Origin of the sequence: Vibrio sp. D417a, assembly GCF_030248595.1 — a bacterium.
GTDB classification, from domain to species: domain Bacteria; phylum Pseudomonadota; class Gammaproteobacteria; order Enterobacterales; family Vibrionaceae; genus Vibrio; species Vibrio alginolyticus.
In genome coordinates this window covers 57,672-115,342 of record NZ_JAHGAM010000007.1, presented here as the reverse complement: position 1 = coordinate 115,342, position 57,671 = coordinate 57,672, and the positions used below count along the sequence as shown (strand labels likewise).

Sequence of the window (57,671 nt, the reverse complement as noted above, 5' to 3'; positions counted from 1 at the left end):
TGTATGGCTAACGGCTCACTCTCAAACTGGTAATGTCGATCTATACGCGAGTAGGGAGCATTGGCCTACAGTAGAGCAGCACGAGTATGCGTCCAACTATGCAGGCAGCAATGAATACCTTGCGATTCCTATTACTGAAGCAGGGTACGTGCACTTCGCTCTTCAGGCTCCAGAGCAAGGCGATGACGTTGAAATGCTAGTGCACTTCAACTAAAAAAATTCGATTAACTAAAGTCGAGATAAAACGTCGCTGATACAGCGGCGTTTTTGTTTATATCGGACACGATTATGAACAAACAGCGGCGAATGCTAGTTAATCGGCTGATCTATCGAGTTATCAGTTGCCCTTTTTCTAAACGGCTTTAGGTTTGTATTGCAATTTACCGCGCACATAAACTTTTTTAGCGACGCGTTCTGTGACCTAGCTTCTGATTTGTGCTTCCCAAATGGATACAATATATATGCACCCCGTGCAATAAAGTGAAAAGGGAAAGACATGAAAACGCTTATTTATGAAACGTTGATTAGCCTTGCTAACCAAGAACCAGAACAACATGCAAGAATCCGACAAAATCTCTATGAACAGTTGGATCTGCCGTTCGATAAGCAGCTGGCTTTGTATTCTTGTGCCCTTGGTCCTGCAAGTTCAGGTAAGTTGGAGAGCAGTCAAGGCATTAACAACGCGGTAGATTGCGCAGTTAAACTGCTTGAAACTCCTGAGCGCTAATTCACTCGTTGTTTTAATCACGGCCCGATCCCCAAGGGCCGTTTTTAATTGCGGTTAAATTGATGTCAACGTTGTTATTACTCTGCTCTTTCCGCTAGCACTTCTTTGAATGCAAACATGCCGTTTAATGCCGCGGGAAACCCTGCGTAGACGGACATCTGCAAAATGATCTCTTTAATCTCATCCTCGCTACAGCCTACATTCAGCGCTGCATTTAAGTGCACTTTTAGTTGCGGCGCGCAATTCCCCATTGCCGTTAGCGCGGCGACGGTTGCGATTTCTCTCGATTTTAGGTCTAAGCCCGGGCGAGCATAAATATCGCCAAACGGATACTCAATGGTGTACTGAGCTAAATCTGGACAAATATCTTGTAAGCTTTCGATGACATTATGACCAGCGTCGCCATCAATTTGAGAGAGTAGTTCTAATCCTTTGTTAAAGCGTGATTGTTCCATCGGTATGTTCCTAGTGAATAAACGTAAACACACCTTAATCGTTAGAGTTAACTCTAAGTCAACGAACTTTTCCGCTTTTATACAAGGCAATTTTTTCTTCTAGAGCCGATAAGTGCTTTTTCTGTTGTTCAATGTGGCGTTTGAGGTTTTCTTGGTGGCGTTCTAACAGGGCTTGACGTTGTGGTACAGATTGAGAGCCGACTTCCCTTAATTTGGCATACTCTAGAATCTCTTCAAGTGGCATTGCAGTTTCTTTTAAACGCTTAACAAAGCTTATCCAGTTTAGATCTTTCGAACTATACATTCGATGTCCACTCGCGTTTCTATGGACATGTTTAAGTAAACCGATTTTTTCATAGTATCGAAGTGTATGAGCAGATAGCCCGACGAGGTCAGAAAATTCTTTGATATTCATTATTATCCTCCAAGTTAGAGCATACCCCATAGAGATAAGCTAAGTTTCGCATTTTGAAGTCATTTCGGGACAGATACAAACAGAAATCTTTAGTCTTTTAACGCTAGGTATGGTGATTTACTGGATTTTTGAAACGCGCCAAACGTGATCCATCTGCCAGTTTCGTTTTATTAACAATTGATTACTCAACGGGTTGGCTTGGCTATTTTTATCCTTTGGGCCTATTTTAGGGCGTACATAGGTCTTATGTTCTATCTTTTTAAATTTAAGTTTTTGTTAATCAAAACAATGTCTTAGTTTTGTGTTGGTCTGTTCGGGTTGTATGTCGTGTGCCCGTTATTCACTCAGAACGATTTATCGCTGTGCAATGGATGAGTCGCTACGCCTTCGATTTCAGCCTTGAGTTAGTGCTAAAAGGGTGAGTGCCTCTGATGAATAGCTTTTATAATTTCGATTATTGAATTCACTCACAAAAAAATGCAAACAAGTAATCGTGAGTGGAAACGAGCAGGAGAACAACATGAGTGGCTCACAGGAAACACAATCATTCGGTGCAAACGTTATCTTACATGCGTTTGATTGGAAGTATGCTGACATTGCCCAACGAGCAAAAGAAATCCGCGAGCTTGGTTATGGCTCTGTGTTGGTTTCGCCACCAATGAAAAGCGCACACGATGAGCGCTGGTGGCAGCGTTATCAACCACAAGATTATCGTGTTATCGATAATGCCTTGGGTGATACCAAAGATTTTATTCATATGGTTCGTGAACTGGAGCAAGTTGGTGTGTGGGTTTATGCCGACGTAGTGTTTAACCATATGGCAAACGAGGCCCACCTTCGCAGAGACCTTCAGTACCCAAGACAAGAGGTCTTGGAGGAATACCAGAACAACAAACAGAAATATCAGTCGCTAGCGTTGTTTGGCGATCTATCTCAACCACTTTTTGATGAAGAGGACTTTGTTGAAGCATTCGGCATCAAAGACTGGAAAGATAAGTGGCAGGTTCAAAACGGACGTATCACAGGTGGGCCAACCGATCCTGGCTTGCCAACTCTTCGTGTTTGTGACCATGTTGTTGAGCAGCAGCGAGCGTACCTAAAGGCGCTGAAAGCTATTGGTGTGAAAGGTTTTCGTATTGACGCTGCGAAACACATGACGTTAGAGCATCTTAAGCGTGTTTGGACAGACGACATCACGCGGGATGTGCATATATTTGGTGAAATTATTACCGATGGCGGTGCGACGGAAGAAGAGTATCAGCTGTTTCTTGAGCCGTATCTACAGGAAACTCGCCTAGGTGCGTACGATTTCCCTTTGTTCTCAACCATGTTTAAGGCGTTTGCTAAAAAGGGCAGCTTCAAGTCTCTGATTGATCCCTATTGTTTTGGTCAGGCTCTGTCCCCCGGTCGTGCGATTACATTTGCTATCACACATGATATTCCTAACAATGATGTCTTTCTTGATCTCATCATGGACGAGGAAAACGAATGGTTAGCTTATGCCTATATTCTAGGCCGAGATGGTGGTGTGCCGTTGATTTATACCGACTTAAACACCAGCGGTATCAAAGGTAAAAATGGTCAGCCAAGGTGGCAAGGTGCATGGAGCGATCCGAGAATGGCAAAAATGATCCAGTTCCATAATATGACGCATGGCGAGCCGATGAGTGTTCTTGAAGGTAACGATGACATGCTCGTACTTAAGCGAGGTGACAAAGGTATTGTGGTGCTTAATAAATCACAGCGTCAACAGTCTTTGACATTAAAAATCGATGGTGATTGGGTTGATTTGATGACAGAACAAATCATTCCAAGTGACGGTAAGTTAATCGTACTATCTAAGTCGTCGATGTTACTCGTCGCGAACTAGAAGATGTACACACCGAGGTTAGCAATTTCGGTGTGTATGTTTATCATCGTCATTCACGTTCTGCTGAAATTCAATATAAACTCAAACTCTCTCGTTTTTGCTAGAAATTTATGAGCACTCGTTAACGCAACATTCTGCTTTTAAAAAACCAATTACGTCATCTAAGCACTGATATTCTGCAACACAAAAAAGGGTTCTACCCTCTCGGCGCTGGGTGAGAAGACCAGCTGAAGCAAGGCTCGAGATATGATGAGAGAGAGTGGATGCTGGAATGCCAAGCTTTTCTTGTACGCCGCCTACCGCGATACCTTTGTATCCCGCTTTGACGACTTCTTTGTAAATACTTAAACGAGTCGGATGCCCTAACTCTTTTAGTGCTTTAGCAACGGCTTCAAGCTCCATACTGACCTCTAAAGAATGACCACAGTAATTTTGTTTCGATAATAGGGAAAGTCTCAGTAAATGCCAACTATTACGATCTCAGAACAATTTAAATCAGATGAGATTCATGCTGGCTCATGCCTTCATGACAACAATTGTCTGTTCTAATGAGACAGATCAATCTTCATTATTATTTCACGCCACGTTCAAAATCCCTCGTCTACACTCACTGTTGAGTTGTCAGTTGGCAGACCAAGGAGGCGGCCATGATTGCGGTTCATAGAGATTATTGTTTGTCTAACAGTTCGGAGTTACATGCCCACGTTAAAGTCAATCCTGTCGGTAAATTAGAAGTTGAGATTGTTGAACTTCAAGAGCGCCACACCACAGAGTTTGATGATTTGTCTTTTGAGAGTCGTGGGTGTGAAACTCGAATCTGTGGTAAAGAAGACACAACTCCGTGGCAGTTCAATCTTGCAGTTACTGATGCGTTAGAGCTTTCTCATTTAGTGGAAGAAGCAAACGAAGAGTATGAGATTTTAATGAATGATCTTATGTAATATCGAGAAGACCATTTTATTCTGCACGGCGTGTGGCTCTGTACTGAAAAAATAAAAACCTCCCAAGCGGGAGGTTTTTAATATGGAGTGCGTTATCGTTGGATAGGCTCTTCTCTTGGTGGTATTAGCTCTTGGACGTTATCTTCATTAAAGTCATCGGCGTAACCTTTAGGTGGCGGGGTCCAACCACGTTCTGACCGCGATAGTTTGTCATGACGATCTTTTTGCATCTCTTCCGCCATTTTCTCCTCTAACTGAATAAACAGTTGTCGGAAATTGTTGTCATAGCGTTCACCTTCAGAATCATCTTCCCAAGCTTTGTAGAGTATTTCTGACTTACGTGCTTCAACACGCTTATATGTCGCCTTCTGTTGTTCAACAAAGAAGGGGTGAATGCCAAGGGCTTTCATTGTGTGACCGCCCATCTCCAATGCAGAATGGTAGGTCTCTGATTCAATAATATCAGCTCCCGCTTGACGCAAAAGATAGCCATGTCCACGGTCAAAGGCACGTGCAATCACTGTTACTTTTGGGTATGTGTGCTTAACGTACTTCACCAGTTCTACACTCGATTCTTGGTTATCAATCGCCACAACCAACGCAGCGGCGTGCTCAATGCCGGCTGTATGTAGCATATCTGGTCGAGTCGCGTCGCCAAAATAGGCGCGAGTGCCAATCTGGCGCATGTTATCGACTTGGTCAGATTGATGGTCAAGTACCACGGTAGTCACGCCGTTTGATACCAATAGGCGATTCACTATTTGTCCAAAGCGGCCGATGCCGGCGATGATCACCGTGCCTGTTTCCTCAATCGTATCGCTTTCGCGTTCATTTGACTGGCTTTCAAAGCGCGGCAGAATCACTCTATCAAACAGAATAAACAAACCTGGTGTCAGGAACATCGAAATCGCAACCACTAACGCAAGAGTTTGTGAGAGTTCAAATGGGATGACGTGGTTTTGCACTGAAAAGCTTAGAAGCACAAAGCCGAATTCACCTGCTTGAGCCAAGCTTAGGGTAAACAGCCAGCGGTTGCTGCCTTTCACCCTAAATATCAGTGCAAGAATAAACAGCACCAAGGCTTTCAAAACCATCACGCCAATGGTCAATGCCATGACCAACCAGAAATCACCAAAAAGGACCGAGAAGTTGATCCCTGCGCCAACGGTAATAAAGAACAGACCTAACAATAGGCCTTTAAATGGTTCGATATTGGATTCTAACTCGTGGCGGAATTCACTGTTCGCCAATACAACGCCAGCCAAGAAGGTTCCTAAGGCAGGAGATAAGCCCACTAAACTCATCAGTGCAGCGATACCAATGACAAGCATGAGTGCAGTTGCGGTAAAGATTTCTCGCAAACCAGAGCTAGCCACATAATTGAGCAGAGGTCGACTTAAAAAGTGTCCACCAACGACGACGATTGCTATCGATGCTGTGATTACGATGCCGTATGCCCAGCCGGGTAACCCCGCAACGAGGCTTAATTCTTCATGGTGCGCTGCGGCTGTTTGTGCTGCGGACTGTGCCTGTTCAATTAATTCAGGTAAGGCCAATAGGGGAATGAACGCCAACATTGGTATCACTGCAATATCTTGAAAAAGCAACACGGAGAAAGCGTTTTGTCCACCTTCCGTCTTCGTTAATCCTTTTTCGCTAAAAGTTTGCAAAACAATCGCAGTAGAAGAGAGGGCGAAGATCAAACCTATGGCTAAGGCTATGGTCCAAGGCTGGTCAAAGTATAAGGCAATACCCATAATCGCCGCGACGGTACCGCCGACTTGCAGACCTCCTAAACCCATTAAGCGATTGCGCATCGCCCACAACATTTTGGGTTCGAGCTCTAAACCAACGAGAAACAGCATCATCACCACGCCAAACTCGGCAAAGTGCTGGATTGTTGTTGTTTCTTCACCGACTAAACCGATAATTGGGCCAATGACCACACCTGCGATGAGATAGCCTAAAACGGACCCAAGTCCCAAACGCTTAGCAAGTGGGACAGCAATTACAGCAGCAATCAAATATACGAAGGCTTGTAAGAATATCCCTGTCATGAAGCCTCCTTAATGAGCTCTGGCAATGCGCTGTTAAGCTTGATTAATGACGCCGCAGCTTCAACATCCAACCTATCTTCGACTAAAGCTGTTAGCAGGCTCTTGTACCGCTCAACATGACGAGGGATTCGCCCTTCTTCATCTGCTGTACGTGCGCCAAACATCGCGAGAGGGGCAATGTAGTTCATGCCGGTCAGTGCGGACATTTGTTCAATAGGCGCAAGCAGTTGACGAATCGTAAAGTGGTTGTAGCCCTCTGCCTTATAAGCTTCTTCTTTGCCCCCTGCAGACAGCACACAAAGCATGGTCTTACCTTGCAGTGCTGTGCCATCTGTACCGTAAGCAAAGCCATATTCCAAAACCAGATCTTGCCACTCTTTTAAAATCGCAGGCGTTGAATACCAATATAGTGGGAATTGGAAAATCACCACGTCATGCTCACGTAAGCGTTGCTGCTCACGGTCGATATTAATATCGAAACGAGGGTATTCGCCATAGAGATCAACACATGTCACGCCTTCAATTTTTTGAGCTTCTTTGAAAAGTGGAGTATTCACTTCTGAACGATGCTGGGAAGGATGAGCAAAGAGAATGAGTACTTTTTTATTTGCCATAGGGATCCTTGCTATCTAAATAACCATGCCCAGTAGGAGCGCGGGTTGGTTAGAAAATGTAACTCATAAATGATCGCCAAGCTAGTTTGGAAAACTGTTTAAGCTGTTTCAATATCAATAAAAAACCACCAAATAAATTGGTGGTTTTGGGAAGTGTTACGTTTTACTAATCATGAATAGGGACGACTAGAATATCCACCGGTGACTTGTTAATTAAGTGTCTGGAGTAAGAAATAATCTTGCTCCAGAAATCTTGGTGGTGGCCACAAATCAGAAGATCCACTTCTTGCTCTTTAATGGTGACCTCTAATTTATCAGCTAAGTCGCCAGTACCTACGAAGAAATGTTTAAGTGGGTAATCCATGTAATCACTAAATGTTTTTAAACATTCCATTGAATGCTCATTCAACGGCCTTTGATCCGGGTTTTCTTTAATGTCTACAAGCTCACGATAGATTTCTCCGTGCGTACCATCAATATGAATAAAGGAGATATCGGAGTCGAGATAGTTTGCCATTGATACCGCTCTGTCGATAAGCACGGTGCTTTCATCTGACAGTTCGAGTGCAACAAGGATATGTTTGTATTTCATAACCACGCCCTTATGTGGATTATCTTTACCCTAAGCATAGTATGGCTTGGATAAAAATTGTGTTGCTAAGATCTCGAAATTGTTCAAAGACTTGTTAAAAAGTTAATGTGATATAACAACTTACTGTGAAACTTTCTTTTTGTTCACATTTGGTTAGAAAGCTTGCTTTTTGAACAAAAAAGCGGCTACACTCTGTGCATCATTTCTCTAGGAGATTACGCCAACATGAAGAACTAAACCTGTCATCCATATTTTTACTTATTTTTTGGATCTGCAGGGTTAGTAGGCGTAGCTCACTTTCCGATATTTCTTTGCAACAAGACGACTTTTTGATTTGACGTATATCGTCGAGCTTTACATAGAGCTTAATGCGTTTGTGCACGCGTTTTGTTGCCATTTCAAATCATAGCTACGGCTGTTGTCCCTGTCATACAGGAGGCAAATTATGCCAGTTTTACAAGCTTTTAATGTTAGCCATCAGTTTGATAATGGCGATACGCTATTCCAGTCTATTTCTTGTTCCATGACTAAACGACGTGTTGGTTTGGTTGGGCGCAATGGCATCGGCAAGTCGCTTTTGGCTTCCATTTTGGCGGGCGAAACTCAGCCTGCCAGCGGTGTTGTGACTGCTCCCTCTTCTTTCATGATGTATCGCCAGCAGCCGTCTGATCTGCTTTCAGGTCAGCAATCGATCGCCCAGTTTCTGGGCAAAGATGCGGTCTTGCATGCTTTAAAGCAGATTGAACAAGGTGATGTTTCTGAACATTGGTTCGAACTGGTTGGCGAGCAGTGGGATATTGAATTAAAACTCAAACAGCAGCTCGCTGCGATGGGATTACCGCAAGATCCTGATTTCTCTTGTGCTCGGCTCAGTGGTGGTCAGTTGGCGCGTTTGCAGTTATGGCAGTTATTTGAAAACGAAACGGAGCTTTTGATTCTCGATGAACCATCCAATCACCTCGATACCGAGGCGAAACAATGGTTGATAGAGTCTATGACGCACTTCAGCGGCGCGATTTTACTCATCAGTCACGATCGTGAGCTGCTGCGAGAGATGGAGGAAATTTGGGAGCTATCGGGCCTAGGTTTACAGGCTTTTGGTGGAAATTACGATGTGTACGCCGAGAAAAAACGCACTGAACTGCAAGCGGTCGAGAGGCAGTTAGCGCAAGTCGATAAACAGAAAAAACGGTTAGCCGAGCAAGCCCAGAAAAATCGCGAAAAAGCAGACCAACGCGCCGCGCAAGGGAACAAACTGCGCAAAGACGGCAGTCAGCCCAAAATTTTGCTTGATGGAAAAAAGGATAGCGCGACCGCCAGTGCCTCAAATCGCAATAAGAATGAGCAACTCAGACAAGCGCATTTACAAGCCAAAGAACAGGCGTTGCAATCGCGACATGAGCAGCTCAAGGCGCAAAAGTTTTATCTTACAGATAATCCGAACCGTTCGCGAAAAGTATTGTCGATACAAGAAGGTATATTACCTTTTGGGAATTCTACACCTATCACGTTGCAGATTTTTGCGAACGACAAAGTCCATCTCAAAGGGAAAAATGGCTGCGGAAAATCAACCTTGTTAAAGGCATTGCTTGGCGAGTTATCGTTGCAGAGTGGTGAGTTGCAAGTGAATACGTCTTTGTATTATCTCGACCAACATTTTGGCGCAGTGAATCCAAATCTTTCGTTACTTGAAAACGTAATGGAGAGCTGCCAAGAGATGACGGAAAGTGAAGCGAGGACCTTATTGGCCGGGATCGGTTTTCGTCGAGATGCTGTGTTTCGGTTGGGGCGCCTACTGAGCGGTGGCGAGAAGATGAAGCTCGCGATGCTGATAGTCAGCCACCAAAACTCTCAGCCTTTGCTGCTGCTTGATGAGCCAGATAATCATCTCGATCTGGAGTCAAAAATAATGCTTAGTCAGGCGTTAAATGTATACAAAGGTGGATTTGTTCTGATTAGTCACGACCAAGATTTCGCTTCTGAGTCTGGGGTTTTGCGCCAAATCGAGCTGACTTAGACGAAAGAGAGTAAACGTCATCGTAGCTCTTCAGTATTGTTCCCAAGTTCTACACTTCCACTTACTAGTTTGTAGAACTGGAAGGAAATGAGGGAGTTAGGATGGCTTTCACAACTCGTTTAATGAAATTAGATTCATTTTGTCGATATATAGTAGAGTTCTGATGTATTGCACAAAAAGACAACAGAAAAATAAAAAGGAATTTCATGAAAAAGAACACCCTAGCACTCACAACGGCTCTCGCACTCGGAAGTGTGTTGTCTGTGGCGTATGCAAATGAAGCGGCGCAATCGTCGGTTGAACAGGTAACCCCGAAAACCATCACGTATCCAACCACACAAAAAGTGGATGTTGTCGATGACTACTTTGGTACAAAAGTGAGTGATCCTTATCGCTGGTTGGAAGACGATCTCAGCCCAGAAACCGCAGAATGGGTTAAGGCACAAAATGCAGTGACGTTTGATTATCTGTCGAAAATCCCTTACCGCGAGCAGATTGAAGAGCGCATCACTAAGCTCATGGACTACGAAAAGCAAAGCCAACCGTTCAAAGAGGGTAAGTTCACTTACTTCTACAAAAATGACGGGTTACAGAACCAAGATGTGCTTTATCGGCAGTTAGGTGATGGCGAAGCAGAAATTTTCCTCGATCCAAATACTTTTAGTGAAGATGGCACCACATCGTTAGCGGGAGTGAGCTTTTCACGAGATGGATCTTTGGTTGCATACAGCATTTCGGAAGGCGGTAGCGATTGGCGCAAAGTCATTGTGTTAGACACAGAAACCAAAAAGCCCGTCGGTGAAACGCTGGTGGATATTAAGTTCAGTGGCATCAGTTGGCTCGGCAATCAAGGCTTCTATTACTCAAGTTATGACAAGCCAAAAGGGAGTGAACTTTCCGCGAAGACAGACCAACACAAGCTCTACTTTCATAAATTAGGGACGAAACAAAGTGAAGACCAATTAATTTTCGGTGGTGTAAAGGACGAAAAGTATCGCTACGTTGGGGGTTACACGTCGGAAGATGAACGCTACTTGTTTATCTCAGCCAGCGTATCGACGTCGGGCAACAAACTGTTCTTCAAAGACCTGAGTAAGCCAAATAGCCCGCTGAAAACCATTTTAGATAACACCAGTTCTGATACTTGGGTGATAGACAACCAAGGCACGAAACTGTACTTGGTTACGAACCTTAATGCGCCGAACAAACGCGTCGTGACGGTGGATGCAAGTCAGCCGCAGCCCAAAAACTGGAAAGATTTGATTCCTGAAACAAAGAACGTGTTACGTGTTTCTACCGCGGGTGGCAATTTGTTTGCGAGCTATATTGTTGATGCGATCTCGATGGTGAAGCAATACGACATGAACGGCAAACTCATCCGAGAAATCAAATTGCCTGATATTGGCAGCGCATACGGTTTCTCGGGGAAAAAAGAAGAAACCGAAGTCTACTACTCTTTCACCAACTACAAGATGCCAAGCACTACCTATCGTCTGAACATCAAAGATGGTGATAGCGAGGTGTACTACAAATCTAAAGCGCCATTTGATCCAGCTTTATATGAATCTCGCCAGGTGTTTTACACCTCAAAAGACGGAACAAAAGTGCCGATGATCATCACCTATAAAAAGGGGACTCCGATGGACGGCAGCGCACCAACCATTCTATATGGTTATGGCGGTTTCAACATTAGCCTCACGCCATCTTTTAGCCCGACACGCGCGGCTTGGTTAGAGCTTGGTGGTGTTTACGCGGTAGCGAACATTCGTGGTGGTGGGGAATATGGCAAAGAATGGCACAACGCAGGCATTCAAATGCAAAAGCAAAATGTGTTTGATGACTTTATTGCTGCGGCTGAATTCCTAATTGATGAAGAGGTAACGTCATCAAACAAGTTAGCCATTAACGGTGGTTCGAATGGTGGCTTGTTAGTAGGGGCCGTTATGACGCAACGTCCAGAGCTGTTTAAAGTGGCGCTGCCAGCAGTCGGCGTACTGGATATGCTGCGTTACCATACTTTTACCGCAGGTGCTGGTTGGGCGTATGACTACGGCACGGCAGAGCAAAGTAAAGAGATGTTCCAATATCTGAAAAGTTATTCGCCGGTGCACAATGTAAAAGCAGGGGTGGAATACCCAGCAACATTGATTACAACCGGTGATCATGATGACCGTGTTGTTCCTGCTCACTCATACAAATTTGCAGCTGAGTTGCAATCGAAGCAAGCGGGTTCAAATCCGATCTTAATTCGCATCGAAACCAATGCAGGACATGGTGCAGGCACACCAACGCGTAAAATAATTGAGACAAATGCAGATATTTATAGTTTTGCACTGTTCAATATGGGAATAGAGAAACTGCAATAGTGCGAATTGTTTGCGTTTTAGTTATCGAAACGCATCGGCGCTTTATCGCTCGATAATAAAAGGGAATCACAGAGAGTGACTCCCTTTTTATTTATTATAGGCCTACTATTCTAATCTGATGCTAGGCTAATCAAACTAAGGTTTTTTAAATTATTATAATGTTCTAATTAATCTGAAGAGTGTTGTACGATCGAAATGAAACATTGATCGCGATCACCTAAATCCATTGCACTCTCTATTTATATGGTAAAATTAATTAATCATTTGTTCTAATGATAATTGAATTTTCATAAGTTTTAATATTTCCTTCTTCATTGGTATTACCAAATTTCAAGTTATATAAGATATAAGTAGCGGTGATTGAACTTTTACGATGCTTTATTTTATTTTAATTAAAACGTCGAATGTTTCGTCATTATTGAATTTGCTTTGATAATTTATGTTATCCAAAGCGAGTTGTGTTGCTTGCTATTTATGATGACCTCATGACGTGAATAATTTTATAATCATTAAAATGGATACAGTTTTATGAATTTAGTGAAACCGTCTGTTGCCATTATGGTTGCAGCCCTACAACTCGCGTCTTCTGCCTATGCGCAGACAAACAATAACGAAGAACTACAAGATATGTCTGACCCACTTGCGGTATACACCCAAGCTGGCTTTGGTATTACTGATAAAGGCGCGAACATCAAAATCGGTCAAACTTACCAATCTAGCCAGCCTGGTACCATGGCGATGAACATCATTGAAATGAAAGGCATTGGTGGTGAGCTATTTGGCATTCGCGACAATGACGATCCAATATATGCCAACGTTGATGACAGCATTGACTCTTTCAGACTACGTAATTTCCAAGTAGAAGTCGCAAAAGGTCTAGGCCGTCAATTAGATGTAAACTACGACGTTGATAACGATAAATTAGATGCATCTTATAGCTTTATTCAAGGTCTACCTAAGTTTGGTATGTTGCAGCTATTTCCTTTAGCTGGTGCGGGTGTCACTATTGCTAATGATTTTAGTGGTGATGACAAAGGTTATGAAATTCCAGGTACTTTCACTGTTGTGGGTATGTACTCAAAAATTGAATTAACCGATAAAATCTGGATTAACTACAACCCAATGTATATGCATACGTTGTCAGGGTCTAGTCAATATAAAGATACTTATTATGCGGGTGAAGATAATATCTTGACTCATGAGTTTGCGTTGTCTTATCAAATTAATCCTCGCGCAAATATTCGTTACTTTGCAAACTGGAATGAGCACGTTAATTTCGGTGATGGTGATCACCGCATCGAATTTAACTACCAATTCTAACTCCCTCGTTTATTTCCAGAATGGAAAGTGTGTTTATCCATATATTTAAATATTTAGGCCAAAGCACTTTCTACATAAAGTAGGTTTATCATGAAAGCCAAATATAAATTTGCGTTGGTATCTATTGCTATATCTTCTGCATTACTATCAGGATGCAAAACTGGCGATATCGTAACGAAAACAGCCCAAGCACCCTCTGTTGAAACCGTTACCCTAACCGAAACAAAAATCACTCCTTATCATAATTTTATCGGTCGAACTGAAGCGGTAAATGACGTTGATATTATGCCGCGAGTCGGTGGCGAATTAACCGCGATTCATTTTAAAGATGGCGATATGGTCGAAAAAGGCCAATTGTTGTTTGAAATCGACGACCGTCCTTACAAAGCGGCACTGGCGTATGCAAAAGCGTCGTTGCAAAAAGCAAAAGCGCAACTCGTTCAAACTACGCGTGATGCAGAACGTGTGAAGAAACTCATCAAAGATAAAAGCATCAGTGAGCAGCAATACGATGACGCCATTGCCGCGCAAGCCGCAGCGATTGCTTCGGTAGAAGAGGCGAAGGCGACGCTGGTTTCAGCAAGGCTCGATCTTGAATTTAGCTCTGTGCGTGCTCCTTTCTCTGGTCGCGTGGGTTTCAGCAACTTCCGAGTGGGTGATCGTATTTCGAAAATTCAACTCGTTCCTCTTGTTTCGATCACTCAAGTAGACCCAATTCACTTTGGCTTTGATGTGGATGAGAAGCTCTACCGCCGCGTAAGAAGTGCGATTGATGTAGCTCATCGTAACGATGACAAACTGGATGTTGATTTAACACTGACGCTTTCAGACGGTTCATTGTATCCGCTTGATGGCAAGATCTACGCCGTTGGCAATAAGATCGATTTAGAAACAGGCTCAATTCGAGCAGAAGCACAATTCGATAATCCAACTTACGCGCTTATGCCGGGTGAATATGGCAACTTGACCATCAAGCTGCGCAACAAAACCATTGATGGTTTGCTTATCCCATCGGCGGCTGTTCAACAAGACCAAGCGGGTGACTACGTCATGGTGGTTGGTGATGATCACGTGGTGTCTCGTCGTAACGTTGAACTCGGTCAGACCTACGGTGTGAAACGTGCTGTGCTGACTGGTTTGGCGGCTAACGAAAAAGTCATCGTCAATGGTCTACAAAAAGTGCGTCCGGGTGCAACGGTGAAAGACGTTGAGCTACAGAGTGAACAAGGCTGAGTGAGTACTGATGTTAAGTAAATTTTTCATTCACCGGCCGAAGTTTGCTTTGGTGATCTCACTGGCGATGACATTGATGGGTATGATCGCCCTGAAAGTCTTGCCAATTTCTGAGTATCCTCAAATCTCTCCAACGGTAATTACGGTGAGCACCATGTATCCGGGTGCAAACGCGGACGTGGTTAAAAAGACGGTAGCACAACCGATAGAAGCCAAAGTCAACGGCGTTGAAGACATGATTTACATGTCTTCTGTGATTGGTAACGATGGCTCATACACACTGCGTATCTACTTCCGAGTGGGCGCAGATGGCGATATGGCGCAGGTTCGTGTGAACAACTTGGTGGCACAGGCGACGTCATCTCTACCACAAGAAGTAAACCAAATCGGTGTGACGGTTAAGAAGAAATCTTCCGACATGCTGGGCGTTATCACACTGCGTTCTCCGAAACAGTCTCACGACAGTATCTACCTTTCTAACTACGCGGATCTCAATATCGTTGAGCGTCTAAAACGTATCGAAGGTATGAGTGACATTACGCTGCTGGGTAAGAAAGACTACTCAATGCGTATTTGGTTGAACCCAAATAAACTGGCCACCTTGAAGCTTTCTGCTAGCGATGTTATTGGCGCAATTAAAACGCAAAACATCCAAGTGGCGGCGGGTAAGATCGGTGGTATGCCAGCTCCGGGTGATCAGCAATATCAATATGTTTTGCAAACCAAAGGCCGCCTTACTTCTGCGAAAGAGTTTGAGAACATCATCATCCGCGCGAGCAAGAAAGGTTCTTTGATTCGCTTGAAAGATTTGGCTCGTGTGGAAGTTGGCGCACAAGGTTACGAAGCTGATGGTCGTATGAATAACGAACCAGCCGCCGTTCTGGCATTGTACCAGTTGCCGACAGCGAACGCGCTAGACGTGATGGAACGCGTGAAAGAGGCCATGAAAGAGTACGAGAAATCGTTCCCAGATGATTTGGTTTACGACATCGCTTATGACTCTACCGAATACGTAGAGACGTCGATTGATGAAGTGTATGAGACGCTGGTGATTGCGGTACTTCTTGTCACCTTCGTTGTGTACGTTTTCTTGCAGAACTGGCGAGCGACCATCATTCCAACCTTAGCGATTCCGGTTTCCATCATTGCGACGTTCGCAATCATGGGCGTGATGGGCATGACCATTAACACGATCTCGTTGTTTGGCTTGATCCTCGCCATCGGTATCGTGGTGGACGATGCGATCATCGTGGTAGAGAACGTGGAGCGGGTTATCCATGAAGAGCATTTAGACCCGATTCCGGCCACGATCCAAGCTATGAAAGAAGTGACGGGGCCAGTATTGGCAACAACGCTTATTTTGTTGGCGGTATTCGTACCGGTTGCGCTATTGCCGGGTATTTCTGGTCGAATGTTCAACCAGTTCGCGGTCACCATCTGTGTGTCGGTGCTGATCTCTGCGATCAACGCATTAACGTTAACGCCAGCGCTTTGTGCGTTGATGTTGAAATCAACTCACTCACAACCTATTGCGCCTTTGCGTGCGTTTAACCGAGGTTTTGAAGCAATAACGCGCAAATACCAAGGTTTAGTTGGCTTCTTGAGCCGCCGCATTGTGCTGAGTATCGGTGTGTATGGCGCGCTTATTGCGGTGCTGGCATTTGCGTTCATGACCGTACCTTCATCTTTCGTACCAAACGAAGATAAAGGCGTGTTCATGGTCGAAATGCGTTTGCCAGACGCAGCAGCATTGCAGCGTACTGCACCATTAATGAAGAAGTACGTTGATGAGCTAAAACAGATGGAAGGTGTGGAGAACGTGGTTTCGGTTGCGGGCTTCTCGGTAATTAACATGGCGTCGATTCCAAACTCGGGCATGTTGATCATCAAACTGGATAACTGGAGCAAACGTAAAGACCCTGAGCTACACCAACGCGCATTGATGAATAAAGTTAACCAAATGCTGAACTCAACGCCAGATGCCGCTTCGTTCGTTTTCGCGACGCCGGCAATCAAAGGTATGGGTGCGGTGGATGGTTTCAACCTTGTGCTGCAGGACAACTTGGGCCGTTCTCCACAAGAGTTGGCAAAAACAACCGCTGATTTTGTTGCCCAAATCAACCAACTGCCTGAAGTGGCACGTGCGTTCTCGATTTTCCGTGCGAATATTCCGCAACGTTACATCGATATTGATCGCGATAAAGCGATTTCGATGGGCGTACCGTTGAATGAAATCTTCAGCACACTGCAAGCACAGTTGGGCGGCGCCTACATTTCTGACTTCAACTTGTTTGGTCGTTCGTACCAAGTGAAAGTGCAAGCAGAAGAGCAATACCGTGACAATATCGACGACATCAACCATCTGTTTGTTCGCTCAAGCTCTGGAAAAATGGTGTCACTGGCAACGCTAGTGAAAGTGAAGCCGATCTTCGGCCCTGATACTTTGTCGAACTACAACATGTTCAGTTCTGCAACCGTGAACGGTGCGCCAGCGCCAGGTTACAGCTCGGGTGATGTTGTAAAAGCGATTGAAAAACTGGCTGCAGAATCTTTGCCAAGTGGTTACTCGTACGAGTGGTCCGGCATGACTTACCAAGAGATGAAAGCAGGCAACATGGCACCAATCGCGTTCGCATTGTCTTTGCTGTTCACCTACTTGTTCTTGGTGGCTCAGTACGAAAGTTGGACCATTCCTGCTGCGGTAATGATGGCGGTTCCAGTCGCGATTCTCGGCGCAATGGGCACGCTACTGCTGGTGGGACAACCGTTCGATTTGTATGTGCAGATTGGTGTGGTCATCTTGATCGGTATGTCCGCCAAAGTGGCGATTCTTATCGTGGAATTTGCCAAAGTTCTGCGAGAAGAAAAGGGCTTATCCATCATTGATGCTGCCAAAGAAGCTGCTCGAATCCGTTTCCGTGCAGTACAGATGACCGCATTCGCCTTCATCTGGGGGGTATTCCCGTTGGTGATTGCATCGGGTGCCGGTGCGGCATCTCGTCACTCACTGGGCTTTGCAGTATTCGGCGGCATGATTCTCTCTACGTTTGTAGGCACGTTACTGACGCCAGTGTTCTTCGTGATGATGCAATCTCTGCGCGAGAAGTTTAAGCGAAAGAAACCCACTGAACTTGAGGTGAGCAAGCAATAACGCTGATTTCAACCGACTGACTCCACAACACCCCCACGCTGTGTACGATTGGCCAATGCCTTTCATTGATATACAGCCACCGTCGCAGCGTGGGTTCCCCTAACAATAATAGGTTTTAACATGAAAAATCTTTCAAAAATCGTCGTAGCGAGTTCTCTACTGACTTGTGCTGCTGCGCAAGCGGGTGGGTTATACCTTTACGAAACAACAGCATCGGATATTGGTTTGGCATCCGCTGGTATGGCGGCTCGTGCGCAAGATGCCTCAGTAATGGCAGCAAACCCGGCTGGTCTGGCGAATGTTTCTGGTAAATCTTTCTCTGGTAACCTGATTGGCCTTTACGGTGACGCGCAACTAGACACGATGACCGGCGATGCGGGCAACGTGATTGGTTTTGTTCCTATGGCGTCGGCATTTTACAGCCAACAAGTGAACGACAAATGGACGCTGGGTATTGGTCTGTATGGCAACTACGGTCTTGGCCTCGAGTACGAAGGTCTTTTGGGTGATCATTTAGATATTCCTACAGCAACGACGCAAGCCTTGACCATTCAACCTTCCGCTTCTTACCGCATCAATGATCACTGGTCTGTGGGTGCGGCGCTTGGCATTCAGTACGGTATGTATGAAGTGGAAACGAAGGGAGCCTTGAACTTCAATGACGAAGACCAAGATACTCAGCTCAACGGCCGAGTAGGTGTGCTTTATGAAGCAACACCAGGCACGCGTCTTGGCCTGTCTTACTCTTCTGAAACCGAATTTGAATTCGACAAGAGTAACTCCATTGCTCCACAACAACTGATCTTCAGTGCTTACCATGAAGTGAATGATGACCTAGCGGTGATGTGGAACGTGAACTGGCAAGACTGGAGCGAATACACAACCACGCTGGGCGTAGAGACACAAGACACTTACCAAATCGCATTGGGTACTCAGTACAAACTGAATGAAAAAATGATGTGGAATGCAGGTTTTGCATTCGATACCAGCATGTATGAAAGCCAATCAAACGGTGACATTACCGTTCCTACTGGCAAGGCGTACCGCATTGGTACAGGCATTGATTACAAATTGGATTCAGAAAACTCAATTGGTTTCGCGTTTGAAGCGATCTTGATGGAATCGTCAGAAACGCCACGCTTCCAAGCGGGCTTTGATGAGCCTGCACTGTACTTCATGAGCATGAGCTACAACTGGAAAAACTAATCATTCCTAATCGCTAAAACGCCTTCCTTACAGGCCATTCTACCCTAACTACCTGCACTGGATGCTGTCACGCCATCTAAGGTAGTTAGGGCGCTTTTGTCACATCCAGTGAGTGATGATTCAAAAAATATCTGCGCAGCTAAGTGCGGGTATTCAACATCTCAAAGGACTAAAAAATGAAAAACAAACTAGCGTTAGTGTGTACGACTTTGTTGGTCAGTACGCTGGCTCATGGTGCCGAGCATCGAGTAAAAGACAATAAAAACAAGTTGGCGGATGACCCAACAAAAGTCATCACGAAATTTGGCGCGTCGTACGCAAACAACTACGATTTTGATGATCAAAACATCTCATTCTCGGGCTCACTTGCGCTTGACCAAGCGCGCAAAATCAACCTGCGTATCAATGATGATGCGAGCGAGTGGCGTATTGGTGGCTCGTGGTTGTTTCCGGTCGGTATCGTGAACTTCAACTTCGGTAAAAATGAATACGTAAACGGCGCGGATCAAACCAACTACAGCGTTGGTACCTTTATGCCGCTAAGTTATTTCGGGATTGAGCCAGCAGGCTTCCAAATTTTCCCAATGGCAGGCTATACGTACAACACTGGTGATGTTCCTGTTTGTGACGGTGCAGAAAGTAGTCTCTGTAGCGAGCCTAACTTTACGGGTACGCCAAGTGCAGAGAATGGCTTCAATATGATGAGCTCTTCAGGCAGTAGCGGTTACGTTGGTGCATTTGCGCTGAAATCGTTTACCAAAGAGCTGACGTTAATCAGCTTCGCAGCAGGCACTTACGGCTCAGAAAACAGTGAAGGAGAGAACTACAAAGGCTTCTTTGGTGGTATTGGTCTTGGTTACCTCGTGAGCAAACGCCACTCTTTTAACGTAATGACGTTTGTCATGGACAACAACACCTATTTGGATGAAGCAGACAAGCGCATCGTATTATCATATCAATATCAATTTGAATAAATAAAAACGCAGCCCAAATAGCTGCGTTTTTACTTTGATAGAATGAACTAGTGAATTGAGTTGTTTTCTTCGATCTTTTTCTGGTACTGGTGTTTTAATATATACATACGCTTAACATCGCTGTAAGCGCCGTTAATAAAGTATTCTTCTACAAGGTGACCTTCTTCGATAAAGCCGCATTTTTTGTATAAGTGAATAGCGACTTCGTTATCCACTGCGACTAATAAGTAGATTTTACGTAGATTAAGAATTGAGAATGAGTAATCTAACGCACGATTAATCATCTCTGTCGCATAACCTCGGCCTTGATGCTCTGGGGCGATGATTATCTGAAATTCCGCGCTGCGGTGAATGTAGTTAATCTCGATCAGCTCAACTAAGCCAATTACGATGCCGTCTTCATCTTCGACGACAAAACGCCTTTCAGCGTCATCATGTATATGTTTTCGATAAAGTTCTTCGAGCTCGTCATAAGACTCGTAAGGTTCTTCGAACCAGTAGGCCATGATATTTCGGTTGTTATTCAGTTCATGAATAAAGCGCAAATCAGAACGCTCTAATGCACGCATTTTTAGGCCTTTCTTCATCATTTTTCTCCAATGAGGGCGGAGAATACCTCCGCACTTGATGCTAGAAAATATTACCGTATTTCACAAGAATAGCGCATCTTTTTTTGGAAAATATCCTGTGATTTTCAATGTGGAAACTTAGAGTTCACGACAAATATAAATTAATCTTTACGATAAAAAACTCGATTAGGTGCTTTGCCTAATATCGTATTAAATACCGCGCAACGACTTAGTGTCTTAATCTAAACAAACAAGGTATTCAATATGTTTTCAATCGGTGACGTAGTAGTAGCGACTAAAGGTATCGATCTTGGCGAAATGGTTGTTACAGGTTTAAGCAGTGGCGGTTTTTACACACATGTAAAAGCAGGCGAAAAAACACTAACTTACCCAGCTAAAGATCTTAAGAAAGCATAATTAAATTTGCTCATTCTTATTTTTAACTGGCTTAAAGTTCGTACTAGTTATTTTAAGCGGGTTAGAATCGATAAAAGGTAGCGCAATGAGTCGCTACCTTTTTTTATTTTTTCTACCTTTCTTCACCAATATGAAACTCAACGCGATTTCTTCCAGTTTCTTTTGCCTTGTAAAGTGCTAAGTCGGCGCGTTTAACTAATGGTTCAAATGAGTCGTCGAGACGACAGACTTGAGTTACCCCAATACTCGCGGTGAAGCTCATATCACAACCTGAATGTTGAACGGTCGTCGTTTCTAGTGCATTACGAATTGTTTCTAATGTGTCTAGAGCTTGCTGTGATGAGCGACTTCTTAATACGATGGCAAACTCTTCACCGCCAACTCTGGCAAGTAAGTCACAATCAAGTAGATGACTTTTAATAATATTGACTGCATGGATCAGTGATTTATCGCCTGCGTCATGACCAAATCGGTCATTGAGGCTTTTAAAATTGTCGAGATCTAAAATAGCAACATGGAAGTCAATGCCCAGGGTTCGGTATTCATTTAGGCGGCTTTCGATTTGTCGCATGAACTCTCTGCGGTTTGGAATACCTGTTAGATCATCCGTCGTGGCGAGGTGTTCCATTTTCATAATCTGTATATGAAGGGCAATGTTTAAAGCAATCCAATTAGCGATGCACTGAAGCTGTGCCGCTTGTTCGTTTGTGTAAATGTGCGTTTGATGATGCGCAACATTAAGCGTTCCTAGGCAGACTTTACCGTGCATTAAAGGCGCGTCCATACACGTACCCATACCATTGGATGCGAGCATCACACAATCGATCTCATCAGATTGCGTAACATCGTCGCAGATCATCAGTTGTTGCTTTTTGAACACTCGGCCAACAAACGCTTGATGAATGGGCACTAAAAATTCAGCGGGAATCGCTTTACTACCAGAGAAAGAGTAGACCTTTAAATGATCATTGTTTTCATAAAGTGTGATACTCGCACGGTCAGAATTAAATATACGATTTATCCATTCTGCCACCGTATCAAGTACTTGCTGTAGTGTTTCCGATTGAGCTAAAAAGTGAACAAACCCTATCGGCATACATATCGGACTTTCCATGTTTTGCATCGATAAGTCATCAGGGTTAAAAGTTCTTTCAAGTCTCAATAGACATCTCCTTGGCAATGTTGCAAATAACAACAATAAATTACGTGAAGCTATTTTGTAGAAAATGTGCTTCTTGGTAAGAGTATGGTTTAATTATCGCCATTTGTGTGAATTTGGTTGCTTAATGTGGGCGTTAACTCACCCTAAATAAGTAAATCTTATACCTATTTATAAGTAAGTCATTACTCAATAAGTGGTGTTTTTAAGATGGAAGTACAGAATGAGCCCTTCTGGAAGAGAAGGGCTAGAAAAGGATACAAATAGGGTCAGGTGAGTGGTGACTTAATTGTCTTTGTACTTTTGTAAAATCAACTGACTTATCTGCGCAACGAGTTGGTCCCTAGCTTGAAGTGAGAGCTCGGTTTCTGTGACATAAATACTAATGTAAACAGGTCGATGATTTTCCTTCCATATAATCGCGTTAATGCCACGCGAACCATGACCTCCCGCACCAGAACGGTCTGCAATAGACCAACCTGTTGGTAATACAGAACGCATTAACGAGTCTGAAACTTTGTTGTCCTGCATCCAGATTTTTAATTGTACACGAGACTCATAAGACAACGTTTCGCCTTCGACCAAAGTTCGAAGAGTGTTTAGTATGGCGTTAGGTGTGGTTGTGTCGCGGCTGTCGCCTGGTGTGGCTTCGTTCAAGCGAGGTTCTATTCTGTCTAGGCGCGTTGCTTTATCTCCAATTGTTCGCAGAAACATTGTTACGGCCTTAGGGCCGCCAATTTCATTTAATACTAAGTTGGCTGCGGTATTATCACTCATTAACATAGCGGCTTCACACGCGTGCTCTATGCGTGTGTTTTGGCCTACGAGCTTATCCATCACTGGAGACCATACAACGATACTGCGCTCATCGACTTTTGCGGTCGCATTTTTACTTAGCTTACCGCTGTCCATATCACTTAGCATTTTGGCACAAGCTAGGGTTTTGAATGTGCTCATGAGTGGGAAGCGTTCATCGCCACGGTAATCCCAACGCTCGTCTGCTTGGGTATCCCAAACTGACACCCCAATTCTGCTTGAGGTTTGTTGCTCGAGGAGAGAAATGTCCTCATTCAGTTGGGACGCGTAACTTAGGGTTGAGCAAACCATTAGCCCAGCCAACAAAAATAACTTTTTCATGGATCGTGTTCTTCAATTTTAGTTTTAGTTCGCACGGTAGCGATGTCACGTAAACTATAACGAGCCAATACTCTAAACACTGTTAAATCTATGTCTATTTTATGTAGGATTCTTTGCAATACGCTTAAACGGTCTCAATATGGGGAGAAGAGTGTTGCTATCAAGGCCTGTAGTTTGGCTTATATATTACGTCGGTGATTCGGTCACAAAAATATCTTAGCGAGAGACACTGGCTCAGAATTTCTTATCATGAGCTAACGAATAGTTTGATCCAGAAATAAAAGGAGCTGAATCATCAGCTCCTTTGTCTATTTGGATAATTACTTACAGTTCAATCTTTTTAACCATGCCCGATTCTGCATGGCCCGGAATGTTGCACGCGAACTCAACCTTGTTGTCACCGTGGAAGTGCCACAGTAATTGCTTCGCTTTACCTGGTTCCACCGTAACTGCGTTGCCTGAGTCATGCATGTGATCGCCGCTCATTGTCTTCATCATTTCACGATGTTCTAGCTGCTCTTTAGCCGAACCAATCGTAAACTCGTGGTTGATCTTACCGGTGTTCATGACTACAAACTGCACCACATCGTTTGGCTCAATTTTAACGTCTTTTTTGAACTTGATAGTCATGTCATCACCCAAGATAACGTGTACCACCTTGTCTGGCTTTGCCCCTTTTGCTGGCATACCAACAGTCGACATGCCCGGCATATCCATCATGTTTGAATGGTCCATTTTACTGTGGTCCATCTTCATGCTGCCGTGGTCCATATTTTCATGCTTCATGTTGCTATGGTCCATGTTCGCGTGGTCCATGTTTGAATGATCCATTTGGGCAAACGCAGTCGTTGTTGTTAGGGCTAGAGTAAGAGTGATTAGTGTCTTTTTCATTTTTATATCCTTGTTTTAATTCATTAATAACTTGGTTGCTTCCCCTCAAACGGCATGTTTGAGAGGAAGGTAGGGATTAAGCCTTGTTATCAGTGCGATCTGTGCTGTCGGCGTTTTCGATTTGGTTGCCAGTTTGCGTGCTTGTTTGGCTCGGAGTTGAATTACCTGAGCGCAACTCGCGTTGTTTCCACAGCTTGAAGATGGCTGGAAGCACTAACAGCGTCAGCAGCAGTGCCGATGCCATACCGCCAATCATTGGTGCAGCGATACGTTGCATCACTTCTGACCCTGTACCTTCGCCGTACATGATCGGAATCAGACCAATAATGACCGTCAGTACCGTCATCATTACTGGGCGAACACGCAGGCCTGCACCTTCACGAATGGCATCGGTTAGGTCTTTCGCCTCAAGCTTCTGTTGGCTCTCTTCCGCATCCAGCTTTTTGTAGTGCCATGCTTGGTTGAGGTAGACGAGCATGATGACCCCAATTTCAACCGCGACACCTGCTAGGGCAATAAAGCCGACACCAACGGCAATCGAGAAGTTGTAGTTGAGGATATGCATGAGCCACAAACCACCGACCATAGCGAGTGGTAGGGTAAGCATGATGATCATCACTTCGCCGACACGACGGAAACTGAAGTAAAGCAGCAGCATAATGATGGCGATGGTAATTGGTACCACGACACTCAAGCGGTCTTTCGCACGTTCCATGTATTCGTATTGACCAGACCAAGCCAACGAGTAACCCGCAGGAAGCTCCAACTGATCGGCCACGACTTGCTGTGCTTCCACGACGTAAGAGCCAAGGTCACGACCATCGATGTCGACAAATACCCAGCCATTCGGACGCGCGTTTTCCGTCTTGATCATCGGAGGACCGTCTTCGTAACGAATGTCCGCTACATCAGCCAGCGCAATACGAGCACCATTTGGTGTCACTAACGGCAGGTTTTGCAGTTTAACCACTGAGTCGCGGTAGTCTTGTGGGTAACGAACGTTGATTGGGTAACGCTCTAAGCCTTCAATGGTTTCACCCACATTCATACCGCCCACCGCAGTGGAGATCACTTGCTGAACGTCTTTGATGCTCAAGCCGTAACGCGCTGCTGCACGACGTTTAATGTCGATCGTGACGTAACGACCACCTGCTACACGTTCTGCATAAACCGATGCCGTGCCTTGTACGCCGTTAAGAATTGGCTCTAGCTGAGAGCCGATCTTCTCAATCACTTTCAGATCGGGTCCGGCGATCTTAATGCCTATAGGGGTTTTGATGCCCGTTGCCAGCATGTCGATACGCGTTTTGATCGGCATTACCCAAGCATTAGTAAGACCAGGGAACTGAACCAGTTTGTCGAACTCTTTGCGTAGTGACTCGGTTGTTACGCCTTCACGCCATTGGTCGCGTGGCTTCAACTGAATCACGGTTTCGATCATGGTGAGTGGTGCTGGATCGGTTGCGGTCTCAGCTCGGCCAATCTTGCCCCATACGGTTTTCACTTCTGGAACGGTTTTGATCAGCTTGTTGGTTTGTTGTAGAAGCTCACGAGCCTTACCAATCGAGATACCCGGATAGGTCGTTGGCATGTACATCAAGTCGCCTTCATCCAGCGGCGGGATGAACTCGCTACCCAGTTTACTGGTTGGGTAGTAAGCCGATGCCATTAGACCTAATGCGATAACAATCATGGTCTTAGGGTATTTTAAGCTGGTGTTCAACAGCGGGCGGTACAGCGCGACCAAGCCGCGGTTAACCGGGTTTTTGTGTTCCGGTAACACCTTACCGCGAATGAAGTAGCCCATAAGTACAGGCACGAGCGTGATTGCCAAACCTGCTGCCGCTGCCATGGCGTAAGTCTTAGTGAACGCAAGCGGCGAGAACATCTTGCCTTCTTGGCCTTCTAAGGCAAACACTGGTACGAAGCTAAGAGTGATGATCAGCAACGAGAAGAACAGCGGTGCGCCAACTTCTTCTGCGGCTTTACCAATTACTTGCCAGCGGTTTTTGTCGGTCAGTGGCGTTCGTTCAATGTGCTTGTGAACGTTTTCAATCATAACGATTGCACCATCCACCATCGCACCGATGGCAATCGCAATACCACCCAAAGACATGATGTTGGCGTTGATGCCTTGCCAATGCATCACGATAAACGCACTAAGAATGCCAACCGGTAGGCTCAGAGCGATAACCAACGAAGAACGAATGTGGAACAGGAACAACGCACACACAATCGCAACGACGATGAACTCTTCTGCAAGCTTCTTCCATAGGTTTTCTACCGCTGAATCGATAAGAGTAGAGCGGTCGTAGGTTGGAACAATTTCCACGCCTTCTGGTAGGCTGCGTTGTAGGTCTGCGAGTTTGTCTTTGACTTTCGCAATCACTTCACTGGCGTTTTCACCAAAGCGCATCACGATAACCCCACCCACAGCTTCACCTTCGCCATTCAACTCAGAGATACCACGGCGCATTTGTGGACCAAGGTTAATGTCTGCGATGTCTCCTAATAGCAACGGCGTGCCTTTCTCAGTGACTTTTAGCGGCAGTGATTTGATGTCTTCAATGCTGGTTAAGTAACCCGTGGTACGAACCATGTGTTCGGCTTCCGCAACTTCGATAACGGACGCGCCGGTTTCTTGGTTACCGTTTTGGATTGCCATGTTCACTTGTTGCAAAGTGAGGTTGTACGCACGCAGTTTGGCAGGATCAATCTGTACTTGGTATTGCTTCACCATACCGCCCACGGTAGCGACTTCAGAAACGCCATCAACGGTTTGCAACTCGTACTTCAAGAACCAGTCTTGCAGGCTGCGAAGATCAGCCAAATCATGCTTGCCAGTTTTGTCTTGTAATACGTAGCTGTAAACCCAGCCTACGCCTGTCGCATCAGGACCTAAGGTTGGTTTTGCGTTCGGTGGGAGCTTTGGTGCTACTTGGCTTAAGTACTCCAACACGCGAGAACGTGCCCAGTACATGTCGGTATCATCGTTGAAAATAATATAAACGTAAGAGTCACCAAAGAAGGAGTAGCCACGAACCGTCTCAGCTCCCGGCACGGCAAGCATGGCGGTGGTGAGTGGGTAAGTAACTTGATCCTCAACGACTTGAGGAGCTTGACCCGGATAGCTTGTTTTGATGATCACTTGCACATCAGAAAGATCCGGAATCGCATCAACAGGCGTATTCTTTACACTGTAAAGTCCGCCTAATACAAGGGCTAAGGTCGCGACCAACACTAGGAATCGGTTGCTCAGTGACCAACGAATAATAGCATTGATCATAATTAACCCTCGACGGCTGTTGTTGCAGGAACTAGCTGTTTAAGAACGTAGTCAGATCCTTGTTTTTCAACTAGAAACCGAACTTTCTGTCCTTCTTCAAAACCCGATAGATCAACGTCTTCACCCACAGAGAAGTTCATCTCTCCAGCATCCCAGTTCCATTCTGCAACCGGTAGGTGGTTTAAGGTGATCATGCCAAAATCAGCCATCAGCATTGTGATGTCACCAGTCAGCCAAACTTCTGCCGCAATGACGCTGTTGTCTGCCTTATAGTCAACGATTTGGTACTGAGCAGATTCTGTTTTCTGCATTTCAAATTCGATAGCCTGACCTTTTTTCAAGTCACCCATCTCGACGCCATCTGCGAAAGTGAAGTTCATTACCATGCCCGGCCAATCCCATTCTGGTACAGGTTGGTGGTTGATGGTCAGCATTCGGTGATCTTTCATCACATCCGTGATCTCACCTTTAGCCCATGCTGTTTCTGCCGCTGCTTCTACACCATTGATGCGAGACAGATCCGCCGACTGGCTTGATTCAGAATCGAGCATGAAGTGAGATGAAGTAACGATCTTATCGCCTTGTTTAAGTCCTTGTAATACTTCGATTTGTTCGCCAGCTTCGCGGCCAACTTCAATTCGAGCAGAACGGTATTTGCCTTCGCCCTCAGCCAGAACAACGCGAGTCATACCGCCAGAGCGGATAACAGATGATTTAGGAATCGTTAACACTGCGTCGTCAGTGACAGGCTGCAAGGCAATATTGGCGAACATGTTTGGCTTCAATGCGCCATCTGGATTAGGGAATTTAAGGCGCACACGCAACGTACGTGTTTTCGGATCGAGGATTGGGTACACGTAATCGACAACACCTTGCCATTCATTGCCCGGAATCGCGTCAAGGGTCATCGTGGCTTGAGAACCCGCTTTCATCCAGTGCGCTTGACGCTCAAAGACTTCTGCATCAACCCAAACATTGTCCAAAGGACCTGCACTGATCACCGCTTGAGCAGGGGACAAATAGCCACCTTCACGCACGTTTAAGCTCGCGATAACGCCATCAGCAGGCGCTTTGATTTCAATGGTTTGCGATGCTTTACCACTACGAGTAATGGATTTGATTTGAGCACGGTCAACCCCAAGCGTTACCAAGCGTTCGGTCGCGCCTTTTACAAGACCTTTGCGGCCTGTGCGGTACGCATTCAGCAATTCTTCTTGTGCTTTAACCAGTTCAGGAGAGTAGAGCGTGAAAAGCACATCGCCTTTCTTCACTTTCTCACCCACGGCATTGATGTAGAGTTTTTCTACCCAACCCGCCACACGAACGTTGGTTTGCCATAACAGACTTTCATCAAAGGCAATATAGCCAACCGTTTCGATGCGTGGTGATAGCTGTTGCAGTGTCGCGTTTGCGGTTTTAACCCCGAGGTTGTTTTCTACTGAAGGGTCAATAGTCACTGTACCCGGTGCGTCTTGTTCACCGGATAGGTCTTCTGCGTAAACCGGAATCAAATCCATGCCCATTGGGGACTTACCCGGTTTGTCGCGTTTGTAATTCGGATCCATTGGGGCAACCCAGTAAAGTGGATCATTAGAGCTCGCGGCAGATTTGCCACCCATTACACTCATGTCGTGAGCCGAGCCCGTAAGAAAATGATTAGCACCAAACCCTAAAGCACCGCCAACAATCAGGGCGATGGTTGCAATCTTAAATGTTTTCATTGTTTTACCTTATTTTCCCCTTCACATTTGACGCTACAGCGTTGTTGCCTGCTCTCGTTCACCCAAATCACATAGAGGATCCCTTAGTTTGTTAGGGAAAGTGCTCATGGGATTCTCTCGTTTGCCGCCTAGCTGTAGCCCCAACTGTCTTGGGGAATCACAAATTAATATGTCGAAATAGAGCGAGCTTCCGGTGAAGCCACTTGGTAGTCGAAACCACCGAGTAGGGTGGCTAAATTGCTGTTTGCGATGTTGAGATCGGTCAGTAGACGTTGTTGCTCCAATTGCAGAGCCAACTCGTCAGTCGTGGCAGAAATCACATCGTTAAACTGCGCTGTGTTGTTTTGATAACCCCGCTCAACGGCTTGAATGCGCGCTTTCGCTTGAGGCAATAAGGTGGATTGATAACGTTCTAAACGCTGGGTTAAGTTGCTGCGATCAACCAGCAAAGTGTTCACCTTGGCATTCATCTGCGTTAGTAAGGTGTCCTTTTGTGATTGTGCCGCGCCAACTTGGTATTGAGCGGCCGCGAGATTGCGATCTTGGCGGTCACCCGTAAACAACGGAATGTCCATGGTGAGGTAAGCGCTGACCAAGTCTGATGCGGGTTCACCCATCATGTTGTCGGCTTGGCGGTAGGCGTACATTACTTCGACGCCAAACTGCGGGTTGTAGGCTTGCTCAGCAATTTCCACCTGAGTTTTATTGGCAGAAATACTTACGTCGGCCATCTTAACCATCGGGTGTTGGCTGAGTTGCTGATAATGCTTGGTAGAATTCTGACTGGCAGCAAGTTTGCTGTTCAGTGTGTCCCAGTTCAATTGATTGCTCGCGTGCAGAGCCTGTTCGTTTGCCAACCAATCTGACCCCAACCATTCGGAGAGTTGAGAGATAAGACGACGTTGCATTTGTGCATTGGCTTGCAGTTTCTCATCCAATTTACTGACTTGAAGTTGGGCGTTGAGCAGATCTTGCGCTTCACTCTTACCAATCGAATAGTTGGTCTGAATAAAGCTTTCCATCTCCTTCATCAACTTGCGGTTCTCAAGCATGATTTGCTCAGCGCGTTGCTGGTAACCAAGTTCTAACCAAAGTTGAGTCATGCTGTTGGCCACCTCAAGCTCACGAGCATGAACTTGAAGTCCAAGGCCGTCAGCTTGTTGATTGGCTTTCTTCTGCTGTAAATCAAGCGTAGAGCCACGCTCAAACTGTTGCATTAAACCAACGGAGATGTTGGTCATTGGGTCTTCATCGAATTTGAAGCTGTCGACAGGCAAGCCACCAAAACCCACTTTCAGTTTTGGGTCCATCAAGGTCGCGCTCGCGACGCCCATTTCACGCATGGCAGCAGATTGCGCAGAGTATTGCTTGCGATTGCCATCGTTACTCAAAGCGACGTTGATCAGTTGGGCAAGCTTGGTCGTTGAAGCTCGCTCACTTGATGCGGAATTTTGCGCTGCTTGCGTCTCTTTACCTGCGGCGTTAACCAAGGTTGGTGCAGCGACCAGAGCCACCATAAAAATAGGTGCAGCTAAGCGGTATGGTTTGATATCCATAATCTAAATCCAGTGTTCGCCGGATCGATGGAGGTGCGGATTTTATTGCGGGAACAGTAAAGCCTTGTTACCTCATCGTTCAGGCGCATTAAAACAACCTGCGATACACGCGCAGGGTCGAATGCTAGGATGGATTTAGGCTATTGGAGGTCGGTACAGGTCGCGGCTGACGTGTACGACTGGGGAAGCAACTTCAGGAGTAATAGTTGCGCGATAGACGACGGGCATCGGGCTATTGATAGGATTCGGTAGGGGGACGAAAACTATCGTACACGCGGCAGTACAGCAGGTATGAACCATGCCGGAGCCTCCACCACAGTTCATGCTGCTTTCTCTTGCATCGCCATCTTCGGACATAGAAGCGTCAGTCATGGAGACGTCCATCATGCCAGGCATACCGCAATGTTCGCTGTCACTCATCATAGAAGGATGGTGAGCCATGCCAGTAGACATCATTTGAATATTCATCAACGGCTCACTGTTCGCCACACTAGATACCAATAGCACTAGCGTCGTGAAGAGAGTTAACCAGATTGTATGCAGCGATTTTAAGTGCATACCCTTTCCCATGTGTTTGATGAAAATGATGAAAACCCTTCGATTCTAAAGGTTAACCTAAGGGTAAGGTCAATCATTTATTGCTCTTATTATCAAAATAGTCCAACCCTTCTGTTTTCGCACTTTCGAGGGAGTAAAACGTTTGTTAAACACCGAGTGTTGAAAGTTAGCGAAAGAAGCCCTCGCTTTTTATGACACGTGAAAAATGTGGTTTATAAGTTTTACATCACACTAACTTGTCTTACAAATGATTATCCTTATAGAATGCATGGTTTTACTTGTGCAGATTTGGATTTGCTTTGCTGCGGGGGTTGCATGATAGAAATTGTCATCGATGGAAAATATAGAATTGTAGAAGAGGGTCTAACCCTTTTAGAAGCAGCAAAAGTGTGTGGGGTCGAGATCCCATCGCTGTGCGGAATGAACAAAAGTAATGAAAAAGTACCGTGTGACTTGTGTGTAGTTGAAGTCGAAAGTGGTGGTACTAAGCGTGCGTGTGAACTCGAAGTTTACCGCGGCCTTAATGTGGTCACGCAATCAGAACAATTAAGCGAGCACCGCAGAAAAGCACTCAACCGCATCATGACGGACCATTACGCCGATTGTGAAGCGCCATGTAAAACCGCGTGTCCTGCGGGCGTGGATATCCAATCGTACCTTTATCACATCGCACAGAACGATCATCAAAAAGCGATTGAAGTGATTAAGCGTACGCTTCCTATGCCGTTATCGATTGGCCGCGTATGCCCAGCATTTTGTGAGAGCGAATGTCGCCGTTCGTTAGTCGATGAGCCTATTGCAATTCGTCAGCTAAAACGTCATGCCGCGGATGCGGATTTGTCTGCGCATGAAGCCTACGTGCCAGAAAAGAAACCAAGCAAAGGTTTGAACATTGCCGTCGTCGGCAGTGGTCCTGGTGGTCTAACGGCTGGCTACTACCTATCGAACGAAGGCTATGACGTTACGGTCTTTGAATCCATGCCAAAAGCGGGTGGTTGGTTGCGTTATGGCATTCCAGAATACCGTTTGCCAAAAGACATTCTCGATAAAGAAATCGAACTGATGTGCCGCAATGGCATGCAAGTTCACACCAATCAAAAGCTGGGTGTGGATTTCACGCTTTCTCAATTGAGCGAAGAATACGACGCGGTGTGTTTGGCTGTCGGTGCGTCTCAAGCGGTTGAAATGCATTACACAGGCAGTGACCTTGAAGGTTGCTATTTAGGCGTTGATTACCTCAAAGATTACGTTACCGAGCAAAACTATGTAACGGGTCAGAAAGTCGCGGTGATCGGTGGTGGTAACACGGCAATTGACTGTGCTCGTACTGCGCGTCGTGCTGGTGCAGACACCACGTTGATTTACCGTCGTACCCGTGACGAAATGCCGGCAGAAGACTACGAGATTGTCGAAGCGGAACACGAAGGGGTGAAATTCCACTTCTTGACCAACCCTGCAGAAAACCTTGCCGATGAAACCGGACGCGTGAATGCGATTCGTCTAGAGCGCATGGCGTTGGGTGAGCCGGATGCATCTGGTCGTCGAAGCCCTAAACCAACTGGCGAGTTCTTTACCGAAGAGTTCGACACCGTGATTGCGGCAGTCTCGCAAAAGCCAGACCTGAGCTTCCTAGAAGGTGAAGACTTATCTATTCCGCTAACGCGCTGGAACACCTCTGATGCAGATGAAAAGACCATGCACACAGGCACGGGCAACATCTTCAGTATTGGTGATTTCCGCCGTGGTCCTGCAACGGCAGTTGAAGCCGTGGGTGATGGTCGCGTTGCGGCAAAAGCCATTGACCTGTTTTTGAATGGCGATATGGCGGATATGCCAAAGGCGGCGTTCAACTCGCGCAAAGAGAAGAAACTCTCTCAAGTCGATCCGCTTCACTTCGAGAACATCCAGAAAGTCGCTCGATCTATCATGCCTGAGCTGACTCCTGCACAACGCGAGCAAAGCTTCGCTGAAGTGGAATTAGGCTTTGATAACGAAGAAGCGATGAAGGAAGCCGCGCGCTGTCTTGAATGTGGCTGTCAGGCCAATACCGATTGTGCGCTGCGTGATTACTCCACCGAATATGAAGCTGAGCAAAGCTTTGACTTCTCCTTGCAGATTAAATCACACCAAGATTGGTTAGATCTTCGTGCGAAAGACTTGCGTCATAAGTACGAAGTTGACCGCAGTTCTGAGTTTATTGAGTTTGATGCTAACCGCTGTATTAGCTGTGGTCAGTGCATCCAAGCGTGCCGCGACAAAGCCGTACACGGTGTACTGAACTTCGTGTGCGATAAACAAGGTCGTCCGGCATTACGTCCTGACGATCGTCCACACTTTGGAAGTAACAAGAATGGCTTAACCCTAATGGGTGATTCGAACTGCGTGCAATGTGGCGCGTGCGTTCAAGTGTGTCCAACGGGCGCAATGGTCGATAGTCGTGACCGTTCGCAAGGCCGTACTGAAGATCTGAAAGCGGTCGACACCATTTGTACATACTGTGGTGTGGGTTGTAAGTTGACCATGTTCGTGGACGAAGCAACCAATACGATTCGTTACGTGAAAGGCGGTGACTCGCCGGTTAACCAAGGCATGTTGTGTGTGAAAGGACGCTTTGGTTTTGACTTCATTGGCAGTGAAGAGCGTCTTACCACGCCATTGATCCGTAAAGATGGTTGGTTGCAGCCTGCAAGCTGGGAAGAGGCGATTCAGCTGATTGCGATTAAGTTCTCTGGCATCAAGCAAGATTTTGGCAGCAACGCATTGGCGGGCTTCTCTTCAGCGAAAACCACTAACGAAGACAACTACGCGTTCCAAAAATTTGTCCGTCGTGAACTGGGCACTAACAACGTCGACCACTGTGCGCGTTTGTGCCACGCATCGAGTGTAACCGGTCTTGAGGCGTCACTGGGTAGTGGTGCAATGACCAACGACATTCCAAGCATTAAACACTCGGATGTGATCTTTATTATTGGTTCGGATACCACATCGGCGCACCCGATTATCGCTTCACATATCAAACAAGCAATTCGTCACCACGGTGCTCGTTTGATTGTGGCTGACCCGAAACGTGTTGATATGGCAGAGCATGCTGAGCTGTATATGGCGCACCGTCCGGGTACGGATGTGATGCTCCTAAATGGCGTTATGCAGCAGATCATCAAGAACGGTTGGTACGATCAAGAGTACATCGAAGAACGTGTCGATAGCTTTGATACCTTGTTGCAAGAAGTAATGTCACCAGCTTACAACCTCGATAAAGTGGAATTGGTTACGGGTGTTAAAGCCGAAGACATTCAAGCAATGGCGCGTATGATTGGCACGGCAGATCGTACGGCTGTTTACTACTCGATGGGTATCACTCAGCACACGACAGGTCATGACAACGTGCGTTCTATCGCTAACCTGCAATTGCTGTGTGGCAACATCGGTATTGAAGGTGGTGGTATTAACCCGCTACGTGGTCAATCTAACGTGCAAGGCGCGTGTGATATGGGCGCTTTGCCAAACAGCTTCCCGGGCTATCAAAAGGTATACAACCCAATTGTGCGTCAGAAGTTTGCGATTGAATGGAACGCACCAAATCTGCCTTCTGAACAAGGTCTAACCCTGACAGAAATCATTGATGCGGCTTGCCATCGTGACGTTCGTGGTATGTACATCATGGGTGAGAACCCAGTGTTGAGTGACCCGAACCAAGCGCATGTGATTGAAGGTTTAGAAGCACTCGATTTCTTGGTGGTTCAAGACATCTTCTTAACGGAAACCGCGCAATACGCGGATGTGGTTCTGCCTTCTTGCTCGTTTGCAGAGAAAGCGGGTCACTTCACCAATACGGAGCGTCGTGTTCAGCGTGTGAATCCGGTTGTCACGGCACCGGGTGAGGCAAAAGAAGATTGGTGGATTATCCAAGAAATCGCCAATGCCATGGGTAGTGATTGGGATTACCACTGCGTGTCTGATATCACTAATGAAATCGCACGAGTGACACCTCAATATGCAGGTCTTCGTTGGGATGCCATTACGCCAAACGGTGTGCAATGGCCGAGCAACAAGAACAACCCTGCGGGTACTCGCATCATGCACCAAACCCAGTTTACTCGTGGTAAAGGGCAAATGGTGGGCGTACCGTTCCGTTATGCGGCTGAACTGCCAGATGAAGAGTACCCACTTGTGTTAACGACGGGTCGCGTACTTGAGCAGTTCCACACTGGCACCATGACGCGTAAGACTAAAGGGTTGGATAATCTTGCTGGGCCACGTGCGATGGTGAGCGTGGAAGACGCAGAAGCGCTTGGCATCAGTAATGGTCAGCGTCTGACGGTGTCTACACGTCGCGGCAGCATTGAGATTGATGCCTTTGTGACTAAGCGTATTCAAAAAGGTGTGGTGTTCATTCCATTTCACTTTGTTGAATCGCCAGTCAACCGTTTAACGACAACGGCGACGGACCCGCATGCGAAGATCCCTGAGTTCAAGGTCGCTGCGGTTAAAGTCGAAGTGAGCGAAAAAACAACGCAGACAGAGTCTCTCGAAGATAGTTACCAACACGTTTAAATTCGGTGAGTCACATTGTTGTGGTCACTGGCAATTTGAGCCTAGTTGATGGGCGGATAATCTAATCTTGATTTCCGCTCTCACTACATTCACTCGGATTGTCTTTTTCTTCCAACTCCTTTTACTTTTCTGTTATCACCGCGCTCCGGTTAGTTTTCCTTTCTTACTTCTTACTTCTTACTTCTTACTTCTTACTTCTTAATTCTTAATTCTTGCTGTCTCTGTGGCGTATTTTTGTTCAAGCCCATGATGAGAGTGCAATAAAGTTTGTTGTTGAGCTTGTCATAGAATTGACTGTCTCTGACTGTCCCCTGTTATTTGGGCAAGTTCTATAACCTAAACTTTGCTCGCTTCCTATACTGAATTAACGAAGCAAGATTTTTATAACAACAAGAGGAAGCTTGTATGACAAGAACAACCTCATTTGCACTCGTTTTATTACTTATGTGCGCATACTTTGGTTACAACCGTTATTATGTATACCCCCAGCAGTTGGAAACACAGGCGAAGTCCATGCTAATACAAATGGCAAATCGCGAAGAGTGGGTAGATGTGTTTGAGATGATGAATCGCGTAGACGCGCATAAGGGCCATTTGGAACTTGTTGCTGACGTGACATCCTCTGATGGTCAGCGTGCGTACAGTGAAGGTATTATCACGTACACGGATCGCGAAGGCGTTGTCTGTAAACAGGTAGTGTTCAACTTTAAAATAAACTCTTTGAAAAACTACAATATTTCCGATTTACGAGATTGTTCCTACGGTGAGTACTATTAGTATTGTCTGAGAGTTGAGCTCGATAGCACAGTGTATGAATACAGAAACAAAAAATAGCCCTTCGTTGGGGCTATTTTTGTTTTTAAGGAATGAACGCAATATCGTGGGATTAGTCGAGTGATTTTTTGAAGCGAAATGAAGCGACAATAAGGCCGATAACGGTGAATCCAAGTAACCAAACTGTATCTCGCCATAGCTCCATTAGGTCTGCACCACGCAGCACCACGCCACGAATAATTCGCATAAAGTGGGTAGCAGGCAGCGCTTCTGATATCCATTGTGCCGCGACGGGCATTCCTTCATAAGGGAACATAAATCCGGACAGAAGAATCGACGGCAAAAGAATAAACACCGTCATCTGCATGGCCTGAAGTTGTGTCGTCGCAATGGTGGATATCACCAGACCTAAGGTTAAACTCGCGGCGATAAACAACAGCGTGCCAAACAATATCTGACTAATGGCGCCGTTTATCGGCACACCAAATATCCAGTGCCCCAAGCCTAAAATGATAAACACCTGAATCAGACCAACAAAGATGTAGGGAATGATCTTCGCCACCATGAGCTCGATGGAGTGGATTGGCGTAGTAATCAGTAACTCTAAATTGCCGCGTTCTCGTTCTCGAACAATGGCTGCACTGGTGAACAAGATCATCGTCATAGTCAGAATCACGCCCAATAAACCGGGGACAATGTTCACCGCCGAGCGCCGACTCGGGTTGTAATACAGCGCAACTTCAAAGGTTTTGGTTGGGGCTGGGCGTATCTCAAAATCAAAATCCGTTAACGGCATGGTTTGTAGTGAGAGAATCGCTGAGCTGATCATGGTGTCTGAACCATCCACAATCCACTGGCCAAGCTCTCTACCTTGCACCATGCGTTGGGTTAGGTCGCTAGGTAGAATTAAAGCCGCTCGCACCAAACCGTCTTGAATGGCTTGCTCGGCTTCAGAAGCGGTAGCGAAGGTTTCGACCACATCGACCACTTGTGTGACTTTGACGGACTCAGTGATCACGCGCCCGGCAGTGCTGCCACTTTGATCGACGACGCCAACGGGAATGTTGCGAATATCCGTATTAATGGCAAAGCCAAATAGCAGAAGTTGAATCAGGGGGATCATTACGACCATGCCAAAGGTAATGCGGTCACGTGAAAGCTGACGGATCTCTTTGATCATCACCGCTTTCATGCGGGCAATAGATTTCATCATTGGCGACCTTCTCCCGTCACGCTGACAAACACATCTTCCAAGCTAGGACGAGCAATGTTCATCTCGCAGCCATCAAGCTCAGGAAAGGTTTGGGTTAACCATTCGATCGGTTGTTCGATGTGCTGGTGGATCAAAATGCGTAAGCGAATGCCGAGCTGTGCGGCAGAACGGACTTCTTCGCGTCGAATGACTTTCTCTTTTAGCTCGCGTAAGTTATCCGCTTTGACTTCAACGATGTTAACGCCCATTTGGGCCATGAGTTCTTCTGGCTCACCATCGGCGCGGATTTCCCCCGCTTCCATAATAGCCAGACGATGACAGCGCTCTGCTTCATCCATGTAGTGCGTTGTGACTAAAATCGTCGTGCCTTGGTCAGAGAGATCAAACAACTGCTCCCAGAAATCGCGTCGGTTCTCTGGGTCAACCGCAGATGTGGGCTCATCGAGAAACAACAGTTCTGGCTTGTGCATAGTGGCTGCGGCGAGAGACAAGCGTTGTTTCTGGCCGCCACTCATTCCGCCGACGCGCTGTTTACGCAACTGGTCGAGACCGTAGGTGGCTAGTTGTTCTTCGATGCGAGCTTTCAGGGCCTTGGTTTCCATACCAAAGATTTGTCCAATAAACTCAAGATTCTCTTGAACCGTCAGGTCATCATAAAGCGAGAACTTTTGTGTCATGTAGCCAATCTTGAGGCGCAGAAGCTCAGATTGTTTTGGGATCTCTAGCCCGAGTACATCGACATTGCCCTCACTTGGGCTAAGCAAGCCAGTCAACACACGAATGGTTGTCGATTTACCGCAACCGTTAGGGCCAAGAAAACCATAAATACTGCCTTTGGGCACATTAAGCGTGATGTTGTTGATGGCGGTGAAGTCACCAAACTTCTTCACTACATTTTCAGCTTGAATCGCGTATTCGGTCATTGGCTTACTCCACCAAATCCACTTGCGCTGGAATGCCCGAAGGCAAGGGTTGTGCTGAGTCTTGAAGGTCGACTTCTGCTAAGTACATCAAACGCGAGCGTTCTTCCTCGGTAAGCGCGAAATAAGGCGTAAATGAAGGCTCAGTCGCTACCCAACGAACGGTGCCGCTATATGGTTGCTCAACGCCATCTACATGCACGTTAACCGTTTTACCAGGCACAAAGTCGACTCGATAGTTAGCAGGAACATAAACGCGAGCGTATGGGACGCGGCTGGCTTGTATTACAGCAACCACACCATTCACAGGAACGCGTTCGCCAAGGTTAAACGGTAGGTTATCTAACAAGCCATCTCGCGTGGCCGTGATGGTGAGTTCTGCCAGTTTCTGTTCTTGCAGTGCCACATCGGCTTTTGCTGCCATGAGTGCGGCTTTCGCTTGTTCAATATCTTCAGGACGAGAGCCAGCGGTCAGTTTGCTGAACTCTTCTTGTGAGGAGTCTAGCTCTGCACGGGCAGAATCTCTGGCTGCTAAAGCGGTGTCTTTTTCTGATTGGCTGATGAGCTTTTTACGAACTAATTCCGCTTTACGTTGGTAGTTCTTTTGCGCTTCAATCAATTGAGCTTCCGCTCTGGCAACGCGAGCTTGCGCTGCGGCAATGTCTTCTGGTCGCTCACCATTGGTCAATTTCAAAAGATAGGCGTCAGCCTTGGCTTGTTCGGCAACGGCGTGAGCTAAAACGGCTTCTTGGTTCTTTGTATCGAGCTGAACCAGCACTTCTCCTTCGGTGACTTGGCTGCCTTCCTTAATGGGTAGGGCACGAATTATCTCGCTAGAGGTTGCAGTAAAAGTTACGCGGTCACGCTCAAGCGTACCAAGGGCTTGCTGTCCGTCATCTTTGGAACAGGCAGTTAAAAGAGTCAGGGCTAGGGTGCAAAGAATGATTCGCTTCATCATGCGACGCTTCCTCTAAGAAGGTGAGTTCGAAATCGTATCAAGCTATAGAAGAGTGTGGGACTGCATTCAGTGTAACGTGAGTCAGTTTTGTCCGGCTAGGAAGTTAATTCCTTCAATATTCATCAATTGATTAATTATTGAAGCTGGCTTGATCCTGCGGAAGCCGTGCTTTACTTGGCTCTTTTAAGTTGATTACATGAATATCATTTAAACAAAAATCTTGCCTTTCATGTAGAGCACGCCGTCGCCAGATACTCTTACTTGTTCGCCAGCAACTTCACAGTGCAAAATACCTCCGCGCTGAGAAGCTTGGTAAGCGACCAGTGACGTCTTGCCTAATTCTTCTGTCCAGAACGGTGCTAATCCAGCGTGAATCGAGCCAGTTACGGGGTCTTCGTCACCACCATTTGCAGGCCAAAAGTAACGAGATACAAAGTCTTGTTGATCGCCTTTTGCGGTAACGACCACATCGTAAGGAGCGAGTGTCTTGAGGTGCTCTGAACGGTATTGAACCTCAAGTACCTCCTGCTGGTTGCCGACCACCACGAAATACGCTTGAGGGCTAAGCAGTACGCGTTCCACATCGCAACTTAGGCCTTCAATCAATGCCGAGGGAATATCAGAAACGGCTTTTGGAGGACGAGCAGGGAACGTCATCTCGATCTTACCTTGCGCATTCTTCTCTACGGTGAGGGTTCCTACTTCCAGAGTATGAAATTCAATCGTGCCATTAATGCCAAACTCATCAAACAGAACTAACGACGAGGCCAGTGTCGCGTGTCCACAGAAATCGATTTCAGTAATCGGAGAGAACCAACGAATCTCATATCGGTTTGCGCCAATGGATTTTAGAAAAGCCGTTTCCGACAAGTTGTTTTCTGTCGCGATATTTTGCATCAATTCTGGGGCTAGCCATTCCTCTAACGGTATCACCGCTGCTGAGTTGCCTTTGAATTGCGTATCGGTGAAGGCGTCCACCACGTAGATATCCAATTCCATTTTCCTTCCTTGTTCCGTGAGCGATTAATTAGCATAAACCAAGTGCAATTAAGAGAGTGAGAAATTTGTGTTAGAATCTTAAAGTGTCAAAATTATAGATTATTTTGTGTTTTTTGATACTTACTGACAAGGATTCGGACTGCTGGGTACTTACACTAGTGTTGAATTCATTGAAAGGAAGAAAAACATGAAAGCGATCTACAAATCAGTTTTGGCATTGAGTGTTTTTGCGGTCGGTTCTGCCCATGCATTTGAACTCGTGAGTAGAGATATTCAAGAAGGCCACCCGATGGCGAAGACATTTGAATACTCTGGTTGGGGATGTGATGGCGGGAATCAATCACCACAATTGATGTGGAAAGAAGCTCCAAAGGGCACAAAAAGTTTTGCGATCACCGTGTATGACCCCGATGCGCCAACAGGCAGTGGTTTTTGGCATTGGATAGCGTTTAATATTCCATCCACCGTTAGCGAGCTGCCTCGAGGCATTGATATGAACAAGTTAGGCGGCAAAGAATCTCGTATTGACTACGGCACAACGGGGTTCGGCGGCGCGTGTCCTCCAAAGAATGATGGGATGCATCGTTACCAGTTTACGGTGTGGGCATTGCCAACTGACGAACTGAATTTGGATGAAAACACGCCACCAGCCATTGTAGGGTTTACTTTGAATAGTGTTGCTTTGGGTAAAGCGACATTAACCACGACTTACACGCGATAATTGAATATAAGGGGAGAGAATGGGTCACCAATATCAGGTTACGCTGTTTCGTGCGGAGCAGCAGCAGAAGCTTCGTAATGTCAGGATTCACTCCCCAAGCCTTATTCAGATTGTTAAGGGGAGTAAACATCTTTTCTGGAAAGATGAAGTACTCGACATCCATCATCCAAATATCATGCTTTGTGAAGCAAATGCATCCCTAAATTTTGAAAACCTTCCTCTACAAGGGCGATTTCTTTCTCGAATGTTCAGTTTTCACTGTGTGCCTAGCGATGAAATGTTGGAGCTAAGCATGAGCAACGCATTAGGAAACTATGTACCCGTTGTTGCGACAGATAAAGCATTGCAAGCGACGTTAAATGCTTTGTTTTCGTTTGAGCGGGAAAGCTTAAGTGAAGCGACACAACGCTATTGGATTATGGGCCTATATCAGCAGCTAGCTGAGAGAGGGTTATTGCATCGGTTGTTCTCGAGTTCACATATCTCTTTTAGTCAGAAACTTAGTCGTTACTTATCGCGCTCTCCAGGGGAGGAGCATCCATTAGATATGGTCGCGGGGCACTTTGCTATGAGCCGAGCAACATTGATACGAAAACTGAAACAAGAAGGTACCCAGTATCGTGAAGTATTGGCAGAAGTGCGCTTAAATCACGCACTTTACTTGATGCAAAATGGCTCGTATAACGTTGCTATGCTCGCACAGTTGTGTGGTTATCAGTCAGAGGGGCGTTTTAGCCAACGCTTTAAAAGTAAGTTCGGCCTAACGCCCAGCGAGTATATTAAAACGGTAGTGAGTTAATGTTTTACCGCTTTTGTATTTTTTGTGCTTTTTAAGTTAGCCATAATATTTGGCTTTCATTCGCAATGCTACATTCACCAAAGCAATCAACACAGGCACTTCGATCAGCGGACCAATGACACCAGCAAAAGCTTGGTCTGAGTTTAGGCCAAACACCGCGATAGAAACCGCAATAGCCAATTCAAAGTTGTTGCCTGTTGCCGTGAAAGCAATTGACGCGTTTTTGTCGTAGTCGATGCCCATTTTCTTACCAACGAAGAAGCTGACAAAGAACATCAACACAAAGTAGATAGCCAGTGGAATTGCTACACGGAATACATCCATTGGCAGTTCAAGAATCATTTCACCTTTCAAGCTGAACATCAGTACGATGGTCGCAAGCAGGGCGATAAGCGTAATTGGTGAAATGCGTGGGATGAATACGTCGTTGTACCATTGTTCACCTTTCGCAGCGACCAGCCATTTGCGGCTTAGGAAGCCCGCTAGGAATGGGATACCAAGGTAAATAAGAACGCTTTCCGCGATGTCCATCATCGAGATATCAACTACGAAACCTTCGTAACCAAAGACTGGTGGCAACACAGTGATAAACAACCATGCCATCACACTGTAAGTCACGATTTGGAAAGCGCTGTTTAATGCAACTAGGGCTGCGCCGTATTCTTTGTTACCACCACCGATATCGTTCCATACCAATACCATCGCAATACAACGAGCAAGACCGATCAGAATGATACCAACCATGTAACCCGGATGATCACCTAGGAAAGTCAATGCAAGGATGAACATCAAAATAGGGCCGACAATCCAGTTCATGACCAAAGACAGCGTGATTGCTTTTTTATCTTTCGTCACTGTGCCTAGCAGGTTGTAGTTCACCTTTGCGAGTGGCGGGTACATCATCAAAATCAAACCAATCGCTAGCGGTACGTTTGTGCTACCAACTGACATTGACTCGTTCCACTCAGCAACTTGAGGGAATGCTGCGCCAATACCTACACCGATTGCCATTGCAACAAAAATCCACACCGTTAAGTAACGGTCCAAGAAGCTCATTTTGTCGCTGGCACTATTTAAAACTTGAGTAGTCATAGTGTTCTCTTATTCGTTTATCGTCGAAAGGCGATAGTTAAAGGTATAGTTTATCTCTGCACGCCTGACCAGCGTGCAAAGGGAATTAATCAAATAACTTGGAAAATCCTAGATTGAACTGATCAAACGCGTCGCGTTGAATGCGGTAACACACCTTAGGTGGGTTTGGCTCGGCGCTGATAAAGCCTGCTTGCTTGAGAATACGCAAGTGCTCGGAAACAGTAGATTGCGCAAGACCCAGTTCAGAAACCAAATCACTGTTCAAACAACCGCCCATGGTATCGAGCGTGTGCAGGATATGCAGAATGCGCAAACGTGCTGGATGCGACAAAGCTTTTGCTTGCGCTGCGAGAGTTTGTTCTTTCTCGAGCTGTTGTTGCGTTGTCTGAAAAACAACTTCGCACGTGTCCTTGCACTTATCACTCATTCGCTGGCCTTAATAGTTAATCGTCGAATTGCGATAAAGTGTACGCCTGCTCTGTGGAAGATGCAACAACTCGATGAAAAAATTAATCGTAAAATAACGATGAATAAAAAATTGAAAAAATATATGTTTTAAAAACAGTGATATAATAAAAAATTAAGTAGGTTACTAAAAGTTAACTAATTGCACTATATTTCTAGGTTACCATAATAAACCACATCCGACGCACAATGGTTACTGCGTCATCTTGTGAACTTATTTAAAGGTAATCCCATGAGCAACGTACTGATCATCAATGCACACGAACCATCACCATATTCAGAAGGTCGTCTAAATGCTTCTCTTGTCGACAAAGCACAGACGCTTCTGCAAGCAAAAGGCCATGAGGTTCGCGTTGTGACAATGCAAGATGAGATCAACGTAGATGAGCAACTCGCACACTTTGAGTGGGCTGATCGCGTGATCATCCAAAGCCCAATCAACTGGATGTCTGTGCCTTGGTCATTCAAAAAATACATGGACGACGTGTTTACTGCGGGTATGGGCGGCGCACTATGTGCATTCGATGGCCGTAGCGCAGAAGAACCAAAGAAAAACTATGGTACAGGCGGCACTCAAACCAACAGCAAATACATGCTGTCACTGACATTCAACGCGCCAGAAGAATCGTTTGATGATGAGAGCGAATACCTATTCCAAGGTAAAGGCGTGGACGATTTGATGTTCCACATGCACGCTAACTTCCGCTTCTTTGGTATGTCAGCACTGCCTACATTCGCTTGTTACGACGTGATGAAGAACGCAGATATCGAAAACGATTTTGTTCGTTTCGAAGCTCACATTAACGAAAACTTCTAATCCTTTTAGAAAGATAGTGCGAACTGAATGATGAATTGAGATGGACTGCTACATGCGGTCCATTTTTATTTGTTTGCGGCGAGGTGACGTTTTTATTACTCTAAAGCACTAAATGTATCTAGCTTACTTTTCGTTACCTAGATTAGGTGCGTATCTTGAGGTGTATTGTGGAAAGCAGAATCAGTGTAGATAGCAAAGGTCGTAAGTCAGTGGCGAACGTATGTGCGGAGCCATGTGCTATCGAGAAAGGGATGCGTCTAATTGGTGGTAAATGGAAAGGTTCTCTGATTTATCATTTGAAAGACGGCCCAGTTCGTTTCAATGACTTAGCACGCATGCTAGGCGGTGCAAGTAAAAAGATGATCGACCAACGCCTGAAAGAGTTAGAAGCGGAAGGTATGGTGGTGCGCAAAGTGATCAGCGACCGCCCAATTGCAGTCAGCTATGAACTAACAGAGTTCGGCCGTACCGCACTTAAGATTCTTGATGATTTGCGAATTTGGTCTGAAAAGCATCAAATTGAGCTTCGTTAAGACCAAAGTAGTTAATCGCAAACGTCACTCTCTTTTGAAAGCTGATTAACAATACATCGCCGTTTATACCCAAGTAACTTAGATGTACTTCATTCAAATCGTAATTTGTTTCGTAAAACAACGTACTCTTTCGAGTCAGGCATATCGAAGCTACTTGAGCATAATCGTACTTTTTAAGTTTTTGATTTTTAGTTATTATTTTATCATACTTAGTAAGTTGTAGAATAAATCACTCACTTCAGTTGAATTTAAAAAAGCACTATTTAATTCCAGTTTCTTTTCAAAATCGGAATATTTATCGAATTCCTCTTTCTCAACTAAACCTATTGGTGAGTTGTCGTTAACGTGGCTTTCATATTTTTTGATGGTATATAATTTAGACTTTTCGTCAAAATATTGAATTATCTTAATGTTAACGTCAGGTCTCTCCGTATTATACGTGATCGTAATTTTTTCATAATCTTTATTAATCGGAGTCGTAAGCCCTGTAGGGTAGATGATTTTAAACCCATTAATGTCATTCTTCTTCGTGCTTTTATAATGTTTTGAGTATGAAAAGTTTTCAATTGCACTTTTAGTGACGATAATTGATTCACCTTTCTTTAAACCGTATTCGGTACATTCATAATCGTCGACAACCGTAGAATTTCTTGTCTTTTCAATCAGGTAGGACATGGTTGCAGATGTCCCTCCGTGTTCCAGTTTTTGTTGGTTTACAGAACAATAGAAATGACCTTTGTCCACCGTCATTGCGTTGACTTGTTCCGGATTTGAAATGGTGGGATGTATATCTTTTGCTGGATCGTTGTCGCTTCCTCCTGAACCGCATCCAACTAATCCGATACAAACGGCCATATAAAGCAAAGAGATTTTATTCATACTGTATTTCTCAATTAAGATGTGTGATTGCAAATAACGATTAATTACACTTTTATAAAGTGAAGTGTTTTTTATTTTAATTGAACGGTGTTTTATTGATAATTTAATCGTTTGCTTTTATTTTGTCTCTTACGGTATCTATGTTTTCATTTATGGTATGAATTATTAGATTTGCACAATTGTGAGTTGCAATAGGATAATAATCGCTAGCCAACTACTTGTGTAGGTACCGTTATGATTTATATATCCGTTAAGTCTAAGTTTTTAGTCTTAATTTCATGTATTTATCGTGAAAGTGACTTAGAAGTAAATAACTAACGTTGTTTGAGGGGAGCCTGGGCTTCACTGATCTTGTTTTTCATCAAGGCGTTGTATAATGAACAAGGACTCTATTTCCAACTTGTTGATACATATCAGATCTCACGGATCTGATATGTATTCCAAGTTATTCTCACTAAGGCAAGAATCCTAGCTTATTTAAGGATAGAAAGTTTACTTGGGTGTAGAAGATATTAGTAATCCAATGTGCCACGGATAGGGTAGTTATTGTTTGGATCGCGAATCCATGCCAATCCGCGTGATAGTGCGCCAAGCTCAGGGCGAACAAACGGGTTGTTTGAAATATCCACCACGTGTAAGTCGCCGTGTTCATTCACCACAAACAGACCTGGTTCTGCGAAATTATGATCGGTTTCCTGTTCAGATCGAGGAATAGATACATACAAGCCTAGCGTTTTCATTTGTTCTTCGGTCAGGCCGTAAGCGATAGGGAAGCTGATTTCGAGTTTCTCTAGATGCCCCTCTAGCTGTGCTTTTGAATCGCCAGAAACGGCAAGAATATCGACGCCAGCATCAGCGAAAGCCTGTTTGTAACTCTCAAGCTCGTTGAGGTACTTAGTACAAAGAGGGCAGTGTTTACCACGATAAACGAATACTGCTTGCCAAGTCGCATCACCTTGCGGCTGACCCAACGTTACGCTTGAACCATCTAGCAAAGTGGCTTGAAGATGAGGGAAGCTGTCGCCCGCTTTAAGTTTCACTGAAGTTGCCATATTGACTCCCGAATTGGTGGTGTATATCCATGAATGCCCCTTTCTCAACAAAGCGATTGGGGGATGAGACTTCAATGTAGACTCTGTTTTGCGGTGTTTCAACTAGTTAACTTTTAGTAACCTGCAATAAGGTATTAGAGTGCAAAAGATGAAAAAGCAGAACTTAAGATACAACGAAGTGGGGGTGTAGTATCAGGAGCTAAGTTCTGCTTGAGGTTAGGCTATGACCACTGGAACATATCGTTAAGATAGACCAGAGTCATCACTTCTATTTTATTACTCGATTGAGCTAGGCGTTGCTGAAAAAAGTACGCCATCATTGGCTTCTTCATTTCTTCCTCCTTTACGCTGACGAGTAAATTATGCGTATAAAAGGGGAGATAAAAAAGAGAGTGATTTTGTTGACTTTGTTCCTAATAACGTAAATATCTGGGGCTTTAAAGCCGAATTTGGAGGTTGATTGTGGAAAAGGGGAACAGATAATTAGGAAGTTTTCTTATTTTATTGCCGCCAACTTAAGTAAACTATTCCTATCCACAAACTTCACAGCTCTAAGGTTGATTCAGTGTCTGATCTCAATTTGTTTCGCTATTACCAACGATTACTCTCGTTTAGCGTTGGTGATGAAACAAAAACCACGTTACAGGACATTGCCGACATCATGTTCACTTCTTCTCGGCATGCTCGTAGCCTGCTAGCGCAGATGCAGCAGAAGGCGTGGTTGAGCTGGCACCCGAAAGCTGGGCGGAACCAACGATCGACTCTTATTCTGAATATGGAGTTAGACGTTTTAAAAGAGAGCTTGGCTCTTGAACGTATCAAGTTAGGCAAGTATGAAAAAGCACTGGCGATATTAGATGAAGACGAAATGGCATTTGGCCGTTTGTTAAAAACAACGTCTGGTGCTTCTGTTCAAGAAGGACAGCTAAATATTCAATTAACCTATAAGCGAATGTTTGAGCGCGTCGTTCCACATCAACTTCAGCGTAGCAGCGAACGTTTCTTATTAAGGCAAATCTATTGTTGCTTAGTTTCGAGTGATAACAATGGGAAAGTGCAACCAGAACTCGCACATCACTGGCGTTATGACGAAGACACCTACGAATGGACTTTCTACCTTCGTCCAGGTCTGACTTTTCATAATGGTAATTCCATTGATGCAGAAACAGTGGTTAGCTTGTTTGCAAAGTTGAGTTCACTACAGTACTACGAAAAAGAGTTGGCACATGTTGCTAACATTACTGCGCCAACGCCATTGAAAGTTGTTTTTAAGCTTAATCGAGCTGACTTGGGCTTTGCTGGACTTATTTCTGGAGTGAAATACGGCATTCAACCAGTAAGCCAAGTTAACGTAGCGAATAACAAGCTGGTGGTCGGAAGTGGCCCATTCTCTGTTGTCGAGCACAATGAAAGTCGTTTAAAACTGCAAGCATTTAATGGTTACTATGCATGTAGAGTTCTAACGGATTTGGTGACTATCTGGATTGTTAATGACGAGCAGATGGAGAACCCGTCATTGGCAGCAAATACGTTGCAAAGGGATACTTCGCCCGAGGAGGATTTGTGTGGACACTATATGTCGACGCAAAACCGAGAAAACTCATCGGCGAGCAAGCGTAGCCGAATAGAAGATGGTTGCTTATTCGCCTTATTTAATCAGCACGCTAAGCACAAACTCTCTTTAGCGCAGCGCCGTTATATTAGTGAGCTAATTCAACCTGAGCACTTGGCCGAAGTGATGCGTCGCGAGAATATTGTATTTGGGAGTATACCCGCTTACAACCTGCTACCAGGTTGGAAGCCAGTGCTCCGTCCGTTCAGTGAGCCGCTTAAGTTACCTAAACACATTACGATAGCCGGATATAACTATACCGCGTTGCGTCGCTGTGCGCGGGCTATTTCTAATCGTTTGGTGAGTGTTGGCAGTAAAGTAGAAATTGTTATGTATTCCTATCGTGAGCTGAACGAGAAAGCTAAGAATGGTGAGCTAAATGAGACGATGGTCGTGACGAACATAAACCTAGATGATAATCGTCATGCCTCAGCGTTCACGAACTTCTTCAGCAACGCTGTGCTATTCCACACTTTGGGAGAGAAGAACGCACAATGGTTGGATGAACAACTACAGAGAGTCAGATCTTTCGTTCCACTTGAGGACTACCTTAATGCATTGGAGCCAATTGCATCGACGTTGATCAGCGAGTATTGGATTGCACCCATGTTCCACCATACACAAACTTTGCGTTTCCAAGGTGTTTTAGAAGACGTCGCTCTTACTAACTGGGGTTGGCCAGATATTCGCTCGGTGTGGTCTGCGGATTAACTGCCTTAGTTATATAGCAAAGTGCTGCTTCACGAATTCAATGAAGGCTCTGGTTTTCGCCGATTGATAGATGAGCTGCGGATACACCAAGTACACCGCGTTGTGCTGGTGGTCGGTTTCTTCCGATAAAACCTGCACTAGACGGCCGTGCTCAACGTCTTGTTCGACAAAGTAACTTGCTAACCGAGCAATGCCATTGCCAGACAGGGCTGATTCTTTGAGTAAGCGGTTTTCATTGCTTGAAAGCCAACCTTGGGTTTGAACTGTTCCCGTTTTTAACGGCCACTCTTTTTGATGCAATGTGGTTAAGCATTGATGCTCTTGTAAATCATCTAATGTCTCCGGCGTACCTTCTTCTTGCAGATACTGAGGAGAGGCAACCAGCCAGTGGTGGTAGTCCAAAAGGTGATGCGCAATCATATTCTCTGGCGGCGTTCTTGTCGCTCGAAACGCAAAATCAACGCTGGTTTCTGTCAGATTAAACGCTTGATAGCTAGAAAGGATCTCGAACTCTACGTTTGGATGTAAAGCGCGAAACGCTACGCACAAATCATGCAGCACCGCTTCAGCAAACATCTTGGGAGCGGTAAGACGAATCAGACCGTCTATTTGCTCAGATTGCTGACTTAAACTCTTTTCCATTTCCATTACGCGGCGTTTGAGATCTTCCGCTTGTGCAAAGATCGATTCACCTTCTGCCGTCAATCTCACGCTGCGTGTGGTTCGAACAATCAAAGGCGTGGCGAGTTCCGATTCCAATCGTTTGATTTGTTCCGACAGGTAACTTTTAGAGATACTAAGTTGCTCTGCTGCTCTAGAAAAGTTGAGTGTTTGAGCCACTTCAGCAAACAGCATCAGTTTTTCGATTCTCTTATAATCTGCCATCTTGATTGCTCGTCTTTATTGTTCGCTTTAATTGTTCGGTAGCGAGGATAATGAATTCGATTTTACGGTATTAAACTAATTTTTACGAACGGTAAGATGGTTCGAGTTAACTTAAGAAATTGAAAACGCAGAAATCGGAAAAGTGAGAATAACGATGAACAATCCAACACTACCGCTCGCCAAAACCTTACCTAACGTTAGCCGCTTGGTCTTCGGCTGTATGGGACTTGGAGGGGAGTGGAATCGCAACCCATTAACCGCCCAAGATGAAAACCAAGCTTATGCCGCTGTCGAGGCAGCATTAGAGGTAGGCATTAATCTCTTTGATCATGCGGATATCTACAAATTCGGTAAGGCAGAAGAAGTATTTGGGCGCATCTCAGCCAATGACTCAACGTTACGAGAACGAATTTACCTGCAATCCAAGTGCGGCATCCGTCTAGGAGATGAGCAAGGTGTTAAGCAGTATGACTTCTCTGCTAAATGGGTGACGGCTTCTGTTGAGGGCATTCTTGAGCGCCTTGGCGTGGAAAACCTTGATGTTTTAATGCTGCATCGTCCTGATCCTTTGGTTGAATTTGAAGAACTGGGCACAGCGCTAAAAGCTCTGAAACAAGCTGGCAAAGTTAACCACTTCGGTGTTTCTAACATGAACAGTGCTCAAATTGATCTTCTTCAACAAGCAACGGGCGAAATTGTTGTGGCGAACCAGTTGGAAATGAGTCTGGCTAAGTCTGACTTCATCAAGCAAGGCATGGGGCTTCCTTCGTCGGCATCTGACTACGTTGCGGGAACATTGGAACATGCCCGTAAGCATAATATCCAACTGCAAGCGTGGGGCAGTATGGCGCAAGGAAGATTCTCAGAGCGTGGCTTACATTCTGATGATCACAACACCAGGCAGACGGCGGAGATGGTGATGGCGCTAGCCGCTGAATATGGCGTGCCGTCAGAGGCGATTGTTTTAGCCTTCCTAACGCGTCACCCAAACCAAATTCAACCTGTTATTGGTACTGCAAACCCACAACGTATTCGCGCTTGTGCTCAAGTAGAGAGCGTCACGCTATCACGTAGCCATTGGTATGGCTTGTTCGAGAAAACCCTTGGTCATGAGATCCCGTAGGAGAGAAAAATGAAATACGTACAAGTTCAAACTCTGATTCAAACGGCATTGGAAATTGCGACTGCTCGCAAGCAAAACATTGCGGTTGCCGTGGTTGATACACATGGAGAATTGCTCGGTTTTGCCCGAATGGATGATGTGAGTCTGCAAGCAGGTTTGTTGGCACAGAACAAAGCTTACACCTCGGCTAGAGACCGTCAGCCTAGCGGCAATCTGGGTGCTTGGGCTCGTGAGACGGGTAAGCAGTTGAGTTATTGGACTGACCCGAAGATCACAGGCTTTATGGGTGGTGTGCCTATAGAACAAGAGGGGAAAATCGTCGGTGCAATTGGCATTAGCGGTTTGGCTGAGCAAGATGATGAAGCACTTGCGATGGAAGTATTAAACGCGCGTTGAGTATAATGTTTATCAGTAGGTGTGATGCTTTGTCCAGCTTTGTACTCACTGTAGGGACTCAAGTTCACAGGCTTCGTCGAGTCACAATGCTATCTAATAGCCTGAAGTAAGCAGAAGTTGAAATCGCGAACTATGATTAATTTATTTGAAAGCTTTGAGGCCTAAATATGTTTCATAAGGTATTCGTTTCGCTATTTTTTGTTCTCCTCTCAGGCTGTGGTACGAGTGACAGCGCGTTAAAAGAGAGCGGTTATGATGAAGCTTATATCCAAGGCTTTCATGACGGTCGGCATAGTGGTATGCAAGAGGCAGGGAATGATTTTGAACACTATATTAAGGACGAAACAAGGTATCAAACCGACTCAGATTATCGACAAGGCTGGGATGCTGGTGAGGTAGAGGGTAACAAGTTACAAAAGCAGGCGACCGCGATAGGACAAGGCATGATTGATAATTCATATGAAGAACGTGATGTCTTTGATCCTGATAAAGTGGCGAAAGATGCAATAAAAGGCGTTGATACATCGGAACTGAAAAGCCTAGAGTAACGGACTGATATAAAGAATAAAACTCGTCATTTGACGAGTTTTATTTTTGTCTAAACGATTCATGTTTCAACGCTCAACAGGGCATTCATCGTTTGGGTATGAGCAATGTCGTTAATCACCTTTCTTGTTCTTTTGTTCAAGGACTAACGATAATAGACGAACGAGCAGGGACTGAGCTTCCGGTGAGAGCAATCGCGCCACGGCCGTTAGGTCATTTGCTGTGACATGCTGAACATCACGTACATCTAAAGCAATATCTAGGTCAGTCAAATGAAGCGAACGCAATATGGCACGATATTGTGAGAGTTTAAGATCGGACTCTCCGCGCTCGATCCTTTGATATGTTTTTACGCTCATTCCAGCGATGTTTGCCATTTGCTCACGGGAGAGGCCATTCGATTTTCGTCTTGCGATCAGTGCTTGAATTATAGGGTCTACCTGCATGTGCTCTCCTGAAAGGACAGTTTTGACCTAAACGGAGCAAGAAGTGGACCAGTTTAACCACCACATATTTACCTGCTTTGCAATCAGTATAAAAATAACTGTCTTATAAAAACGTAAATATTTTAGTCAGTTATTAACTCAATGGAAAAGTATCAATCATACAAATCAATAGAAACGAAAGCTTCTATTCGCAAAATGCAACGCATTTTAGATCATTTATTTAGTGAAATTGATCAGCAACATCGTGAGACTAAAGAGAATGTTGTGACACTGATTCAACAGTCACAACAGCGATTGATGAACTACAAAGAGCTTTACCTTCACAAAGAATCGATAAGTGAAGTAGAGCTGCGGATGGCGCATGAAAATATGAGTGAGACTGAGAAGCAGGTCGCCGATATGGGTATTCCAGTGTTAACTTATATCATTGGCGCGCTAGATAAAGCGTATTAACACAGTCGTAAAGTCGGGCGATACAAGATTTATGCAATTTCGATCAATTGATGACATCTAAAAGAAAGGATGCAAATGCTGGGGAACCACACCCAGCATTCGGACACTCATTTACCTATATTTTCGAACCGTAAATCAGTGTTTAGAGGTATGTGAACCGAACAGTGTCGGTACGCAGCGAATAATAGCGATATTGTCCGATCTAGGCTACGTCCTTGGAATCTAACACCTTCACTTAAACTGTAAATTAATCTGTACACCCAGCCAAATTGAGCCATTGAGCACGTTCTTCCTTCTCTTTAAGCGATAAAAGACTAATTAGTGACGAAAAAAACAACACATCTTAGGTAAAAGATAAGAGTTGTTAAAATATATCGCTATAAGATTGACCTTTTGCTTTTCAATCGTCCTGCTTATGCCTTACAATCTTTTCGAACCAAATCCATTCATAACGAATGGGGTTGATGAATTAAGATGAACAATTTTGCTTCGAACCCAAAGTTGCGCACATTTCATCAACGATGACATCGCCAAAAACGACTCTCAAGTGTTCATGTGCAAATGATTAACCACCTTTTGTTGCGTGTTTTCTTAGCCATACAGGGCTCTTGTAACATAGTGCTCTTGTAACTAAATTTTGACTAAGTCGGAGCGTTTTGTTGTGTGCTTTAGATAAAGCACAACTGGTGAGAAATTAACGGATTGAATTTAGAGGTATTAACCGTGAACCTAAAACTTGTCGGTAGCTCCCTGATCGTTGCAGGTACTGCTCTTGGCGCTGGTATGCTTGCTATACCAATGGTGCTTGCTCAATTTGGCCTCCTTTGGGGCACTCTTCTTATGTTGTTCATCTGGGCTGGAACGACTTATGCTGCGCTGCTCCTTCTTGAAGCCAGTTGTAAAGTAGGTGGTGGTGTGAGCATGAATGCAATTGCTCGCGAAACGCTTGGTAAAGGAGGCCAGTTGGTAACCAACAGCTTGCTTTACGCCCTGTTAGTTTGTCTATTAATGGCTTACATCATTGGTGCGGGTGATCTCGTACAAAAAGTAACAGCCTCATTTGGGCTTCCAACATCTACGATCTCAAGCCAAGTCGGTTTTACTCTTTTAGTTGGTATCATTGTTTCGGCAGGTACAGGGGTAGTAGATAAGCTGAATCGCGGTTTGTTCCTAGGCATGATCGTAGCGCTGATCCTGACACTTTTTGCGCTTGCACCAAGCGTCTCGTTTGAAGGACTTGATGAGGTTGTGAGCGACGATAAAATGGCACTTATCAAAACCAGTTCGGTGCTTTTCACCAGTTTCGGTTTTATGGTCGTGATCCCATCGCTTGTAACTTACAACAAAGAAGCGAGTAAAACACAGCTGCGTAATATGATTATCGTGGGCTCAACTATTCCGCTTGTTTGTTACCTATTATGGTTGTTAGCGGTTGTCGGCAATCTACCACCTCATGAGCTTGTTCAATACTCCAACGTAACAGAGTTGATCTCGGTACTAGGTCAGCAATACGAGGGCTTAGAGTTCATCCTATCCATGTTTACTGGTTTGGCACTGCTAACGTCGTTCTTAGGTGTTGCAATGGCGCTATATGATCAAAATGCAGACCTACTGAAAGCAAGTAAGCCAGTGATTTTTGTTACTACTTTTGTGCTACCACTATTAGGTGCTGTATTTGCGCCAGAACACTTCCTAGCTATTCTCAGCTACGCGGGGATTATTCTTGTGTTTCTCGCGGTCTTTGTCCCGTTATCAATGACCATGAAAGTGCGCCGAGTGCCGGTAGAAGATGACAATATTTATGAAGCTGGTGGCGGCGCAATGGGAATGAGCATGATCTTCCTATTCGGCTGTTTCTTGCTGTTTGCCCAAGCAGTATAAAATCACGCTAGCTTATTTAAAAACTGAGCCGCTCGTAGTCAAACGGGCGGCTTTTTTGTATTCATAGCCGAACCCAGGCCACTCGAAGTCATCAGCATTTGTGATGTTTGACGTTTCTCTGATAATCACGGTTAGCGCTGACTTTTTAGTAAAACTCCTTAGCGAAAGGCTGACATGTACAGTGATTCACCCTTCTATTATATCGATGTTGATATGAATAAGAGGCTCTGTTGTGTCAAAGCAATTATCTTTTGCCATGGTTGGCGTTATGTTGTCTTTAGGTGTGTTGAGTACAGAAGCGGTGGCTGACCCGAAGCATAAGCATGGACATCGGTACGATCACCATCATGCGCATCACCACCATCATAAACACAAGCGCAAGCACAAGCATAAACACAAACATCGTGACGTTATTTATGTGGAGACCCGACGACCAAGGCGCAGTTACTATTACCATGACCGAATTCCTCGGAATAGTACCTACATAAAGATTGGAGATTTCACTTATCTAAAAGTGGACGACCGCTATTATCGTCGTTCTAATGATCGCTATATCCATGTCGAGTTCAATTAAACTTGAAAGGACACATAGTCGGCGTTCTTGTAATGTTGAGCTTAATAGCACCAACATGGCACATGTAACATCGACCAATACTAGGGTAGAGGGTTAAAAACAAAAACAGCGAGCCGGTGCTCGCTGTTTTCGCTTAAATGAGTGTTAGACAGTAAATCTATTTAAGATTTGATCTTGTTTATGTACATCTTCTTGTTGCGCCTGCATCGCGTCGTTGGTTCGATTTGCCGATTCGGCGACTTGAGTCGATAGGTCTTTAATATTCACCGTATTGTTGTTGATCTCTTCAGCGACAAGGCTTTGCTCTTCCGCTGCTGAGGCAATTTGCAAGTTCATATCGGAAATACGCTGAATCGCGTCACGAATGCGTTGTAACGCACTATTTGCTAAACCCGCTTTTTCAACGGCCTCTATAGCACTACCTTTGCTTTGATGCATGGCATTTGCCACAGAAGAAGCGCCAGATTGTAGTTGCTCAATCATAGTACGAATCTCTGTTGTCGACTCTTGAGTACGTTGTGCCAGTGTACGGACTTCATCTGCAACAACGGCGAAGCCTCGGCCAGATTCTCCCGCACGTGCAGCCTCGATTGCGGCATTCAACGCGAGTAAGTTCGTTTGGTCCGCAATATCGTTGATGACTTTTAGAATCGTTTCGATATTGGCGGTAGCAGATTCCAACACTTGTACTTCTTCGACTGCAAGGTCAATGCTATCGGAAAGCATGTTTATCGTTTGTGTCGATTCACCAACGATAGAAGACCCCTCAACCGTTGCTTGGTCGGCTTCTTTGGCTGCACTTGCCGCACCTTGCGCATTATTAGCAACCTCTGTCGCGGTGACAGACATCTCATGCATCGCGGTAGCAAGTTGTTCTAGCTCTTGCAGCTGAGTGTGAATTGCGCCTGCCGAGTCTTTTGCGCCCTCAGCGGTGATTTGAGTTCCGTTTAAAATTTGATCAGAAATACGTTTCGACTCAATGATTTGCTGTTGTAAGTTCTCCATGAACGTATTGAAGTTTGTGGCAAGCTCAGAAAACTCTTGGTCAGTATCTGTTTCGAGGCGTTGTGTAAGGTCGCCTTTCCCTGATGCTACATCTTTAATCGCATTGTTTAGCGTGTCCAAAGGACGCATGAGAGTGCGAATCAACAGAGTTAGGGCGATAATAGATGCAATCACGGCAATGATTGTATAAATAATAGCGTTGTTACGGAGCTCTCCTACGGCAGAATAGGCAACTGCTTCATCGATCACCGAACCTACGTACCAGTTCTCGCCAGGAATGTGAGTCAGGTTAACCATGTAGCGGTTGCCATCAATCTCAACATGTTGTGCTGATTGCGTAAGTTCGATTTGTGGGAGGTAGCTACCGACTTTCTCACCGTTGTATTTACTTTGAGGGTGAGCAATGGTTGTGCCATCAGCGGTGATCAGAAATAAGTAACCAGCATCAAACAGATTCACTTGGTTGACCAGATCAGAAAGGGTAGTTAATTCGAGGTCATAAAACATACCGGCTAAAAACTGGCCATTTTCTTTTACTGGCGTACCAACAGAGATGATAACGTTTTTCGAAGACGCATCGACGTACGGATCGGTTACGACCAAATCGCCTTTGCTCTTAGCTGCAATAAACCAAGGACGCTGACGTGGGTCGTAGTCTGGACCCGCATCCCAGCCGTCGTCATTTTCAATCACAAAGCCATTACTTTCATAACCAAAACCGATGGCAAGGAAGCTGCTTTTTGGTGTGGGTCTTTCAAGTATGTTTTGAACATAGCTATGTGAACTGGGGTCAAGCTCAATCACTTCAGTAATGGAGCGAGCGAGATCCTTCTTTGCATTCATTTCTGATTGCACAGTGTTACCAACACTGGTCAATATCTCGTTTACACTTGAGTCGATTTGCTCCTGAGTTTGGGAGCGGATGGTCATAACTTGTTGTGTCGACAATAACGACACGGTAATTAGCAGCAAAAATGAAGAGGCTGTGACAACCTTATGTCTGAATTTCATGAGCTTTCCTCTGATTCTCC

The 57,671-nt window shown here is 45.2% G+C and carries 50 protein-coding genes (1 of these 50 only partly in view); 25 read left to right on the top strand and 25 right to left on the bottom strand.

From position 1 onward, the window contains the following. A protein-coding gene (locus KI742_RS08430; protein WP_053350527.1) for a M9 family metallopeptidase crosses the window boundary here: on the top strand, nucleotides 1–214 show its end. The gene continues 2,213 nt to the left of window position 1, outside the view; 214 of the gene's 2,427 nt are visible here — the last part of the coding sequence; its start codon lies beyond the left edge, outside the window; the stop codon is at nucleotides 212–214. A gap of 282 nt (nucleotides 215–496) precedes the next feature. Then, nucleotides 497–727 (top strand): PAS factor family protein, encoded by a 231-nt coding sequence (locus KI742_RS08425; protein ID WP_005375384.1) that lies wholly within the window; start codon nucleotides 497–499, stop codon nucleotides 725–727. A gap of 77 nt (nucleotides 728–804) precedes the next feature. Here the strand turns inward: KI742_RS08425 and KI742_RS08420 are convergent, their stop codons facing one another. Further along, nucleotides 805–1,182, bottom strand: a complete 378-nt coding sequence (locus KI742_RS08420; protein ID WP_042521541.1) for a carboxymuconolactone decarboxylase family protein — start codon at nucleotides 1,180–1,182, stop codon at nucleotides 805–807. Nucleotides 1,183–1,240: 58 nt separating this feature from the next. Next, nucleotides 1,241–1,597, bottom strand: coding sequence for a MerR family transcriptional regulator (locus tag KI742_RS08415; protein WP_047101703.1), 357 nt, complete (start codon nucleotides 1,595–1,597; stop codon nucleotides 1,241–1,243). 520 nt (nucleotides 1,598–2,117) lie between these two features. On the opposite strand from KI742_RS08415, the gene KI742_RS08410 reads away from it, so the two are divergent. Next, the gene (locus KI742_RS08410) at nucleotides 2,118–3,467 is read left to right on the top strand and encodes an alpha-amylase family protein (RefSeq protein ID WP_262665745.1); all 1,350 of its coding nucleotides are present in this window, start codon (nucleotides 2,118–2,120) and stop codon (nucleotides 3,465–3,467) included. Nucleotides 3,468–3,575: 108 nt separating this feature from the next. Here the strand turns inward: KI742_RS08410 and KI742_RS08405 are convergent, their stop codons facing one another. Further along, complete coding sequence (locus KI742_RS08405) at nucleotides 3,576–3,869, bottom strand: helix-turn-helix transcriptional regulator (protein ID WP_005375388.1); 294 nt, start codon at nucleotides 3,867–3,869, stop codon at nucleotides 3,576–3,578. Between the two features lie 245 nt (nucleotides 3,870–4,114). Here KI742_RS08405 and KI742_RS08400 point away from each other — a divergent pair, with 245 nt between their 5' ends. Further along, the gene (locus KI742_RS08400) at nucleotides 4,115–4,408 is read left to right on the top strand and encodes a hypothetical protein (RefSeq protein ID WP_005375389.1); all 294 of its coding nucleotides are present in this window, start codon (nucleotides 4,115–4,117) and stop codon (nucleotides 4,406–4,408) included. Between the two features lie 92 nt (nucleotides 4,409–4,500). On the opposite strand, the gene KI742_RS08395 is transcribed toward KI742_RS08400, so the two are convergent. The 3 genes from KI742_RS08395 to KI742_RS08385 all read right to left on the bottom strand — a co-directional run bounded on the left by KI742_RS08395 (nucleotide 4,501) and on the right by KI742_RS08385 (nucleotide 7,671). Continuing rightward, complete coding sequence (locus KI742_RS08395; RefSeq protein WP_213897571.1) at nucleotides 4,501–6,465, bottom strand: monovalent cation:proton antiporter-2 (CPA2) family protein; 1,965 nt, start codon at nucleotides 6,463–6,465, stop codon at nucleotides 4,501–4,503. Then, on the bottom strand, nucleotides 6,462–7,079 hold the full coding sequence (locus KI742_RS08390) for an NAD(P)H-dependent oxidoreductase (protein ID WP_005375391.1): 618 nt from the start codon (nucleotides 7,077–7,079) through the stop codon (nucleotides 6,462–6,464). Before KI742_RS08390 ends, KI742_RS08395 begins: the two co-directional genes overlap by 4 nt. Before the next feature lie 166 nt (nucleotides 7,080–7,245). Further along, nucleotides 7,246–7,671, bottom strand: coding sequence for a universal stress protein (locus KI742_RS08385; protein ID WP_005375398.1), 426 nt, complete (start codon nucleotides 7,669–7,671; stop codon nucleotides 7,246–7,248). Nucleotides 7,672–8,116: 445 nt separating this feature from the next. Here KI742_RS08385 and KI742_RS08380 point away from each other — a divergent pair, with 445 nt between their 5' ends. From KI742_RS08380 to KI742_RS08350, 7 genes are all read left to right on the top strand, one after another. Beyond that, on the top strand, nucleotides 8,117–9,688 hold the full coding sequence (locus tag KI742_RS08380; protein WP_137283091.1) for an ATP-binding cassette domain-containing protein: 1,572 nt from the start codon (nucleotides 8,117–8,119) through the stop codon (nucleotides 9,686–9,688). 206 nt (nucleotides 9,689–9,894) lie between these two features. Continuing rightward, nucleotides 9,895–12,054 carry a prolyl oligopeptidase family protein gene (locus KI742_RS08375; RefSeq protein WP_285385751.1) on the top strand — a complete coding sequence of 720 codons (2,160 nt, stop codon included), beginning with the start codon at nucleotides 9,895–9,897 and terminating at the stop codon, nucleotides 12,052–12,054. A 528-nt stretch (nucleotides 12,055–12,582) separates the two neighbouring features. Then, nucleotides 12,583–13,374 (top strand): hypothetical protein, encoded by a 792-nt coding sequence (locus tag KI742_RS08370; protein WP_017635247.1) that lies wholly within the window; start codon nucleotides 12,583–12,585, stop codon nucleotides 13,372–13,374. A gap of 90 nt (nucleotides 13,375–13,464) precedes the next feature. Continuing rightward, nucleotides 13,465–14,607 (top strand): efflux RND transporter periplasmic adaptor subunit VmeP, encoded by a 1,143-nt coding sequence (vmeP, locus tag KI742_RS08365; RefSeq protein ID WP_005385108.1) that lies wholly within the window; start codon nucleotides 13,465–13,467, stop codon nucleotides 14,605–14,607. Between the two features lie 10 nt (nucleotides 14,608–14,617). Beyond that, entirely contained in the window at nucleotides 14,618–17,758 is a 3,141-nt protein-coding gene (gene vmeQ, locus KI742_RS08360) for an efflux RND transporter permease subunit VmeQ (protein ID WP_285385747.1), read from the top strand. 120 nt (nucleotides 17,759–17,878) lie between these two features. Then, nucleotides 17,879–18,964 (top strand): OmpP1/FadL family transporter, encoded by a 1,086-nt coding sequence (locus KI742_RS08355; RefSeq protein WP_258652524.1) that lies wholly within the window; start codon nucleotides 17,879–17,881, stop codon nucleotides 18,962–18,964. A 176-nt stretch (nucleotides 18,965–19,140) separates the two neighbouring features. Then, complete coding sequence (locus KI742_RS08350) at nucleotides 19,141–19,938, top strand: hypothetical protein (RefSeq protein ID WP_005385112.1); 798 nt, start codon at nucleotides 19,141–19,143, stop codon at nucleotides 19,936–19,938. Nucleotides 19,939–19,985: 47 nt separating this feature from the next. Here the strand turns inward: KI742_RS08350 and speG are convergent, their stop codons facing one another. Then, the gene (gene speG, locus KI742_RS08345; RefSeq protein WP_005375417.1) at nucleotides 19,986–20,525 is read right to left on the bottom strand and encodes a spermidine N1-acetyltransferase; all 540 of its coding nucleotides are present in this window, start codon (nucleotides 20,523–20,525) and stop codon (nucleotides 19,986–19,988) included. 246 nt (nucleotides 20,526–20,771) lie between these two features. Here speG and KI742_RS08340 point away from each other — a divergent pair, with 246 nt between their 5' ends. Continuing rightward, nucleotides 20,772–20,924 carry a hypothetical protein gene (locus KI742_RS08340; RefSeq protein ID WP_005375418.1) on the top strand — a complete coding sequence of 51 codons (153 nt, stop codon included), beginning with the start codon at nucleotides 20,772–20,774 and terminating at the stop codon, nucleotides 20,922–20,924. Between the two features lie 112 nt (nucleotides 20,925–21,036). On the opposite strand, the gene KI742_RS08335 is transcribed toward KI742_RS08340, so the two are convergent. The 7 genes from KI742_RS08335 to KI742_RS08305 all read right to left on the bottom strand — a co-directional run bounded on the left by KI742_RS08335 (nucleotide 21,037) and on the right by KI742_RS08305 (nucleotide 31,232). Then, nucleotides 21,037–22,086: a sensor domain-containing diguanylate cyclase gene (locus KI742_RS08335; protein ID WP_285385744.1), complete on the bottom strand. Its 1,050-nt coding sequence runs from the start codon at nucleotides 22,084–22,086 to the stop codon at nucleotides 21,037–21,039. 282 nt (nucleotides 22,087–22,368) lie between these two features. Further along, entirely contained in the window at nucleotides 22,369–23,220 is an 852-nt protein-coding gene (gene blaCARB, locus KI742_RS08330) for a CARB family carbenicillin-hydrolyzing class A beta-lactamase (RefSeq protein WP_167415917.1), read from the bottom strand. Between the two features lie 324 nt (nucleotides 23,221–23,544). Continuing rightward, nucleotides 23,545–24,111 (bottom strand): copper-binding protein, encoded by a 567-nt coding sequence (locus KI742_RS08325; RefSeq protein WP_167415918.1) that lies wholly within the window; start codon nucleotides 24,109–24,111, stop codon nucleotides 23,545–23,547. A 76-nt stretch (nucleotides 24,112–24,187) separates the two neighbouring features. After that, nucleotides 24,188–27,397: an efflux RND transporter permease subunit gene (locus tag KI742_RS08320; RefSeq protein WP_285385741.1), complete on the bottom strand. Its 3,210-nt coding sequence runs from the start codon at nucleotides 27,395–27,397 to the stop codon at nucleotides 24,188–24,190. A 2-nt stretch (nucleotides 27,398–27,399) separates the two neighbouring features. Next, the gene (locus KI742_RS08315; RefSeq protein ID WP_285385738.1) at nucleotides 27,400–29,118 is read right to left on the bottom strand and encodes an efflux RND transporter periplasmic adaptor subunit; all 1,719 of its coding nucleotides are present in this window, start codon (nucleotides 29,116–29,118) and stop codon (nucleotides 27,400–27,402) included. A gap of 164 nt (nucleotides 29,119–29,282) precedes the next feature. Further along, nucleotides 29,283–30,674, bottom strand: coding sequence for a TolC family protein (locus tag KI742_RS08310; RefSeq protein WP_285385735.1), 1,392 nt, complete (start codon nucleotides 30,672–30,674; stop codon nucleotides 29,283–29,285). A gap of 135 nt (nucleotides 30,675–30,809) precedes the next feature. Continuing rightward, nucleotides 30,810–31,232, bottom strand: coding sequence for a hypothetical protein (locus KI742_RS08305; RefSeq protein WP_045394662.1), 423 nt, complete (start codon nucleotides 31,230–31,232; stop codon nucleotides 30,810–30,812). A 315-nt stretch (nucleotides 31,233–31,547) separates the two neighbouring features. Between KI742_RS08305 and fdhF the strand changes: the two genes are divergently transcribed. Both fdhF and KI742_RS08295 read left to right on the top strand, forming a co-directional pair. Beyond that, nucleotides 31,548–35,786: a formate dehydrogenase subunit alpha gene (gene fdhF / locus KI742_RS08300; RefSeq protein WP_285385732.1), complete on the top strand. Its 4,239-nt coding sequence runs from the start codon at nucleotides 31,548–31,550 to the stop codon at nucleotides 35,784–35,786. Nucleotides 35,787–36,191: 405 nt separating this feature from the next. Next, nucleotides 36,192–36,563 carry a hypothetical protein gene (locus KI742_RS08295; RefSeq protein ID WP_005375433.1) on the top strand — a complete coding sequence of 124 codons (372 nt, stop codon included), beginning with the start codon at nucleotides 36,192–36,194 and terminating at the stop codon, nucleotides 36,561–36,563. 109 nt (nucleotides 36,564–36,672) lie between these two features. On the opposite strand, the gene KI742_RS08290 is transcribed toward KI742_RS08295, so the two are convergent. From KI742_RS08290 to KI742_RS08275, 4 genes are all read right to left on the bottom strand, one after another. Next, a complete protein-coding gene (locus KI742_RS08290; protein ID WP_017635233.1) occupies nucleotides 36,673–37,770 on the bottom strand; it encodes an ABC transporter permease in 1,098 nt (365 codons plus the stop codon). Next, nucleotides 37,770–38,696 (bottom strand): ABC transporter ATP-binding protein, encoded by a 927-nt coding sequence (locus KI742_RS08285; protein ID WP_213885946.1) that lies wholly within the window; start codon nucleotides 38,694–38,696, stop codon nucleotides 37,770–37,772. Before KI742_RS08285 ends, KI742_RS08290 begins: the two co-directional genes overlap by 1 nt. A gap of 4 nt (nucleotides 38,697–38,700) precedes the next feature. After that, nucleotides 38,701–39,651, bottom strand: a complete 951-nt coding sequence (locus tag KI742_RS08280; RefSeq protein ID WP_373417462.1) for an HlyD family secretion protein — start codon at nucleotides 39,649–39,651, stop codon at nucleotides 38,701–38,703. Nucleotides 39,652–39,858: 207 nt separating this feature from the next. After that, nucleotides 39,859–40,650 carry a PhzF family phenazine biosynthesis protein gene (locus tag KI742_RS08275; protein ID WP_285385731.1) on the bottom strand — a complete coding sequence of 264 codons (792 nt, stop codon included), beginning with the start codon at nucleotides 40,648–40,650 and terminating at the stop codon, nucleotides 39,859–39,861. Nucleotides 40,651–40,837: 187 nt separating this feature from the next. On the opposite strand from KI742_RS08275, the gene KI742_RS08270 reads away from it, so the two are divergent. Continuing rightward, complete coding sequence (locus KI742_RS08270; RefSeq protein ID WP_213876026.1) at nucleotides 40,838–41,371, top strand: YbhB/YbcL family Raf kinase inhibitor-like protein; 534 nt, start codon at nucleotides 40,838–40,840, stop codon at nucleotides 41,369–41,371. Nucleotides 41,372–41,390: 19 nt separating this feature from the next. Next, a complete protein-coding gene (locus KI742_RS08265; protein ID WP_213876028.1) occupies nucleotides 41,391–42,170 on the top strand; it encodes a helix-turn-helix domain-containing protein in 780 nt (259 codons plus the stop codon). Nucleotides 42,171–42,206: 36 nt separating this feature from the next. On the opposite strand, the gene arsB is transcribed toward KI742_RS08265, so the two are convergent. Further along, the gene (gene arsB, locus KI742_RS08260) at nucleotides 42,207–43,262 is read right to left on the bottom strand and encodes an ACR3 family arsenite efflux transporter (protein ID WP_005385145.1); all 1,056 of its coding nucleotides are present in this window, start codon (nucleotides 43,260–43,262) and stop codon (nucleotides 42,207–42,209) included. An 85-nt stretch (nucleotides 43,263–43,347) separates the two neighbouring features. Beyond that, a complete protein-coding gene (locus tag KI742_RS08255; protein WP_005375451.1) occupies nucleotides 43,348–43,689 on the bottom strand; it encodes a helix-turn-helix transcriptional regulator in 342 nt (113 codons plus the stop codon). A gap of 270 nt (nucleotides 43,690–43,959) precedes the next feature. On the opposite strand from KI742_RS08255, the gene KI742_RS08250 reads away from it, so the two are divergent. Then, on the top strand, nucleotides 43,960–44,544 hold the full coding sequence (locus KI742_RS08250) for an NAD(P)H-dependent oxidoreductase (RefSeq protein ID WP_017635228.1): 585 nt from the start codon (nucleotides 43,960–43,962) through the stop codon (nucleotides 44,542–44,544). A gap of 167 nt (nucleotides 44,545–44,711) precedes the next feature. After that, nucleotides 44,712–45,077 (top strand): helix-turn-helix domain-containing protein, encoded by a 366-nt coding sequence (locus KI742_RS08245; protein ID WP_005375456.1) that lies wholly within the window; start codon nucleotides 44,712–44,714, stop codon nucleotides 45,075–45,077. Nucleotides 45,078–45,272: 195 nt separating this feature from the next. On the opposite strand, the gene KI742_RS08240 is transcribed toward KI742_RS08245, so the two are convergent. Continuing rightward, nucleotides 45,273–45,956: a hypothetical protein gene (locus KI742_RS08240; protein WP_213876032.1), complete on the bottom strand. Its 684-nt coding sequence runs from the start codon at nucleotides 45,954–45,956 to the stop codon at nucleotides 45,273–45,275. 512 nt (nucleotides 45,957–46,468) lie between these two features. After that, the gene (locus tag KI742_RS08235) at nucleotides 46,469–47,008 is read right to left on the bottom strand and encodes a redoxin domain-containing protein (RefSeq protein ID WP_005385152.1); all 540 of its coding nucleotides are present in this window, start codon (nucleotides 47,006–47,008) and stop codon (nucleotides 46,469–46,471) included. A 565-nt stretch (nucleotides 47,009–47,573) separates the two neighbouring features. On the opposite strand from KI742_RS08235, the gene KI742_RS08230 reads away from it, so the two are divergent. After that, a complete protein-coding gene (locus tag KI742_RS08230) occupies nucleotides 47,574–49,331 on the top strand; it encodes an SgrR family transcriptional regulator (protein ID WP_053303779.1) in 1,758 nt (585 codons plus the stop codon). Between the two features lie 9 nt (nucleotides 49,332–49,340). Here the strand turns inward: KI742_RS08230 and KI742_RS08225 are convergent, their stop codons facing one another. Beyond that, nucleotides 49,341–50,216, bottom strand: coding sequence for a LysR family transcriptional regulator (locus KI742_RS08225; protein WP_213876034.1), 876 nt, complete (start codon nucleotides 50,214–50,216; stop codon nucleotides 49,341–49,343). A gap of 154 nt (nucleotides 50,217–50,370) precedes the next feature. Here KI742_RS08225 and KI742_RS08220 point away from each other — a divergent pair, with 154 nt between their 5' ends. The 3 genes from KI742_RS08220 to KI742_RS08210 all read left to right on the top strand — a co-directional run bounded on the left by KI742_RS08220 (nucleotide 50,371) and on the right by KI742_RS08210 (nucleotide 52,283). Beyond that, nucleotides 50,371–51,339 carry an aldo/keto reductase family oxidoreductase gene (locus tag KI742_RS08220; RefSeq protein ID WP_213876036.1) on the top strand — a complete coding sequence of 323 codons (969 nt, stop codon included), beginning with the start codon at nucleotides 50,371–50,373 and terminating at the stop codon, nucleotides 51,337–51,339. A 9-nt stretch (nucleotides 51,340–51,348) separates the two neighbouring features. After that, nucleotides 51,349–51,735 carry a heme-binding protein gene (locus KI742_RS08215; RefSeq protein ID WP_017821615.1) on the top strand — a complete coding sequence of 129 codons (387 nt, stop codon included), beginning with the start codon at nucleotides 51,349–51,351 and terminating at the stop codon, nucleotides 51,733–51,735. A 167-nt stretch (nucleotides 51,736–51,902) separates the two neighbouring features. After that, a complete protein-coding gene (locus tag KI742_RS08210) occupies nucleotides 51,903–52,283 on the top strand; it encodes a hypothetical protein (protein ID WP_005375467.1) in 381 nt (126 codons plus the stop codon). A 111-nt stretch (nucleotides 52,284–52,394) separates the two neighbouring features. On the opposite strand, the gene KI742_RS08205 is transcribed toward KI742_RS08210, so the two are convergent. After that, on the bottom strand, nucleotides 52,395–52,727 hold the full coding sequence (locus tag KI742_RS08205; protein ID WP_031780945.1) for a helix-turn-helix transcriptional regulator: 333 nt from the start codon (nucleotides 52,725–52,727) through the stop codon (nucleotides 52,395–52,397). Nucleotides 52,728–52,868: 141 nt separating this feature from the next. On the opposite strand from KI742_RS08205, the gene KI742_RS08200 reads away from it, so the two are divergent. From KI742_RS08200 to KI742_RS08190, 3 genes are all read left to right on the top strand, one after another. Continuing rightward, nucleotides 52,869–53,180 (top strand): hypothetical protein, encoded by a 312-nt coding sequence (locus KI742_RS08200; protein ID WP_005375472.1) that lies wholly within the window; start codon nucleotides 52,869–52,871, stop codon nucleotides 53,178–53,180. Between the two features lie 723 nt (nucleotides 53,181–53,903). Beyond that, nucleotides 53,904–55,061 (top strand): amino acid permease, encoded by a 1,158-nt coding sequence (locus KI742_RS08195; protein ID WP_053303777.1) that lies wholly within the window; start codon nucleotides 53,904–53,906, stop codon nucleotides 55,059–55,061. A 232-nt stretch (nucleotides 55,062–55,293) separates the two neighbouring features. Beyond that, the gene (locus KI742_RS08190) at nucleotides 55,294–55,635 is read left to right on the top strand and encodes a hypothetical protein (protein WP_080276968.1); all 342 of its coding nucleotides are present in this window, start codon (nucleotides 55,294–55,296) and stop codon (nucleotides 55,633–55,635) included. Between the two features lie 144 nt (nucleotides 55,636–55,779). On the opposite strand, the gene KI742_RS08185 is transcribed toward KI742_RS08190, so the two are convergent. Continuing rightward, the gene (locus KI742_RS08185; RefSeq protein ID WP_285385727.1) at nucleotides 55,780–57,651 is read right to left on the bottom strand and encodes a methyl-accepting chemotaxis protein; all 1,872 of its coding nucleotides are present in this window, start codon (nucleotides 57,649–57,651) and stop codon (nucleotides 55,780–55,782) included. Nucleotides 57,652–57,671: the final 20 nt, after the last annotated feature.

What these genes read in the sequence shown, in the direction of transcription:
- KI742_RS08425 (WP_005375384.1), top strand. Translation starts at nt 497, where the DNA reads ATGAAAACGCTTATTTATGAAACGTTGATTAGCCTTGCTAACCAAGAA.
- KI742_RS08420 (WP_042521541.1), bottom strand. Translation starts at nt 1,182, where the DNA reads ATGGAACAATCACGCTTTAACAAAGGATTAGAACTACTCTCTCAAATT.
- KI742_RS08415 (WP_047101703.1), bottom strand. Translation starts at nt 1,597, where the DNA reads ATGAATATCAAAGAATTTTCTGACCTCGTCGGGCTATCTGCTCATACA.
- KI742_RS08410 (WP_262665745.1), top strand. Translation starts at nt 2,118, where the DNA reads ATGAGTGGCTCACAGGAAACACAATCATTCGGTGCAAACGTTATCTTA.
- KI742_RS08405 (WP_005375388.1), bottom strand. Translation starts at nt 3,869, where the DNA reads ATGGAGCTTGAAGCCGTTGCTAAAGCACTAAAAGAGTTAGGGCATCCG.
- KI742_RS08400 (WP_005375389.1), top strand. Translation starts at nt 4,115, where the DNA reads ATGATTGCGGTTCATAGAGATTATTGTTTGTCTAACAGTTCGGAGTTA.
- KI742_RS08395 (WP_213897571.1), bottom strand. Translation starts at nt 6,465, where the DNA reads ATGACAGGGATATTCTTACAAGCCTTCGTATATTTGATTGCTGCTGTA.
- KI742_RS08390 (WP_005375391.1), bottom strand. Translation starts at nt 7,079, where the DNA reads ATGGCAAATAAAAAAGTACTCATTCTCTTTGCTCATCCTTCCCAGCAT.
- KI742_RS08385 (WP_005375398.1), bottom strand. Translation starts at nt 7,671, where the DNA reads ATGAAATACAAACATATCCTTGTTGCACTCGAACTGTCAGATGAAAGC.
- KI742_RS08380 (WP_137283091.1), top strand. Translation starts at nt 8,117, where the DNA reads ATGCCAGTTTTACAAGCTTTTAATGTTAGCCATCAGTTTGATAATGGC.
- KI742_RS08375 (WP_285385751.1), top strand. Translation starts at nt 9,895, where the DNA reads ATGAAAAAGAACACCCTAGCACTCACAACGGCTCTCGCACTCGGAAGT.
- KI742_RS08370 (WP_017635247.1), top strand. Translation starts at nt 12,583, where the DNA reads ATGAATTTAGTGAAACCGTCTGTTGCCATTATGGTTGCAGCCCTACAA.
- vmeP (WP_005385108.1), top strand. Translation starts at nt 13,465, where the DNA reads ATGAAAGCCAAATATAAATTTGCGTTGGTATCTATTGCTATATCTTCT.
- vmeQ (WP_285385747.1), top strand. Translation starts at nt 14,618, where the DNA reads ATGTTAAGTAAATTTTTCATTCACCGGCCGAAGTTTGCTTTGGTGATC.
- KI742_RS08355 (WP_258652524.1), top strand. Translation starts at nt 17,879, where the DNA reads ATGAAAAATCTTTCAAAAATCGTCGTAGCGAGTTCTCTACTGACTTGT.
- KI742_RS08350 (WP_005385112.1), top strand. Translation starts at nt 19,141, where the DNA reads ATGAAAAACAAACTAGCGTTAGTGTGTACGACTTTGTTGGTCAGTACG.
- speG (WP_005375417.1), bottom strand. Translation starts at nt 20,525, where the DNA reads ATGAAGAAAGGCCTAAAAATGCGTGCATTAGAGCGTTCTGATTTGCGC.
- KI742_RS08340 (WP_005375418.1), top strand. Translation starts at nt 20,772, where the DNA reads ATGTTTTCAATCGGTGACGTAGTAGTAGCGACTAAAGGTATCGATCTT.
- blaCARB (WP_167415917.1), bottom strand. Translation starts at nt 23,220, where the DNA reads ATGAAAAAGTTATTTTTGTTGGCTGGGCTAATGGTTTGCTCAACCCTA.
- KI742_RS08325 (WP_167415918.1), bottom strand. Translation starts at nt 24,111, where the DNA reads ATGAAAAAGACACTAATCACTCTTACTCTAGCCCTAACAACAACGACT.
- KI742_RS08320 (WP_285385741.1), bottom strand. Translation starts at nt 27,397, where the DNA reads ATGATCAATGCTATTATTCGTTGGTCACTGAGCAACCGATTCCTAGTG.
- KI742_RS08315 (WP_285385738.1), bottom strand. Translation starts at nt 29,118, where the DNA reads ATGAAAACATTTAAGATTGCAACCATCGCCCTGATTGTTGGCGGTGCT.
- KI742_RS08310 (WP_285385735.1), bottom strand. Translation starts at nt 30,674, where the DNA reads ATGGATATCAAACCATACCGCTTAGCTGCACCTATTTTTATGGTGGCT.
- KI742_RS08305 (WP_045394662.1), bottom strand. Translation starts at nt 31,232, where the DNA reads ATGCACTTAAAATCGCTGCATACAATCTGGTTAACTCTCTTCACGACG.
- fdhF (WP_285385732.1), top strand. Translation starts at nt 31,548, where the DNA reads ATGATAGAAATTGTCATCGATGGAAAATATAGAATTGTAGAAGAGGGT.
- KI742_RS08295 (WP_005375433.1), top strand. Translation starts at nt 36,192, where the DNA reads ATGACAAGAACAACCTCATTTGCACTCGTTTTATTACTTATGTGCGCA.
- KI742_RS08290 (WP_017635233.1), bottom strand. Translation starts at nt 37,770, where the DNA reads ATGAAATCTATTGCCCGCATGAAAGCGGTGATGATCAAAGAGATCCGT.
- KI742_RS08285 (WP_213885946.1), bottom strand. Translation starts at nt 38,696, where the DNA reads ATGACCGAATACGCGATTCAAGCTGAAAATGTAGTGAAGAAGTTTGGT.
- KI742_RS08280 (WP_373417462.1), bottom strand. Translation starts at nt 39,651, where the DNA reads ATGATGAAGCGAATCATTCTTTGCACCCTAGCCCTGACTCTTTTAACT.
- KI742_RS08275 (WP_285385731.1), bottom strand. Translation starts at nt 40,650, where the DNA reads ATGGAATTGGATATCTACGTGGTGGACGCCTTCACCGATACGCAATTC.
- KI742_RS08270 (WP_213876026.1), top strand. Translation starts at nt 40,838, where the DNA reads ATGAAAGCGATCTACAAATCAGTTTTGGCATTGAGTGTTTTTGCGGTC.
- KI742_RS08265 (WP_213876028.1), top strand. Translation starts at nt 41,391, where the DNA reads ATGGGTCACCAATATCAGGTTACGCTGTTTCGTGCGGAGCAGCAGCAG.
- arsB (WP_005385145.1), bottom strand. Translation starts at nt 43,262, where the DNA reads ATGACTACTCAAGTTTTAAATAGTGCCAGCGACAAAATGAGCTTCTTG.
- KI742_RS08255 (WP_005375451.1), bottom strand. Translation starts at nt 43,689, where the DNA reads ATGAGTGATAAGTGCAAGGACACGTGCGAAGTTGTTTTTCAGACAACG.
- KI742_RS08250 (WP_017635228.1), top strand. Translation starts at nt 43,960, where the DNA reads ATGAGCAACGTACTGATCATCAATGCACACGAACCATCACCATATTCA.
- KI742_RS08240 (WP_213876032.1), bottom strand. Translation starts at nt 45,956, where the DNA reads ATGAATAAAATCTCTTTGCTTTATATGGCCGTTTGTATCGGATTAGTT.
- KI742_RS08235 (WP_005385152.1), bottom strand. Translation starts at nt 47,008, where the DNA reads ATGGCAACTTCAGTGAAACTTAAAGCGGGCGACAGCTTCCCTCATCTT.
- KI742_RS08225 (WP_213876034.1), bottom strand. Translation starts at nt 50,216, where the DNA reads ATGGCAGATTATAAGAGAATCGAAAAACTGATGCTGTTTGCTGAAGTG.
- KI742_RS08220 (WP_213876036.1), top strand. Translation starts at nt 50,371, where the DNA reads ATGAACAATCCAACACTACCGCTCGCCAAAACCTTACCTAACGTTAGC.
- KI742_RS08215 (WP_017821615.1), top strand. Translation starts at nt 51,349, where the DNA reads ATGAAATACGTACAAGTTCAAACTCTGATTCAAACGGCATTGGAAATT.
- KI742_RS08210 (WP_005375467.1), top strand. Translation starts at nt 51,903, where the DNA reads ATGTTTCATAAGGTATTCGTTTCGCTATTTTTTGTTCTCCTCTCAGGC.
- KI742_RS08205 (WP_031780945.1), bottom strand. Translation starts at nt 52,727, where the DNA reads ATGCAGGTAGACCCTATAATTCAAGCACTGATCGCAAGACGAAAATCG.
- KI742_RS08200 (WP_005375472.1), top strand. Translation starts at nt 52,869, where the DNA reads ATGGAAAAGTATCAATCATACAAATCAATAGAAACGAAAGCTTCTATT.
- KI742_RS08185 (WP_285385727.1), bottom strand. Translation starts at nt 57,651, where the DNA reads ATGAAATTCAGACATAAGGTTGTCACAGCCTCTTCATTTTTGCTGCTA.